Source organism: Mesorhizobium sp. CA10 (assembly GCF_020165285.1).
Lineage (GTDB): Bacteria > Pseudomonadota > Alphaproteobacteria > Rhizobiales > Rhizobiaceae > Mesorhizobium.
In genome coordinates, this window is sequence record NZ_JAIUHV010000009.1 from 220,509 (window position 1) to 262,043 (window position 41,535).

The 41,535-nt window shown below is 64.9% G+C and carries 34 protein-coding genes, 2 pseudogenes and 1 riboswitch (1 of these 37 cut by a window edge); of the genes and pseudogenes, 17 read left to right on the top strand and 19 right to left on the bottom strand.

The features are described 5' to 3' along the window. Nucleotides 1-515 carry the 3' end of an alpha/beta fold hydrolase gene (locus LB535_RS20090; protein ID WP_224633415.1) on the top strand. The gene continues 547 nt to the left of window position 1, outside the view, so only the last 515 of its 1,062 coding nucleotides appear in the window; its start codon lies off the left edge, out of view; it ends in the stop codon at nucleotides 513-515. A 73-nt stretch (nucleotides 516-588) separates the two neighbouring features. On the opposite strand, the gene pyk is transcribed toward LB535_RS20090, so the two are convergent. Together pyk and LB535_RS20100 are read right to left on the bottom strand one after the other, a co-directional pair. Further along, on the bottom strand, nucleotides 589-2,016 hold the full coding sequence (gene pyk / locus LB535_RS20095; protein ID WP_095767318.1) for a pyruvate kinase: 1,428 nt from the start codon (nucleotides 2,014-2,016) through the stop codon (nucleotides 589-591). Further along, a complete protein-coding gene (locus LB535_RS20100; protein ID WP_095767317.1) occupies nucleotides 2,013-2,501 on the bottom strand; it encodes a DUF1036 domain-containing protein in 489 nt (162 codons plus the stop codon). The genes pyk and LB535_RS20100 overlap by 4 nt, the downstream gene beginning before the upstream one ends. Nucleotides 2,502-2,736: 235 nt before the next feature. On the opposite strand from LB535_RS20100, the gene LB535_RS20105 reads away from it, so the two are divergent. From LB535_RS20105 to LB535_RS20115, 3 genes are all read left to right on the top strand, one after another. Further along, a complete protein-coding gene (locus LB535_RS20105; protein ID WP_224633416.1) occupies nucleotides 2,737-3,534 on the top strand; it encodes an N-formylglutamate amidohydrolase in 798 nt (265 codons plus the stop codon). Between the two features lie 23 nt (nucleotides 3,535-3,557). Further along, nucleotides 3,558-3,866: a DUF1244 domain-containing protein gene (locus LB535_RS20110; RefSeq protein ID WP_095767315.1), complete on the top strand. Its 309-nt coding sequence runs from the start codon at nucleotides 3,558-3,560 to the stop codon at nucleotides 3,864-3,866. Nucleotides 3,867-4,270: 404 nt separating this feature from the next. Continuing rightward, on the top strand, nucleotides 4,271-5,452 hold the full coding sequence (locus LB535_RS20115) for an MFS transporter (protein WP_224633417.1): 1,182 nt from the start codon (nucleotides 4,271-4,273) through the stop codon (nucleotides 5,450-5,452). On the opposite strand, the pseudogene LB535_RS20120 reads toward LB535_RS20115, so the two are convergent. From LB535_RS20120 to LB535_RS20160, 8 genes and pseudogenes are all read right to left on the bottom strand, one after another. Continuing rightward, a pseudogene (locus LB535_RS20120) lies at nucleotides 5,410-5,586 on the bottom strand (LysR family transcriptional regulator); the annotation flags it as partial. The gene LB535_RS20115 and the pseudogene LB535_RS20120 overlap by 43 nt on opposite strands. Before the next feature lie 595 nt (nucleotides 5,587-6,181). After that, the gene (locus LB535_RS20130) at nucleotides 6,182-6,340 is read right to left on the bottom strand and encodes a DUF3309 family protein (protein WP_040991775.1); all 159 of its coding nucleotides are present in this window, start codon (nucleotides 6,338-6,340) and stop codon (nucleotides 6,182-6,184) included. 97 nt (nucleotides 6,341-6,437) lie between these two features. Next, nucleotides 6,438-9,614, bottom strand: a complete 3,177-nt coding sequence (locus LB535_RS20135) for an efflux RND transporter permease subunit (RefSeq protein WP_224633418.1) — start codon at nucleotides 9,612-9,614, stop codon at nucleotides 6,438-6,440. A 74-nt stretch (nucleotides 9,615-9,688) separates the two neighbouring features. After that, entirely contained in the window at nucleotides 9,689-10,873 is a 1,185-nt protein-coding gene (locus tag LB535_RS20140; RefSeq protein WP_224633419.1) for an efflux RND transporter periplasmic adaptor subunit, read from the bottom strand. Nucleotides 10,874-10,959: 86 nt separating this feature from the next. Next, on the bottom strand, nucleotides 10,960-11,178 hold the full coding sequence (locus LB535_RS20145; protein WP_224532704.1) for a hypothetical protein: 219 nt from the start codon (nucleotides 11,176-11,178) through the stop codon (nucleotides 10,960-10,962). 62 nt (nucleotides 11,179-11,240) lie between these two features. Beyond that, the gene (locus LB535_RS20150) at nucleotides 11,241-12,662 is read right to left on the bottom strand and encodes a coniferyl aldehyde dehydrogenase (protein ID WP_224633420.1); all 1,422 of its coding nucleotides are present in this window, start codon (nucleotides 12,660-12,662) and stop codon (nucleotides 11,241-11,243) included. Between the two features lie 123 nt (nucleotides 12,663-12,785). Next, a complete protein-coding gene (locus LB535_RS20155) occupies nucleotides 12,786-13,916 on the bottom strand; it encodes a patatin-like phospholipase family protein (RefSeq protein WP_224633421.1) in 1,131 nt (376 codons plus the stop codon). Nucleotides 13,917-14,409: 493 nt separating this feature from the next. Next, complete coding sequence (locus LB535_RS20160) at nucleotides 14,410-15,510, bottom strand: citrate synthase/methylcitrate synthase (protein ID WP_224633422.1); 1,101 nt, start codon at nucleotides 15,508-15,510, stop codon at nucleotides 14,410-14,412. A gap of 89 nt (nucleotides 15,511-15,599) precedes the next feature. On the opposite strand from LB535_RS20160, the gene LB535_RS20165 reads away from it, so the two are divergent. After that, nucleotides 15,600-16,754 (top strand): citrate synthase family protein, encoded by a 1,155-nt coding sequence (locus tag LB535_RS20165; RefSeq protein WP_224633423.1) that lies wholly within the window; start codon nucleotides 15,600-15,602, stop codon nucleotides 16,752-16,754. A gap of 238 nt (nucleotides 16,755-16,992) precedes the next feature. Here LB535_RS20165 and phaR read toward each other — a convergent pair whose 3' ends face one another. Next, nucleotides 16,993-17,586, bottom strand: coding sequence for a polyhydroxyalkanoate synthesis repressor PhaR (gene phaR / locus LB535_RS20170; RefSeq protein WP_095767308.1), 594 nt, complete (start codon nucleotides 17,584-17,586; stop codon nucleotides 16,993-16,995). Nucleotides 17,587-17,890: 304 nt separating this feature from the next. On the opposite strand from phaR, the gene LB535_RS20175 reads away from it, so the two are divergent. The 6 genes from LB535_RS20175 to LB535_RS20200 all read left to right on the top strand — a co-directional run bounded on the left by LB535_RS20175 (nucleotide 17,891) and on the right by LB535_RS20200 (nucleotide 25,989). Beyond that, nucleotides 17,891-19,078 (top strand): acetyl-CoA C-acetyltransferase, encoded by a 1,188-nt coding sequence (locus LB535_RS20175; RefSeq protein ID WP_224633424.1) that lies wholly within the window; start codon nucleotides 17,891-17,893, stop codon nucleotides 19,076-19,078. A gap of 119 nt (nucleotides 19,079-19,197) precedes the next feature. Beyond that, nucleotides 19,198-19,920: a beta-ketoacyl-ACP reductase gene (locus LB535_RS20180; protein ID WP_095767306.1), complete on the top strand. Its 723-nt coding sequence runs from the start codon at nucleotides 19,198-19,200 to the stop codon at nucleotides 19,918-19,920. A gap of 697 nt (nucleotides 19,921-20,617) precedes the next feature. Then, nucleotides 20,618-24,037 carry a helicase-related protein gene (locus tag LB535_RS20185; protein ID WP_224633440.1) on the top strand — a complete coding sequence of 1,140 codons (3,420 nt, stop codon included), beginning with the start codon at nucleotides 20,618-20,620 and terminating at the stop codon, nucleotides 24,035-24,037. A gap of 70 nt (nucleotides 24,038-24,107) precedes the next feature. Continuing rightward, a complete protein-coding gene (locus tag LB535_RS20190) occupies nucleotides 24,108-24,494 on the top strand; it encodes an RNA-binding S4 domain-containing protein (RefSeq protein ID WP_224633425.1) in 387 nt (128 codons plus the stop codon). 202 nt (nucleotides 24,495-24,696) lie between these two features. Continuing rightward, nucleotides 24,697-25,035, top strand: a complete 339-nt coding sequence (gene fdxA, locus LB535_RS20195) for a ferredoxin FdxA (RefSeq protein WP_095767304.1) — start codon at nucleotides 24,697-24,699, stop codon at nucleotides 25,033-25,035. 372 nt (nucleotides 25,036-25,407) lie between these two features. After that, nucleotides 25,408-25,989 (top strand): CarD family transcriptional regulator, encoded by a 582-nt coding sequence (locus tag LB535_RS20200; RefSeq protein ID WP_040991750.1) that lies wholly within the window; start codon nucleotides 25,408-25,410, stop codon nucleotides 25,987-25,989. Nucleotides 25,990-26,239: 250 nt separating this feature from the next. Here LB535_RS20200 and LB535_RS20205 read toward each other — a convergent pair whose 3' ends face one another. From LB535_RS20205 to LB535_RS20215, 3 genes are all read right to left on the bottom strand, one after another. Beyond that, nucleotides 26,240-27,010 (bottom strand): amino acid ABC transporter ATP-binding protein, encoded by a 771-nt coding sequence (locus LB535_RS20205; protein WP_224633426.1) that lies wholly within the window; start codon nucleotides 27,008-27,010, stop codon nucleotides 26,240-26,242. Next, nucleotides 27,007-27,687, bottom strand: a complete 681-nt coding sequence (locus LB535_RS20210; protein WP_027166691.1) for an ABC transporter permease subunit — start codon at nucleotides 27,685-27,687, stop codon at nucleotides 27,007-27,009. The genes LB535_RS20205 and LB535_RS20210 overlap by 4 nt, the downstream gene beginning before the upstream one ends. Before the next feature lie 159 nt (nucleotides 27,688-27,846). Then, complete coding sequence (locus LB535_RS20215; RefSeq protein ID WP_224633427.1) at nucleotides 27,847-28,620, bottom strand: amino acid ABC transporter substrate-binding protein; 774 nt, start codon at nucleotides 28,618-28,620, stop codon at nucleotides 27,847-27,849. Between the two features lie 303 nt (nucleotides 28,621-28,923). On the opposite strand from LB535_RS20215, the gene LB535_RS20220 reads away from it, so the two are divergent. Then, nucleotides 28,924-29,787, top strand: coding sequence for an RNA polymerase factor sigma-32 (locus LB535_RS20220; RefSeq protein WP_095767541.1), 864 nt, complete (start codon nucleotides 28,924-28,926; stop codon nucleotides 29,785-29,787). A 167-nt stretch (nucleotides 29,788-29,954) separates the two neighbouring features. After that, the gene (locus tag LB535_RS20225) at nucleotides 29,955-32,057 is read left to right on the top strand and encodes a caspase family protein (RefSeq protein WP_224633428.1); all 2,103 of its coding nucleotides are present in this window, start codon (nucleotides 29,955-29,957) and stop codon (nucleotides 32,055-32,057) included. Between the two features lie 153 nt (nucleotides 32,058-32,210). On the opposite strand, the gene LB535_RS20230 is transcribed toward LB535_RS20225, so the two are convergent. The 4 genes from LB535_RS20230 to thiB form a co-directional block, all read right to left on the bottom strand. Next, complete coding sequence (locus LB535_RS20230; protein WP_224633429.1) at nucleotides 32,211-33,677, bottom strand: M48 family metalloprotease; 1,467 nt, start codon at nucleotides 33,675-33,677, stop codon at nucleotides 32,211-32,213. A 153-nt stretch (nucleotides 33,678-33,830) separates the two neighbouring features. Further along, the gene (gene thiQ / locus LB535_RS20235; protein ID WP_224633430.1) at nucleotides 33,831-34,619 is read right to left on the bottom strand and encodes a thiamine ABC transporter ATP-binding protein; all 789 of its coding nucleotides are present in this window, start codon (nucleotides 34,617-34,619) and stop codon (nucleotides 33,831-33,833) included. Further along, nucleotides 34,616-36,241: a thiamine/thiamine pyrophosphate ABC transporter permease gene (gene thiP, locus LB535_RS20240; RefSeq protein WP_411969589.1), complete on the bottom strand. Its 1,626-nt coding sequence runs from the start codon at nucleotides 36,239-36,241 to the stop codon at nucleotides 34,616-34,618. Before thiP ends, thiQ begins: the two co-directional genes overlap by 4 nt. 93 nt (nucleotides 36,242-36,334) lie before the next feature. Beyond that, nucleotides 36,335-37,345, bottom strand: coding sequence for a thiamine ABC transporter substrate binding subunit (gene thiB / locus LB535_RS20245; RefSeq protein WP_224633432.1), 1,011 nt, complete (start codon nucleotides 37,343-37,345; stop codon nucleotides 36,335-36,337). A 45-nt stretch (nucleotides 37,346-37,390) separates the two neighbouring features. After that, nucleotides 37,391-37,496: riboswitch (TPP riboswitch) on the bottom strand. A gap of 135 nt (nucleotides 37,497-37,631) precedes the next feature. Between thiB and LB535_RS20250 the strand changes: the two genes are divergently transcribed. From LB535_RS20250 to LB535_RS20265, 4 genes are all read left to right on the top strand, one after another. Then, nucleotides 37,632-38,276, top strand: a complete 645-nt coding sequence (locus tag LB535_RS20250) for a thiamine diphosphokinase (protein ID WP_224633433.1) — start codon at nucleotides 37,632-37,634, stop codon at nucleotides 38,274-38,276. Between the two features lies 1 nt (nucleotide 38,277). After that, nucleotides 38,278-40,092, top strand: a complete 1,815-nt coding sequence (locus LB535_RS20255; RefSeq protein ID WP_224633434.1) for an ABC-F family ATP-binding cassette domain-containing protein — start codon at nucleotides 38,278-38,280, stop codon at nucleotides 40,090-40,092. Nucleotides 40,093-40,159: 67 nt separating this feature from the next. Beyond that, a complete protein-coding gene (locus LB535_RS20260; RefSeq protein WP_140547068.1) occupies nucleotides 40,160-40,402 on the top strand; it encodes a type II toxin-antitoxin system CcdA family antitoxin in 243 nt (80 codons plus the stop codon). Beyond that, on the top strand, nucleotides 40,402-40,704 hold the full coding sequence (locus LB535_RS20265; protein WP_224633435.1) for a CcdB family protein: 303 nt from the start codon (nucleotides 40,402-40,404) through the stop codon (nucleotides 40,702-40,704). The genes LB535_RS20260 and LB535_RS20265 overlap by 1 nt, the downstream gene beginning before the upstream one ends. 26 nt (nucleotides 40,705-40,730) lie before the next feature. Here the strand turns inward: LB535_RS20265 and LB535_RS20270 are convergent. Further along, a pseudogene (locus LB535_RS20270) lies at nucleotides 40,731-41,535 on the bottom strand (hypothetical protein); the annotation flags it as partial.

Below are 41,535 nucleotides of genomic sequence, written 5' to 3' on the forward strand. Positions count from 1 at the left end.
GGCTGTTTTCCGAAACGCTCGCCTACCCGGCCGGCATGCTGCAGATCGGCGGCGCGACGTCTTGCGTCTTCTCGCCGAACGCTGTGCCGGACTCCTATGTCGACAATGCCTCGATCCCGCTGGTGCTGCGCCCGTCCGCCTTCCGCGCCAACGCCCGCGATGTCGCCCAGCTCTACGACTATGTCCGCGCCGCCTCGCCTAGCTATCGCGCAATCAAGGCGCCGACGGTCGTCATCTCGGGCGATCGCGACAAGGTGGTCTACGCGACAATCCATTCCATCGGCGTGGAACGCGACATTCCCGGCGCCGAGCTGGTCTGGATCCACAATCTCGGCCACAAGCCGGACTGGATCGCGCCCGACCTCGTGGTCGGCGCCATTGCGAAAGTGGCCGGCGCGCAGATCGATTTGCAGGCGATCGCCAAGACCGCGGAAGGCCGGATCGCCGGCGACGCGCAGGGCGCCGGCAAATGTCCTGAGCTCCGGGTGCCAGACGCAGAACTCGCGCCGGGCTGAACTCGGAGGTTCAAGCGCCAAGGGCGTGTTGAGATTCGGGTCAGGCTGGCCTCACCCGAATATCGACTACGCTCTAGTGAGTCTCCGACCCCACATAGGCAATCCGCAGCATGTTGGTCGAGCCCGGCGTCCGCAGCGGCACGCCGGCCGTGATGATGACGCGGTCGCCCGGCTTGCCGAAGCCTTCCTCCAGCGCGATGCGGCAGGCCCGGTCGACCATGTCGTCGAGGTCGGTCGCGTCCGGCGAGACGACGCAATGCGTGCCCCACAAGAGCGACAGCCGGCGCGCCGTGTTGACGATCGGCGACAACGCCACGATCGGCACCTGCGGGCGCTCGCGCGCGGCGCGCAGACCGGTGGTGCCCGACGCGGTGTAGGAGATGATCGCCGACAGTTTCAGCGTCTCGGCGATCTCGCGCGCGGCCAGCGAGATGGCGTCTGCGCCGGTGGCTTCCGGCTCCGAGCGCTGCGCATTGATGATGCCGGCATAGGTCGGGTCGGTTTCGACCTTGGTGGCAATGCGGTTCATCATGGCGACCGCCTCGACCGGATAGGCGCCGGCCGCGGATTCGGCCGAAAGCATGATCGCGTCCGCGCCTTCGAAGACGGCGATCGACACGTCGGAGACCTCGGCGCGGGTCGGCACGGGCGCGGTGATCATCGATTCCAGCATCTGCGTGGCGATCACCACCGGCTTGCCGGCGCGGCGCGCCGCGCGCGTGATCTGCTTCTGGATGCCGGGCACGGCTTCCAGCGGCATCTCGACGCCGAGATCGCCGCGGGCGACCATCAGCGCGTCGGAGAGCTCGATGATCTCAGGAAGTCGGGCCACCGCCTGCGGCTTCTCGATCTTGGCCATGATCAGCGCGCGGCCGCGCGCGATCTTGCGGGCCTCCGCCAGGTCCTCCGGCCGCTGCACGAAGGACAGCGCCACCCAGTCGACGCCGGTGGCAAGAACCGCGTCGAGATCGGCACGGTCCTTCTCGGTCAGCGCGCCGACCGGCAGGTCGGTGTCGGGCAGGCTGACGCCCTTCTTGTCGGAAATGCCCGAGCCGGCGACGACCGTGCAGGTGATCGATTTGCCGTCGCTCTTCAGCGCCTTCAGCTCCAGCTTGCCGTCGTCGATCAAAAGACGGTGACCGGCCTCGACCGAACTCAGGATTTCAGGATGCGGCAGATATACCCGCTTCGACGTGCCGGCTTCGGGATTGTCGTCGAGCGTGAAAGTCTGGCCGACAGCTAGCGCTTCCTTGACGTTGGCGAACTTGCCGACCCTGAGCTTCGGGCCCTGCAGGTCGGCCAGGATGCCGATCGGTCGGCCGACGGCCGCCTCGACGGCGCGGATGCGGCCGACCAGCGTGCGCATCAGCTCGTGGTCGGTATGGCTCATATTGATGCGGAAGACATCTGCGCCCGCTTCGAAGAGCTTTCTCAGCATCTCCTCGGAGGAGGAAGCCGGACCGATGGTGGCGAGGATCTTGACCTTGCGGCTACGTCTCATTGACTGTTTGTTCCCGGAGCGGGGGTCGCTGGCGCGCCTCCCGTTGCGGGCTCGTCGGTCAGCTGGACCATCCAGCTGGCCTGCTCGCCCGTGTCATATTCCTGAAATCCGGCGCGTTGGAAGCCCCGGGCGACGCAATCATTCACGCCGGCTATCTTGAACTCTTTTTCGGCGACGCACATGTTGATCGGGCCGTCCCAGCGCCCGCCACGTTCGGCGTCTTCTGCATAAAGATAGTAAAACCTTGATGACAGCGGACCCTCGATCAGCGTCTTGCAGGTCGATCCTTCGATGTGCCACCAGCCCTCGGTGATCCAGCCGGCCTTGGCGCGATAGCCGATGCCGACGCCCACCAGATTTTGCGTCGCGTTGCAAACGCGGAAGTCGGCCCGGGCCGGCGAGGTCGCGGCTATCGCGAAAAAACCCGCGCCGACGATCAGCAACGGCACGGCCAGGCGCTTGCGCAACCGACCGGCAAAACCCATCGCAGATCCCCTTGCGAACCACATTTGCATCTCTCGAAGCCCTTTTCAGCAAACTCCGGGCGCATGTCAACGCGCCGTTTTGTTCAATTCCAATCGATTTAGAAGGGCCCGTCGCGCAAATTCTCCCTCGGTCGGGGATTTTTTGCGGAAACCTTGGCCAAACAACGGCATTGCGCCGGCGTCCTCTTCGTGGAATGACGATAGCACATCGCAGCCGCCATCCCCTTTTCAGCCGATGACCCGATCCACAGTTTTCACGCCGTTCGACATAGTCGAGGGCGACCGCAAGAAAGGCGTCGTGCTTCTCGCCGACCACGCCCGCCGCGATCTCCCCGACGAATACGGCAGTCTCGGCTTGCCTGCGTCCGAATTCGACCGTCACATCGCCTATGACATCGGCGTCGAGACGGTGACGCGCGAGCTCGCCGCTGCGCTTGACGTGCCGGCGGTGCTTGCCGGTTTCTCGCGGCTGCTGATCGATCCCAACCGAGGCGAGGATGATCCAACCATGATCCGCCAGCTCTATGACGGGACCGTGGTGCCGGGAAACTATCCGATTGCCCGGGAGGAGCGCGAGCGCCGGCTCGACCGTTTCTACCGGCCCTATCACGACGCCGTCGGGGCGATGATCGCCTCCGTCGCCCATGCTTCGGGCAAGGCGCCGCTCATCCTCTCCGTGCATTCCTTCACGCCGGCGATGCAGGGTTTTGTCCGCCCCTGGCATGTCGGCGTCCTGTGGGACCGAGACGACCGCGTGGCGCGGCCGCTGATCGACATGCTGGCCGAGGACAAGTCCCTCGTCGTCGGCGACAACGAACCCTATGACGGCGCGCTGCGCGGCGACACCATGTTCCGCCACGCCATCGTCAACGGCTACGCACATGCTCTGATCGAAATCCGTCAGGACCTGATCGCCGACCGCGCCGGCGCCTTGGCCTGGGCCGAACGCTTGGCGCCGATCGTTGACGCCATCGACCGGCGCCCCGATATTCATCAGGTGAAAATGTTCGGCTCGCGCACCGGACCTGTGTGACGAGACCGACGGCGGAGTTCCCCATGACCGAGCTCAACGACGACCAGAAACGCGATTTCGAGGCAGCCGCGTTTCGCCGGCTGGTGGCGCATCTGCGCGAGCGCGGCGATGTCCAGAACATCGACCTGATGAACCTCGCCGGCTTCTGCCGCAACTGCCTGTCCAACTGGTATCGCGAAGCCGCCGAAGCCGAAGGTGTGGCATTGTCGAAAGACGCTGCGCGCGAGATCATCTACGGCATGCCCTATGCCGAATGGCAGGCGCTCAACCAGACCGAGGCGTCGGAAGCCAAGAAGGCCGAGTTCGAGGCGCGACGGCCGAAGGATCACTAAGCGGCCTTGTATGGCTCGTCCCTGCGGCTTCGTCATTCTAGGGCGGAGCAAGGAGCGAAGCGACGCGCGCAGACCCTGGAATCCATTCCGTGACGCCTGCCGAAGAATGCCGCGGTCCAGAATATCATCGCAACGGCGCCGCCCGGGAACATTCTGCATGGTAGCGGCGCTCCTAAGTCACGGAATGGATCCTCGGGTCTACGCGCGTCGCTTCGCTCCTTGCTCCGCCCGTGGATGACGAACGGAGAGGCGTCGCAGCAATCGTCAAAGCAGCAGCCTGCCGCGAACGACGCCGACCCCCGATCGCGCCCTTGGTCCAAGCACTTCCCCGCTGCAGTCCTTGACTACAAATTGAATCGATCTAATTTGCCGCGCGAATCCTTTGCATGGCGGAATTTCAGACGATGAGCGTGCAAACCACGATGCAGGCCGCGGCGCGCGGCCGCTGGGCCGTCGCCGGTATTTTCCTCGCCAATGGTTTCTTGACCGGCAGCTGGGCGCCGCAGATCCCGGTGTTCCTCACCCGGCTCGACATCACCCGATTCACCCTCGGCCTGCTGATCCTGCTGTTCGGCGTCGGCGCGGTCATCGCCATGACCTGGTGCGGCCATCTGATCTCCCGGCACGGCTCGCGCAGCGTGACGCGCTGGTTCGGTGTTTGCGGCAGCTTCGGCCTGCTGATCGTGGCGCTCGCCCCTAACGTTCCGCTGGCGGCGATTGCCATGCTCGTCTTCGGCGGCTCAATCGGCGGCATGGATGTCGCGATGAACTCGAATGCCGTCGTGGTGGAAAGGCGGCTTTCGCGCGCGATCATGTCGTCGTCGCACGGCTTCTGGAGCCTCGGCGGCTTCGCCGGTGGCGCGCTCGGCGGCTACTCGATCCAGAATTACGGCTATCTTGCCCATGCCGTCGCGGTGACGGTGATCGCCTTTGCCGTCATCGCGTTTGCCGTTCGTTATCTCATCGCCGAGGGCCGGCCGCAGGCGGTCGAGCACCAGAAGTTCACGCTGCCGCGGCACATGGCCGTCTATCTGGTCGGGCTGATGGCGCTGCTCACCATGATCTCGGAGGGCGCGGTGCTCGACTGGGCGGCGCTCTTCCTGCACCAGGAGCTGGGTGCCGATCTCGCGGTCGCCGGGCTGGCCTATGCCGCCTTCTCCGGGGTCATGGCGCTGATGCGTTTCCTGGGCGACGGCGTGCGCAACCGCTTCGGCGCGGTGTCGACCTTGCGCGGCTCCGCGCTGGTCGCCGCCGCCGGCATGCTGGTCGCCGGCCTCTCGCCCTCGCCTTACCTTGCCATAACCGCCTTTGCTTTCTGCGGCTTCGGCATCGCCAACATGGTGCCGATCATCTTTTCGGCCGGCGGCAATCAGGAAGGCATGTCGTCCGGCACCGGCATGAGCGTCGTCACCACCATGGGCTATTCCGGCATATTGGTGGCGCCGTCGGCAATCGGCTTCGTCGCCGAGCATTCGAGCTTCGGCCCGATCTTCGTCGCGCTGTCCGCGCTGCTGGTCGTCGTGCTCTTGATGGCCGGCCTCGCTCACCGGGCCGAATTCGCACCTGAACCCGTCCCAGCCGAATAGCGCTTCAGTTCCTCGTGCAGGAAATCCGCCACGCGGCGGATGCGCATGCTGGTGCGCACGTCGCGATGCATGGCGAGTCAGACCGGCAGAACCGGCGAGGGCAAATCGGGCAACAGTTTTTCCAGGTTCGGATCGGCATGTCCTGGTGGGTGCTGCGCGCCGGCAGCCCGTTCGTGGCCATGTGGCGCGAGATCGTCTCGATGTCCTATCTGCGCTTCGAAGCGCGCCGGCTGGTCTCGACGCGGATGGAGGAGGTCATCGGCGAAATCCCGCACACCCCGCTCGACCAAGCGGTGAAGGAAGCATTGCAGGATATCGGCGTCGCCGCGGAGCCGTCGCGCCTCGCCGCCTGATCGCAGCATGCCAAAAAGCGGCCGATCCGGCAGCCCGGCTGCAAACTACAAGGATCGGTCGGGCATGTCTGCGTTGGCAGGCCGTATGCCTTGGAGACTGGCTGAGGCCTCCCAACCTCGTCATCCACGGGCGGAGCAAGGAGCGAAGCGACGCGCGCAGACCCGAGGATCCATTCCGTGACCTCGAAGCGTAGCAAGGGTGCAGAATTCTGCTTCGCCGCATCCCACGGCCCAGTTCACGCAATGGATTCCAGGGTCTCCGCGACGCCGCTTCGCGGCTGCTCCGCCCTGGAATGACGAGATTGGGCAAAGCTTCAGCTAATTCCCAGCGTTTGCGCTGGCTGCAGCCTTTCAAATCCCTGGACCGAGGAACCGGTCAGATCCTGCCCATCAACAAGAGTATCAACAGCACGACCAGGATGACGCCGACGATGCCCGAGGGGCCGTAGCCCCAGGATCGCGAATGCGGCCATGCCGGCACGGCGCCGATCAGGATCAGGATAAGGATAATTACGAGAATTGTGCCGATCGTCATGAAAAACCCTCGCCGTCTGGTTGAACTTCGAGGGAACAATGCAAAAAGCCGCCCGGTTGTTCCCGGGCGGCTTTTTTCCTTGGGGTTGTGAAACGCTCTATTCCGCGGCTTTCGGGAAGGCCTCCGCCGACCCCGCGCCCGTCTCGCTGGCCGGCTCGTCGGTCATGACCTTGCCTTTGCCGCGCCGCAACAGGCGGCTGAACCAGCCGCGGCGCTGGCCGGGCTTCACCTTGGCGCGGGTGAACACCATCAGCATCGACGGCGTCACCACCAGCGTCAGCAGGGTGGCGAAAGACAGGCCGAAGACGATCGCCGAGGACAGCGAGATCCACCATTGCGTCGACGGCGCGTTGATCGTCGTTTCGTGATGGAAGATTTCGAGCCCGAGGCCGAAGGCGATCGGCAGCACGCCGAGGATGGCCGACACCGCCGTCAGCACCACCGGACGGGCGCGCTCGCGGCAGGTCTGCAGCACCGCATCCATCTTGTCCCAGCCTTCCTCGCGCAACCGGTCGTAAGTGTCGATGAGCACGATGTTGTTGTTCACCACCACACCGGCCAGCGCGATGACGCCGATGCCCGACATGACGATGCCAAAGGCCTCGCCTGTCAGAAGCAATCCGAGGAACACGCCGATCGTCGCCATGACCACGCAGGACAGGACGAGCCACACGCTGGTGAATTTGTTGAACTGCGCAAGCAGCACCAGGAAGATCAGGAAGATCGCCGCGCCAAAGGCCTTGCCGAGGAAGGCGCTGGCTTCCGCGCTGTCTTCGTTGGAGCCGGCGAGCTTCCAGCGAATGCCGCTGCCGAGATCCATATCGCTGACGGCCTTGGTCACCTGCTCCTGCACCGCCGCGACCTGCGCGCCGGCGCTGACATTGGCCTGCACGACCACGGTGCGCGCGCCGTCGATGCGGTTCAGGATACCGACGGTCGGCTCCGGCTTGCGCACGACGAAGTTCGAGATCGGCACCGACCCTTGCGAGGTCTGCACCCTGAGCTCGTCGAGCGTCGACAGCGTGCGCCGATCCTCGGGCAGGCGGAGCCGGATGTCGACCGCATCGTCGGCACCGGCCGGCCGGTATTCCGACAGCTTGAGGCCGTTGGTCACCAGTTGCACCACCGTGCCGACCGAAGTCGGGCTGATGCCGTATTGCGCCGCCTTGGCGCGGTCGACCTCGATCGCCCAATCGACACCGGGCGGCGGCAGGCCGTCCGAAATGTCGATGACATTGGGGATCTTGGCGATGCGTGCCGCGACCGCGCGCGCCTTGTCGTCGAGCCCGGCCGGGTCGACGGCCGAAAGCCTGATCTGGATCGGCTTGCCGGTCGGCGGGCCGGCTTCCGGCACGCGCACTTCGACATCGACGCCGGGAATGCCGGCCATCACGCCGCGCAGGTCGTCGAGGATCTGGTTGGCCGACTTGCGCTCGCGCCAATCGACGAACTCGTACTGGATGACGCCGACCACGTCTTCCGGAATGTCCTGGCCGCCGCCTTGCGTCTTGCCGACGCGGGTATAGACCGACTTCACGCCGGGCCAGCCGAGCAGGCGGTTTTCCGCCGTTTTCGTCGCGGCGTCCATTTCGGCCAGCGAAAGATTGCCGCGGGCATGCACATAGAGCAGGCCGTAATCCGGCTCGACGCTGGGGAAGAACTCGACGCCGGCGCCATATTTCGAATAGGCGAAGCCGACGCCGACCAGAAGTCCGACGGTGAGCAGGATCACCGTGATCGGGAAGCGCACCGCCTGCTTGACCACCGCCATGTACCAGCCGTCGCGGTTGCCTTCCTCGTGATGCTCCGGCGCCTTGGCGAAGATCGCGCCCAAAGTCGGCGCGAAGACCAGCGCGTAGAGCATCGAGGCCGACAGCGTCACGATCAGCGTGATCGGCATATATTTCATGAAGTCGCCGATGATGCCCGGCCAGAACAGCAGCGGCGAGAAGGCGGCGATGCGCGTCATCGTCGCCGCGATGACCGGGCCGGCCATGCGCTTGGCGGCCAGCGCGAAGGCGTCCGCCTTCGGCATGCCCTCGCTCATGCGCCGTTCCGCGAATTCGGTGACGATGATGGCGTCGTCCACCAGCATGCCGACGGCCAGGATCAGGCTGAACAGCACGATCATGTTGATCGTGTAGCCCATCATGGCAAGCAGCAGGATGCCCATCAGGAACGATGACGGGATGGCAAGCCCGATGAGCAGCGAGGCCCGCCCCGACAGCGCGTAGAGGATGACGATGAACACCAGGATGACGGCGATCATCACATGGTTCTGCAGGTCGCCCAGCAGCTGGTTGACGAAGACCGACTTGTCCTGCGTGTAGGTGACATGCATGCCCTCGGGCATGGTCTTAATAAAGGTATCGGACACTTCCCTGACGTGGTTCAACGTGTCGATCAGGTTGGCGCCTATGCGCTTCTTGACTTCGATGGCGATCGCAGGCTTGCCGTTGAGGCGAGTGACCGTCTCGGCGTCCTTGAAGGTCGAGCGTATGGTCGCGATGTCCTTGGTCTGGACCACGGCGTTCGGCGTGGCGACCACCGGCAGGTTCGCGACATCCTCGGGCGTCTCGATCAGCGACGGCACCTTGACCGCGTATTTGCCTTCCGAGCCTTCGAGATTGCCGGCCGCGACCAGGCTGTTGGAGGAGGCGACGCCCTGGATCACCTGGTCGAGCTGCAGTCCGTAGGAGGAAAGCTTCACCGGATCGACGACCACCTCGACAAGGTCGTCGCGAGCGCCCTGCAGCGAGCCTTCGAGCACGCCGGGCACCTCCTCGATGCGGTCGCGCAGCTCGCGCGCGGCCGACGTCAGCACGCGCTCCGGCACATCGCCGGAAAGTGTGACGACCAGAACCGGGAATTCCGAGACGTTGACCTCGTTGACGGTCGGCTCTTCCGCCGCCTGCGGCAGGTCGGCCTTGGCGTCCTGCACCTTGCTGCGCGTATCCTGCAGCGCCGTCGCGAGATCCGTCTGCGGCTGGAATTCGACCAGCACATAGCCGCCGCCCTGGAAGGCGGCTGAGCGCATCTCCTTGAGCCCCTTGAGACTCTTAAGCTTGCTTTCCATCGGCCTGAGCAGCAGGCGCTCGGAATCCTCCGGTGAGATGCCCTGATAGATCAGGCTGACATACATCATCGGAATCGGAACGTCGGGCTCTGCTTCCTTCGGCGTGGACTGGTAGGCGACCCAGCCCGCAACGACCAGAAACAGCAGCGCCGATATGGTGAGGCGAGCGTTGTTGATGGCGAGTCTGACGATATCCATGACTTCGGCCTGTTATGCTTCGGGGGCTGCGGACTGCCATCGCCGGATTGGGCCGGCGACGGACGCGTCCTGCTTTACTGCGTGCCGGCGGTGGCTTCGCCGATCAGCTTGTTGATGGTCGCCTGGTCGGCCTCGACGGGCTTCACCGGATCGCCCTCCTTCACCAGCTCCTGGCCGGCGACGATGATGCGCGCATCTTGCGGAATGCCGCCCAGCACCAGGCCGTGCGGCGTGTCGTCGACCAGGTCGATCGGAAAGAACGCCACCTTGTCGTCCTTGCCGACGGCGCGAATGCCGAGGTCGCCCTTGTCGCCGAGCGTCACCACCGAACGCGGCAGCATGACCGCGTTGGTCGGCTCGGCGCTGAGCGCGATCTCGGCCGTCATGCCGGCGGGGATGGAGCCGTCGGGATTGGGTATCGCCACCTCGACGCGGAAGGTGCGGGTCTGCGCCGAGGCATCGCGGCTGATGTAGCGCACGGTGCCGGTGACCTTCTGGTCGTTGACGAGGCGGACATCGGCCTCGTCGCCGATCTTGACGTAGCGCAGGTCGCGCTCGCTGATCTCGCCGCGGGCGATGACCGGATCGAGCTTCAGGACTGTCGCCACCTCGCCGCCCTGCATCACCGAGCTGCCGAGCTCCACCGGGATGCGATCGATGACGCCGTCGAATGGCGCCTTGACCTCGTTGCGGTCGAGCTCCGCCTGCGCGGTGTCCAGCTGCGATTGCGCCAGCGTCAGGTTGGAGCGGGCGGTGTCGAGCTGCAGCTTCGGCAGATTGCCGGTCTTGGCCAGCCGCTCGGCGGCATCGAGCTCGGCCTTGCGCTGCGCCAGCAATTGCTTGGCATTGTCGACGTTGGAGATCTTCTCCTCGGCCGCGAGCATCAGCACGAGGTCGCCGGTCTTGACGCGGTCGCCCTGCTTGACCGGCAACTTCTCGATGACGCCGGCGACGCGCGTCGCCAGGACGGCCCGCTTGTCGGCCTCGGTCAGGCCGGAGATGCGGATGGCGCGCGCATAGGTTTTGCGCGGCGGCGTCACCACCGCGACCGTGCGCAACGCGGCCTTGGGCTCGGCTTGCGCGGTGTCCGGTTTGGTGGCCTCCGGCTGAGCGGGCTTGCCGGCGTCGGCGTGCTTGTCGGTGGTAACCGACTTGTCGGCGGCGCTACCGACGGACGAAAACTCACCCGTGCCCATCCAGGCCGCGAATCCGATGAGCACGACAATGGCAGCAAGCTTGTGAAACCTGATTTTCGGCATCGTCATTTTTTCCGTTGCAGGACCTGGCGAGGTCGGCGCTTCCGACTTCGGGCGCGCGGCCGATATGGGTGTGCGCGGGGCCTAGTTCAATTTGCCGTGATCGGCGAAGCGCAGCTTCTACCTGAAAGTTGCGGCGCAATATAGTCGGAAAAGTTGTGGTAGCATTGCGAAGTGGAACGTGGTTCCTCGACAAATCCAAGCTTTTCTGCCAGACGGCTGCGCTTTTTTCCGGCGCGCCAATAGTTTTCCATGGCTTCCCTAACGTTACTGGCAGCAGCCGTCAGGATGATGCGGAAAGCTCCCATATGAAGCGCCGATCATCCGCGTTGACCGCGGTTCCGTCCCCGCCATTCCCGGGCTGAAGCTGTCAAGTGATGAGCTTCAGCAGCCGGAAAAGACGCTCGAATGTCTTGCCATAGGGCGGGCGCAGCAGGCCGCTGGCGCTGAGCTTCGACTGGATGAAGATCGGCTTTTCCTTGCTGAAGGTGCGAAAACCCCACTCGCCGTGATAGGCGCCCATGCCGCTGTCGCCGACGCCGCCGAAGGGCTGCCGCTCCTGCGCCAGATGCATCATGCAGTCATTGACCGTGACGCCGCCGGCCACGGTTTCGCGCATGACCCTGCGGCGATTGGCGCTGTCGCTGCCGAACCAGTAAAGCGCCAGTGGACGCTCGCCCCGGTTCACATGATCGATAGCCTCGTCCACGCTGCCATATTCGACGATCGGCAGCACCGGTCCGAAAATCTCCTCGCGCATCAGCCGCAGAGTCTCGCCGGCATTGCGCACCAGCACCGGCGCCATCTTGCGGTCGCTGATGCCGAGCTTCTCGTTCGCAGGATTGATCTCGGTAATGTCGGCACCGCTGTCGCGCGCCTCTGCGATCATGTCGCTCAGCCGCCGGTGATGCCGCTCGCTGACGATCGCCGTATAGTCGGGATTGTCGCCGAAGCGCGGATAGAGCTTCGCGATTGCCGCCGCGAACTTAGCCGCGACCGCCGCGCCCTGGCCTTGCGGGACCATCAGATAGTCGGGCGCGATGCAGGTCTGGCCGGCATTGAGCAATTTGCCGTAGGCAACGCTGGCGACCGCCGCATCAAGATCGCAGGAGGGATCGAAGATCGCCGGCGACTTGCCGCCGAGCTCGAGCGTCACCGGCGTCAGATTGGCAGCGGCAGCCAGTGCCACCTGGCGGCCGACGGCGGTCGAGCCCGTGAACAGGAGGTGGTCGAACGGCAAGGACACGAACGCCTTGCCGACCTCCGCGTCGCCGACCGCCACGCTGATCTCGTCGGCGGCGAAATATTTTTCGACCAGGCTGGCGAGCAGGTCCGAAAATTTCGGCGTCAGCTCCGAAGGCTTGATCAGAACGCGGTTGCCGGCGGCCAGAGCGGCGGTCGCCGGCGCGATGGCGAGCTGGAAAGGATAGTTCCAGGGCGAGACGATGCCGACGACGCCGAGCGGCTGCGGCAAGAGGCGGTTGCGGCCGGGCAGGAACGGCAGGCTGGTGGCGACGCGGCGCTCGCGCATCCAGGCGCCGAGGTGCGACAGCGCATGCCGGATGCCCGCGCGCACGACGAACAGTTCGGCAAGCCGCGTCTCCTGAGCCGAGCGGGCGGAAAAATCGCTGTCGATCGCCGCGCAGATCTCGGCTTCGTGCTTTTCAGTGAGCGCCAGCAGGCGCTTCAGCCGATCCTTGCGCACGTCCAGCGTCGGGAACGGCTCCTTCTCGAAGGCCCTGCACTGCGCTTCAAACCTGACCCCGAGAGCGTTTTGTCTGGTTTGCAGCATCGCGACCTCCCCTTTACGTTCAGGTAAGCTATATCGCCCCGACAACCGAATCCAGCATTGCCCCGGTTCCGCTGGGGAAGATGCTGACAGCCGGAGCGGACTTGCTGACAGGTATGGAAGACATCAGGCGCGGCGGCGCGCGGATTCCGGCTTAATGTGCGCTGCCAGGAACTCCTTGACGCGACGCCCGGGTGCCGGGCCGCGCAGCGGCTTGAAGCCGTCGTCGAGCTCGCCCGACAGGTCGAGCGTCGCTTGGCTGCCGACAGCGTCGTAGTTCTCTTCCAGCCAGTCGCTGGCGGCGCTGCGGCCGAGGTCGCGCAGATAGGCGATGAAAGCCCATTCGGCGTTGACCTTGGACGACGCGGAGAGGTCCTTGAAAGCCTCGTCGGCGTCAATGCGGTGCATGCGGATGTCGCGATATTCGCCATGCGGCAGGCGTCCGGCCGCGATCAACTCCTTGACGAAGGCGATCGAGCGGAATTCGCGCAGCAGCCCGGCATTGAAGGTGATCTCGTCGATGCGGTTCTGGATCTCATTGGCGCTCTTCGGCGTGCCTTCGCGCACCACCGGATTGATCTGCACCAGAAGCACGTCCTCGGTCGCCGCCGTCTTGAAGAACGGATAGAGCGCCGGATTGCCGCCATAGCCGCCGTCCCAATAGGGCACGCCCTTGATCTCGACGGCGCGGAACAATTGCGGCAGGCAGGCCGAAGCCATCACCGTGTCGAGGTCGATCTCGCCGTCGGAGAAGACGCGCAGCTGTCCGGTCTCGACATTGGTCGCCGAGATGAACAGTTCCATCGACTTGCAGGCGCGCACATTGTCGAAGTCGATCTCCTTCGCCACCACATCGCGCAGCGGGTTGAGGCCGAGTGGATTGGCGACATAGGGCGAGAACACCCGCGACATCGTGTCGAAGAAGACATAGCCGGGCGTGTTCTCGATCGACCAATTGCCCCAGACCACGTCCCACGGCATGCGCTGCACCGGGCTGAAACGGCCCTTCGAGGCCACCGCCCGCCAGAAATCCTCGAGCTTCTTGCGCGCGCCTTCCACGCCGCCCCGGACAAAACCGTCGGCCAGCGCCACCGCGTTCATGGCGCCGGCGCTGGTGCCGGACACCGCCGCGATCTCCAGCCGCCCGTCCTCCAGCAGCCGGTCGAGCACGCCCCAGGAAAAGGCGCCATGCGAACCGCCGCCCTGGAGCGCGATGTTGATCTTCTTCTTTTCCTCCGCCTTGCCGTTCTTCGCCATGGCGTTCCTTGTCTCGATGCGCCGGCCTACCGCAGCGTTGTTTGCACGGAGACGACGCAGTCAGCCTATGTTGCAGCGCAGCATATAAGGGCGAACCAAGGCAAGAACACGAACACACAAGCGTGATCATGGGATTTTCCTCGCCCCACGAAGTGGGCTACAGCATGCTGTGACTGGCGCCACTGATCAGGCCGAGGCTTGATTGCCAGGTGGTTCCCCCAATCCGTCGCTGCTTCGCAACGCCACCTTTCCCCCCTCCGGAGGGAAAGCAAGGAGCGTTGCTGGACGAGCATTGACGGCAAAAAGCTTGGCGCCTTTCCTCTACCCCTTCGATCGGGGGAGAGGTGGCTCGGCGAAGCCGAGACGGAGTGGGGGTCGACCAGCGCTGCATAAGACAAGGCATGCGCCAAGCTGCATGCACGCTATCGCCAAAGGCCAGCCGCTTGGAAAGGTGTGCATGCCGTAGCCGAGGTGGGGCGAGGAACCGAACCTCTCAAGCCACGAGATCGGGCACCGGCCCGACATAATGCGACTGTGGCCGGATGAGCCGCCCGGTCGCCTGCTGCTCGCGCGCGTGCGCAATCCAGCCGGCAACGCGGCCGGCGGCGAACACGTTGGAGAAGGCCTCCTTCGGGAAGCCGACCGCGTCCAGGAGGAGCGCTGTGTAGAATTCGACATTGGTCTGGATCGAGCGCTGCGGCTTGGCGATGCTGAGCACCTCGAGCGCCGCCTGCTCCACGGTTTCGGCGAAGGCCAACCTGCTACCCATCTCCTTGCTGCTCGTCTTGTTGCGCGAACCGAGCTGCCGCACGACCGTCTTCAGCGCATCGGCTCGCGGGTCGCGCACGCGGTAGATGCGATGGCCGAAACCCATGATGCGCTGGCCATGGGCGATCTCGTTGCGCAGCCATGCCGTGGCGTCGCCGCTGGCCTTGATGGCGTCCAGCATCTCTATCACCGGCCCCGGCGCGCCGCCATGCAGCGGACCTTTCAGCGCGCCGAGCCCAGCCAGGATCGCCGAGGTCAGTCCGGCCTGGGTCGAGGCCACCACGCGGGTCGCGAAGGTCGAGGCGTTGAGCCCGTGGTCGCAGACCGTCACCAGATAGCTGTCGAGCGCCTTGGTAAGCGCGGGCGAGGCGGAGCCGGAAAGCATGCGCAGCATGTCGCCGGCATGATCGGCTTTTTCGTCGGGAGCAATAGGCGTCTTACCCCGGCCAAGGCGCAGCAAGGCCGGCGTCAGCACCGCAGGCGCCGCGACCAGCCGCAGCGCATCGGCAAGCCCCTCGCCGTCGGGCAGGATGGCCATGCCGGCCCGCATGCCGCTGTAGATGTCGAGCGGCGCCAGATGGGCAAGCATCGGCTGGACGCGGTCAAATACTTCAACCCGCGCCTTGCCGATCGCCTTCTCCAGTTCGGCATCGCTCGGAAGGTCGTCGAAGAAGCCGTCGAACAGCAGACGCACCACCTGCGCGTAGCGCCGGCGGCCGGCGAGTTCCATCAGCGAATGGCCCCGGATGGTGAGGTGCCCGCCCGCACCATCGACATCGGAAAGCACTGTGTCTGCCGCCACAACATCATCGAGCCCATTTGCCATGATCGTCTCCTTGACCTTTGGTGCATGACAATTAATGCTGCACAATCAATGCATCAATCTTGATCAAGACAATCAATGTAAGGTGTCGAATGACGGAATGGCTGACCCGGGATGAGGCGCTGGAGCGGCTCAATGTCCGGCCGCAGACGCTTTATGCCTATGTCAGCCGCGGCCGCATCGGCATGAAGCCGGACGAAGCAGACCCGCGCCGCAGTCGGTACCGCGCCGACGACATCGCCGCGCTCGCCACGCGCCGCGACCGCGGAAGGAGCCCGCAGGCAATCGCCGAAAGCGCCATCGCCTGGGGCGAGCCGGCGATTCCCACGTCAATCTCCACGGTGCTGCATGGTCGTCTCATCTATCGCGGCAGGGACGCGGTGGAGCTTTCGGCGACGGCGACGCTCGAGGAGACCGCCGAACTTCTATGGGCTTCTGCCCGTCCGGTATCGTTCGCCTCGCTGACCCCTTCGGCCGCCCGGCAAAGCGGCACGCCCACCGCCTTCGCCAGGCTTTCGGCGCTCGCCGCCGGAGGCTGGTCCTCGCTCGGACGCAGGCCGGCCATGCTGCAGCAGGACGGCGCCGCCGCGACCAGCGCGCTGGCAACCGCGCTCGGCGCGTCGTCGGGCTCCGAACCCGTGCATATCAGGCTGGCGCAGGGCTGGTCGGTGGAAGCCGCCGGCGCCGATCTCATCCGCAAGGCGCTGGTGCTTTTGGCCGATCACGAGCTCAACGCCTCGACCTTCGCCGCCCGCGTCGCGGCCTCCACCGGCGCGCCGGTCGCCGCCTGCCTGCTCGCAGGCCTTGCGACGCTGACCGGCCCGCGTCATGGCGGCGCCGGCGCGGCGGCGATCACCCTTGTCGAGGATGCCGGGCGGCTGGGTCCGGACGAGGCGATTGCACGCTGGCTCGCTCATGACCGGCCGCTGCCAAGCTTCGGCCACCCGCTTTACCCGGAAGGCGATCCGCGCGCGCAAGCACTGCTGCCTGACCTGGAGATCGATGACGGGATCGTACATCTTCGCGACGCCGTGCTCGCCGCGACCGGACTGCATCCGAACATCGATTTTGCGCTGGCCGCGATGACGCGCAGCCTCAGCCTGCCGGCCGATGCGCCGTTCCGCCTGTTCGCGCTCGGCCGCAGCGTCGGCTGGACGGCCCATGCCGTCGAACAGGTGACCAGCAACCGGCCGATCAGGCCCCGCGCCCGTTACGACGGGCCATTAGCGTGGGACGATGACCATTAGCCGGAACGCGTCTGAGGTCGTCATTCTAGGGCGGAGCAAGGAGCGAAGCGACGCGCGCAGACCCTAGAATCCATTCCGTGACGCTAAGGCGTTGCAACGTATACAGAATTCTGCACCGTTGCGCCGTACGGCGTCGGTCACGGAATGGATCCTCGGGTCAAGCCCGAGGATGACGAAGGGGTGGGCCTTTGCGCCAATCTCCAGCGTTCGCGACCGCCGCGAAACGGCGGCACACCCGTCAGGACATCGTGTCCAGCTTGCGCTGCATCGCCGCAATCTGCGCCTTCAATTCCTGCAGATCGTCGCCCTTCTCTTCCTTCTTCGCTGGCTCGGCGGCCGGCGCTGAATTGCCGCCGGCGGGCGGGAACGGCGTGAACATGCGCATGGCGTTCTGGAACATCTCGACATTGCGTCGCGTCTGTTCCTCGAGCGCCTTGATCGGCGTCTTCATCATGTCGATCGGCGTTTTCCCGAAGGTACCCTTGAGCTGCTCGCGAAACCGCTCCTGCTCCTTGGAGAAGGCGATCATCGATTGTTCGAGGAAGCTCGGCACGATCATCTGCATCTGATCGCCGTAGAAGGAGATGAGTTGGCGCAGGAACGGGATCGGCAGCATGTTCTGCCCGTCCTTGTTCTCCAGCTCGAAGATGATCTGCGTCAGCACCGGATGCGTGATGTCGTCACCGGTCTTTGCGTCCTGGACCGTGAATTCCTCGCCCTTCTTGACCATCTCGGCCAAGTCCTCGAGCGTCACATAGGTGCTCGTGCCGGTATTGTAGAGCCGGCGATTGGCATACTTCTTGATGACGATCGGGTCGTCTTTTGCGGCCATCCGTATCCTCCCCAGGACACCGGCACCTCTAGGAGTAAGCGGCCGGTAACGATTGCGCCCTTTATCGAGGATACGCGCAAAAGCCTCACAATTCCAAGCGGTTTGTGCACTGCGGCATCAATTAATGCTGCAGGGCATGACAAAATTCGCCGCGCGGTCAACGTCATGTTGCCACAACCGGCGCGCGCCCTGCTTGCCGCGCATGGCGGCCATGCCCATTTCCGGTTTGACTCGGCTGCCTGAACCGGCAAGAAAGTCTTCAAGGATAGCCTAGAACACGACACCTCGAAGTCTGGAGAAGAAAATGTCCGCTTCCAATTCCATCGTCGTCGCCAGCGCCGCTCGCACCGCGGTCGGATCCTTCAACGGCAGTTTCGCCGCCACGCCGGCGCATGAGCTCGGCGCCGTCGTCATCAGGGAATTGCTGGCGCGCGCGAACGTCGAGGCGGCGGAAGTCGACGAGGTCATCCTCGGCCAGGTGCTGACCGCCGCGCAGGGACAGAACCCAGCCCGCCAGGCCTCGATCAATGCCGGCCTGCCGAAGGAGACCACGGCCTGGGGCCTCAATCAGGTTTGCGGCTCGGGCCTGCGCGCCATTGCGCTCGGCATGCAGCAGATCGCCACCGGCGACGCCAAGGTGATCGTTGCCGGCGGCCAGGAATCGATGTCGATGTCGCCGCATGCCGAGTACCTGCGCGCCGGCGTCAAGATGGGGGACTACAAGATGATCGACACCATGATCAAGGACGGCCTGTGGGATGCCTTCAATGGCTACCATATGGGCAACACCGCCGAGAACGTCGCCCGCCAGTTCCAGATCACCCGCGAAACCCAGGACGAGTTCGCGCTCGCCTCGCAGAACAAGGCGGAGGCTGCGCAGAAGGCCGGCAAGTTCAAGGACGAGATCGTCGCCTTCACCATCAAGGGCAAGAAGGGCGACACAACAGTCGACCAGGACGAGTACATCCGGCACGGCGCGACGCTCGACGCCATGACCAAGCTGAAGCCCGCTTTCGACAAGGACGGCACGGTCACCGCCGCCAACGCGTCGGGCATCAATGACGGCGCCGCCGGCGCGCTGCTGATGACCGAGGCCGAGGCCGTGCGGCGCGGCATCACCCCGCTGGTGCGCATCGCCTCCTGGGCGACCGCCGGCGTCGATCCGGCGATCATGGGCACAGGGCCTATTCCCGCTTCGAAGCGGGCGCTGGAGAAGGCCGGCTGGTCGGTCAAGGACCTCGACCTCGTCGAGGCCAACGAGGCGTTCGCCGCGCAGGCCTGCGCCGTCAACAAGGGCATGGGCTGGGATCCCTCGATCGTCAACGTCAACGGCGGCGCCATCGCCATCGGCCATCCGATCGGCGCTTCGGGCGCCCGCGTCTTCAACACGCTGGTCTACGAGATGCGTCGCCGCGGCGCCAGGAAGGGCCTTGCCACGCTGTGCATCGGCGGCGGCATGGGCGTTGCGATGTGCGTGGAAGCGCTGAACTGAGCGAATAGCGAATAGGGAGTAGCGAATAGGGAAAACGGCGTCGGCGCAGCAGGCTTCAATCCCCTACTCGCTATTCGCTACTCCCTACTCGCTCCTCCGATCAACAGGGAGGAGCACACATGACCAAAGTAGCAATCGTCACGGGCGGAACACGCGGCATCGGCGCGGCGATATCGGTCGCCTTGAAGACCGCCGGCTATTCGGTCGCGGCGAACTATGCCGGCAATGACGAGGCGGCCCAGAAATTCAAGGCCGAGACAGGTATCCCCGTCTACAAATGGTCCGTCGCCGACTACGAGGCCTGCGCCGCAGGCATCAAGCAGGTGGAGGCCGATCTCGGTCCGGTCTCCGTGCTGGTCAACAATGCCGGCATTACTCGCGACACCATGTTCCACAAGATGACGCCCGCACAGTGGAAGGAAGTGATCGACACCAATCTGTCCGGCGTCTTCAACATGACGCATCCTTTGTGGAGCGGCATGCGCGACCGCAAGTTCGGCCGCGTCATCACCATTTCCTCGATCAACGGCCAGAAGGGTCAGATGGGCCAGGTCAATTATTCGGCCTCGAAAGCCGGCGATATCGGCTTCACCAAGGCGCTGGCTCAAGAGGGGGCTCGCGCCGGCATTACCGTCAATGTCGTCTGCCCCGGCTACATCGCCACCGACATGGTCATGGCCGTGCCGGAAAAAGTACGGGAGTCGATCATCGCTCAGATCCCGGTCGGTCGCCTCGGCGAGCCGGAAGAGATCGCGCGCTGCGTCGTCTTCCTGGCTTCTGACGAAGCCGGCTTCATCACCGGCTCGACCATCACCGCCAATGGCGGCCAGTATTTCGCCTGATACCATTTGTTGCCAGGCGGCTCCGGCACCGGAGCCGCCTTTTTGTCCCGCCGGCAGCCCGGCGCGACACCTTGCCTCAATTCGGCACGCAAAAGTTAACGGCCGCAGCCACGTTCTGTGCATAACCGCTGCGACAAGCTGTGAATTCTCGGTGGGCAAGCTGTGGATAACACCATATCTAGGGGTGAACAAACCGGGAAAACCGCCAGATCGCTGATTCGTCGCCGATTCGTTCCGGCTTTGGCCGGAAAGTTAACAGTGGACGGTGCAAACGTCACCGAACTCGTTAAAAGCGATTAAGAAAAGTCAACAATTTCAGACCGTTGAAGTCTGCCCTCAGGTCGGGCCTGACCGTTGTTCGGCAAAGGTTAACGACGACCGGGGTCCGGCCGAGGCCAAGCAGGAATTGGGCCAATTCGGCGATTCAGCATGTGGTGAGACTCACCGTCAAAAAATCCACATATAGCCGTGAACAAAACCTGAATCAGAACGAGTCACCGATTCGTCGCTGATTCGTTCCAGACTCGTTCCAGCTGTTAACAAGCAGCCGATTTTGGCTACCCCCTCCGGCATAGCCACTTCGCGAGGGAACATTCCGCTTTCGCTTCACGCCCGAAGTCCCTATGTGTCGCCTGTCACACGCGGCGGCAGCGCCGTGCTTCAGACTACGAGCGGCAGAAACCTTATTTCCGAGCCGATGAACATCCAGCCGAAACACTCCCAGCCGCTGATCCTTTCGGGCCGCGACGTGACGGCCGTGCTGGGCCCGACCAACACCGGCAAGACGCATCTCGCCATCGAGCGAATGGTCGCGCATGAGACCGGTGTCATCGGCTTGCCGCTGAGGCTGCTTGCCCGCGAGGTCTATGCGCGCGTCTGCGAGAAGGTCGGCGCCCATAAGGTGGCGCTGATCACCGGCGAGGAGAAGATCGTGCCCGCCGGCGCAAGGTATTCGGTTTGCACCGTCGAGGCGATGCCGCGCGAGACCGACGCCGCCTTCGTCGCCATCGACGAGGTGCAGCTCGCCGGCGATCTCGAGCGCGGCCATATCTTCACCGATCGCATCCTGCATCTGCGCGGCCGCCAGGAGACGCTGCTCCTGGGCGCGGCCACCATGCATGGCATCCTGCAGCGCCTGTTGAAGGGCGTGTCGGTGGTGACGCGGCCGCGCCTGTCGCACCTTGCCTATGCCGGCTCGAAGAAGCTCACTCGGCTGCCGCGGCGCACGGCGATCGTCGCCTTCTCGGCCGACGAGGTCTATGCCATCGCCGAGCTGATCCGCCGCCAGCAGGGGGGTGCTGCCGTCGTGCTCGGCGCTCTTTCCCCGCGCACCCGAAATGCCCAGGTGGAGATCTTCCAGTCCGGCGATGTCGACTATCTCGTCGCCACCGACGCCATCGGCATGGGCCTGAACCTCGATCTCGATCACGTCGCCTTCGCTCAGAACCGCAAGTTCGACGGCTATCAATACCGCAACCTGACCGCCGCCGAGCTTGGCCAGATAGCCGGCCGCGCCGGCCGGCACCTGCGCGACGGGACGTTCGGCGTCACCGGCCAGGTCGACCCGTTCGACGAGGATCTGGTCGCCAAGATCGAGGGACACGATTTCGATCCGGTGAAGGTGCTGCAGTGGCGCACCGCCGATTTCGACTTTTCCAGCCTCGATGCGCTGAAGCGCTCGATCGAGGCCAATGCGCCTGTCGAAGGGCTGACCCGCGCGTTGCCGGCGGTGGATGCGCAGGCACTGGAGCAGCTATCGCGCGACGGCGACATCCGCGGCTTGGCCACCGGCAAGGAGCGCGTGGCGCTGCTTTGGGAAGCCTGCGCGCTCCCCGACTATCGCAAGATCGCGCCGGCACAGCATGCCGATCTTATCGCCTCGATCTATATGGACCTTGCGCGTCACGGCCATGTCGATGAGAATTACATGGCCGAGCAGGTGCGGCGCGCCGACACGACGGAAGGCGATATCGACACGCTGTCGCACCGGATCGCGCAGATCCGCACCTGGACTTTCGTCTCCAACCGCCCCGGCTGGCTGGCCGATCAGCTACACTGGCAGGAAAAGACGCGCGAAATCGAAGACAGATTGTCGGATGCGCTGCATGAGCGGTTGACGAAACGCTTCGTAGACCGCAGGACTTCCGTCCTCATGCGGCGCCTTAGAGAAAATACCATGCCTGAAGCCGAAATCAGCCCGTCCGGAACCGTCCTCGTCGAAGGCCATCACGTCGGCGAGTTGCAGGGGTTCCGCTTCACCGCCGACCAGAGCGCCGGCGGCGAGGACGCCAAGGCGGTGCGCACCGCCGCCCAAAAGGCGCTCGCGGCCGAGTTCGAGGCGCGCGCCGAGCGCTTTGCCGCCTGCGCCAATGGCGACCTGGCTTTGGGCTCGGACGGTGTCCTGCGCTGGATCGGCGCGCCGATCGGCACGCTGGTCGCCGCCGACGAGGCGCTGAAGCCGCGCCTGGTTCTGCTTGCCGACGAGCAGCTGACCGGCCCCGCCCGCGACAAGGTCGCGGCGCGCGCCGAGCGTTTCGTCAATTTCCAGATCGAAACGCTTTTGAAGCCGCTGGTCGACCTGAAGAATGCCGACCAGCTCGCCGGCATCGCGCGCGGCATCGCCTTCCAGCTGGTCGAGCATTTCGGCCTGATCAATCGCCGCGACATCGCGGAGGAGATGAAGTCGCTCGACCAGGAAGGCCGCGCAGCGCTTCGCCGCCTCGGCGTCCGCTTCGGCGCCTACCATGTCTTCGTGCCGGCGCTGATCAAGCCGGCGCCGGCTAGCCTGGTGACGTTGCTCTGGGCGCTGAAGAACGACGGCAAGGACAAGCCCGGCTTCGGCGATGTGGTGCATGCGCTGGCTTCCGGCCGCACCTCGGTCGTCATCGACCCGGCCTTCGACAAGACCTTCTATAAGCTCGCCGGCTACCGCAATCTCGGCCGCCGCGCCGTGCGCGTCGATATCCTCGAGCGGCTTGCCGACCTCATCCGCCCGGCAACCAACTGGAAGCCCGGCCTCGGCCAGCGTCCGGACGGCGCCTATGACGGTCACGCCTTCATGGTGACGCCGCCGATGATGTCGATCCTCGGCGCCACGGCCGACGACATGGAGGAGATCCTGAAAGGTCTCGGCTATCGCTCGGAGGCCAAGCCGGCCGCCGAGGTTAAGGCGAAGCTCGACGCGCTGGACGACGCCGCCCGCGAAGCGGCCGCGGCCAAGCTCGCCGCGGATAATGCCGCGCGCGCCGCGCGGGAGGCAGAGGCACAAGCTGCGGCAACTGATACCGTCGCGGAGGCAACGGTCGAGGGCTCGGAGCCAGCTGCCGCCGAAGCTCCGGCCGAAGCCGTCGCGGAAGCGGCAGCGGAGCCTGCCACGGGAGCGCCGGCAGAAGCTCCGGCCGACGTTCCGGAAGAGGCCGCCGCTGTGGAAGACGCCGCAGCGGTGGACATTGCGGCAGCGCCCGAGTCGGCCGAAAGCGCCCTTATCTCCCCCTCGATGGGGGAGGTCGCGGCGCGAAGCGACGCGGGTGGGGGTGACCGCGCCGACGATGCAGACGGCACCAACACCACCGGCGCCGGCGCTCCCACCGCCCCGGCGCTACGCGCCGATCCTCTCCACGAGGGGGAGGGTAGTGCCGGCGAGGCGCCAGCCGAAGCCGAGGAACCAAAACCTGTGCTCCTGTGGCGCCAGGCGCGTTTCGACCATCAGCGTCCGCGCCATCGCCACGACAACCGTCGCGACAATCGCCCGCGCGGCGCCCAGCCCGCACGCGAGGCAGGCGCAGCAAGCGGTCAGCCCAGCGATCGGCCCGCCCAGGAAGGCCGCCGCGAGCAGCGCGAAGGCGCCGGCAAGCCGCGCTTCGACCGCTCGAAGTTCAAGCCGAGGCCCGAGACGGGCGACCGGCGTGAGGGCGCTGAACGGCGCGAAGGCAAGCCGCAAGGCGAACGCCGCGAAGGCAGGCCGGACTGGAAGGGCGGCAGGCAGGACGGCAAGGGCAACGCTCCGGGCGGCAAGCCAGCCTTCCAGGGCAAGCCGCGCGAGGAACGCCCACAGCGCTTCGATCCGGATTCGCCCTTCGCCAAGCTCGCCGCCTTGCGCGACCAGCTGAAGAAATAGGCTAGAGCATGATCCCGAAAAGTGGGACCCGGTTTTCGGGCGAGATCATGCTCCAACAAAGCTAGCCGCGATGGTTGGAGAAGGCCGCCAGCGCATCGATAAATGGCTGTTCTTCTCGCGCGCGGTGAAGTCGCGGTCCTTGGCGGCAAAGGTCGTCGTCGCCGGACGCGTCCGCATCAATCGCGACAAAGCAGCGCAGGCCTCGGATCTGGTCAAGCCCGGCGACGTGCTCACCATCACGCTCGAGCGCCGTATCCTGGTCTGGAAGGTGCTGAACTGTGGCGCCAGGCGCGGCCCGGCCGACGAGGCGCGGCTGCTTTACGAGGACATGTCGCCAGCGCCGACACCCAAAGGCGAGGCGGTTCCGGACGCCATTCCGGCGCTTCGCGAGGCCGGCAGCGGCCGCCCGACCAAACGCGAGCGGCGGCAGACCGACCGGCTGCTCGGCGACGACTGAGATATAGCCGGGCCGCGGCACGGCTGCAGCAATTCCATGAAAACTGCGCAACGGTTAGGCCGGACGACTTCGCCGAAGCTTTCCGGCTGGAATTCCATTCCGCGACACCGGCTCCGCCTGCAATCCCTGCCCTTGCATGCGGCGGGCAAAGGCGTTACCTCAGCCGAAAAGCCCAGCAAAATGGGACGTTCCGGAGCCTGCAATGACCTATGTCGTGACCGACAATTGCATCAAATGCAAATATATGGACTGCATCGAGGTCTGTCCGGTCGACTGTTTCTACGAGGGCGAGAACATGCTCGTCATCCATCCTGACGAGTGCATCGACTGCGGCGTCTGCGAGCCCGAATGCCCGGCCGACGCGATCAAGCCGGACACCGAGGGCGGCCTCGACAAATGGTTGCAGATCAATTCCGAATACGCCGAGAAGTGGCCCAATATCACGGCCAAGAAAGAGCCGCCGGCGGACGCCAAGACCTTCGACGGCGAGACCGGCAAGTTCGAGAAATATTTCTCGGCGGAGCCCGGCGAAGGCGATTGATATAGCGGCCGGGAACACCGGCATGACGCGGCGTAACCGGACCGATACAATTGCTGTCTTGACGGGCAGCGCTGCCGCTTGGCGTTAGCGAATGCAGCAAAACCTTGATTCTTCCGACTTTTTGTGTTACATCAACGAAACATGCCGGTGACACAACGTCGATTTATGGCGCTAACGCCCCAAATCACTGAAAGGTGAGCTTTTAGATCCGGACCAGAGCGATCTGGGGCAGGCGGTCGCATTCGTGCGATATGCCGGCCCTTGGCTTTTCCGGTGGGTTCATCCTGTTGCGCGGCTAACGGTCGGCTTTGCCGACCTCGTGGGTTCGAGCCGGCATGATGCCGGCTGCACAACTAAGGAGTTCAGGGCGTAATGGCAACGATCACCCCGCAGAAGAAGTCCAACGCGGCTCGCCACGGGTTCAAGACCGGCGAATTCATCGTCTATCCGGCGCATGGCGTCGGCCAGATCGTGGCGATCGACGAGCAGGAAGTTGCGGGTCACAAGCTGGAACTGTTCGTCATCGATTTCCAGAAGGACAAGATGCGGCTGAAGGTGCCGGTCGCCAAGGCGACCTCGATCGGCATGCGCAAGCTGTCGGAAGAGGATTATGTCGACCGCGCGCTGAAGGTCGTGCAGGGCCGCGCCCGCATCAAGCGCACCATGTGGTCGCGCCGCGCTCAGGAATATGACGCCAAGATCAACTCGGGCGACCTGATCTCGATCTCGGAAGTTGTGCGCGACCTCTACCGCGCCGACAACCAGCCGGAGCAGTCCTACTCCGAGCGTCAGCTCTACGAAGCCGCGCTCGACCGCATGGCCCGCGAGATCGCCGCTGTGAACCGCATGTCGGAGACCGAGGCGGTGCGCCTCATTGAGGTCAACCTCAACAAGGGTCCGAAGCGCGGCGCCAAGGCAGACAATGAGGAAGCCGAGCAGGAAGAAGCTGCCTGAGCTTTTTCGCTTTTGAGTTTACGAAGAACCCGGCCTCGCGCCGGGTTTTTTGCTTGTGGCCTCTCGCATATAGCGCCCCCCGCACCCAGCCTCCGCTTCGCTCGGCTGACCTCTCCCCGAGGGAGAGGAGGTTGTCAGCGCCGGCGCCAAGCTCTTCTCCCCACCGGGGAGAAGGTGGGCGCGTAGCGGCCGGATGAGGGGGCCAGCGCCGCCCTATGCGATTGGCCCCACAAGTAGAAAGTTGGGAGGCTTAGCCGCCGCCTTCCTTCTGCGCCTCCTCTTGCCTGAGCGAGGCGATGAAGCGCTTGGTTCGCGCGCGCTCCGGATTGTCGAACACGACCGAAGCCGGGCCTTTCTCGACGATGACGCCAGCATCCAGGAACACCACCTCCTGCGCGATCTTCGAGGCGAGCCTGAGATCATGCGTGGCCATCACCATTGTCGTGCCTTCGCGGGCAAGCTGTCCGAGCACGTCGACCACTTCCTGCGCCAGTTCCGGATCGAGCGCAGAGGTAGGCTCGTCGCAGAGCAGCACGCGCGGCGACGGCGCCAGCGCCCGGGCGATCGCCACGCGCTGCTGCTGGCCGCCGGACAGCGTCGCCGGCCAGGCGTCGGCCTTTTCCGCCATGCCGACCTTTTCGAGCAGCGCCATCGCCCGCTCGCGCGCCCTCGGCTCAGGCCATTTCAGCACCGTCACCAGCCCTTCCATGACATTCTCGATCGCCGTGCGGTGCGGGAAGAGCTGGAAATTCTGGAACACCATGCCGGTCTGCAGGCGGATGCGCTGGATATCCTTGGCCGGCACCTTGCCACCCGGATGAAACGCAAGCGTCTCGTCGCCGATGCGCAAGGAACCGGAGGTCGGGATTTCCAGCAGGTTGATGCAGCGCAAGAGCGTGCTTTTGCCGCCGCCCGAAGGGCCGACCAGCGCGGTCACGCTGCCCTCGTCGAGGGTGACGGTCACGCCCTTCAGCACCAGATTGTCGCCGAAGCGCTTCTCGATGTTGCTGAGGCCGATCATGCGTTGGCCTCCAGGAACCCGCCATAGCGGTTGAGCCGCACTTCCAGCCGCGCCTGCAGCGCCGACAGCACCGAGCTCAACGCGAGATAGAGCGCGGCCGCCTCGACATAGAGGATAAGCGGCTCATAGGTGGTGGCGACGATGCGCTGCGCGGCCTGGAACATCTCGGGCACCGTGATCGCGGCGGCCAGCGAGGTATCCTTGACCAGCGAGATGAAGGTGTTGGAAAGCGGCGGCACGGCAACGCGGCCCGCCTGTGGCAGAATGGTGCGCCGCATCGCCTGGCTCCAGGTCATGCCGATCGAATAGGAAGCTTCCCACTGCCCCTTCGGCACCGAGCCGATGACGGCCCGGATGATCTCGGAGGTGTACGCGCCGATATTGAGCGTGAAGCCGATCAGCGCGGCGGGAAAGGCATCGAGCAGAATGCCGACCGACGGCAGGCCATAGAAGATCAGGAACAACTGAACAAGCAGCGGCGTGCCGCGAAAGATCCAGACATAGAAGCGCACCAGCGCGACCAGCGGCTTCGGACCGAACAGCCGGATCAGCGCCGTCACCAGTCCGGCGATGAGCCCGAGCGCGAAGGACAGGAGCGTCAGCGGCACGGTGAAGATCAGCGCCGCCCACAACAGCGTCGGCAACGATTCCAGCATCAATTGCAGCCAGTGCGGCACGAAGCGCTTCTCCCTTCCAGATACGGCGGCGCGTCCCCCGTATGGACTGACTATCATGCAAAAACCGGCGGGCCGTCAAAGACGACCCCGATGAATGTCGTGCAAAAACAGCGGGTCGTCGAAGACGGCCCGCCGGTATCCGAGCAAAGGACGATTGCCTTACTTCGAAACGTCCTGGCCGAAATACTTGTCGGCGATCTTCTGGTAGGTGCCGTCGGCCTTGATGTCGGCCAGCGCCTTGTTGATGGCCGCGACCAGCTCCGGATCGCCCTTGCGCAGGATGACGCCGGAATAATCGGCATTCTCTTCCTGCGCCGCGATCTTCACATTGGCGTCCGGCTTGTGCTTCTTGAAATCGAGGAAGGACAGGCTGTCATTGATCGTGGCGTCGGCGCGGCCAGTGAGCAGAAGCTGGATCGACTGGTCGAACCCGTCGGTGCCGACGAGCTCGGCGCCGTTCTTCTCGGCGAGCTTGCCGAAATTGGAGGTCAGCGACTGCGCCGACTTCTTGCCCTTGAGATCGGCGAAGGTCTTGATATCGGTGTTGTCGCCACGCACGATCAGCACCGCCTTCGAGGCGATGTAGGGATCGGAGAAATCATACTTGGCCTTGCGCGCATCGGTGATGCCGACCTCGTTGATGACGGCGTCGTAGCGGTTGGCGTCGAGGCCGGCGATCAGGCCGTCCCACTTGCCTTCAAGGAACTGAATCTTGACGCCGAGCTTGTCGCCGATGGCCTTGGCGATCTCGACGTCGAAGCCGACCAGCGCGTTGGACTCATCGTGATAGGTGAAGGGCGCATAGGTGCCTTCAGTGCCTACCTTGAGCACCCCGGCTTGCTTGATCTGGTCGAGATTGGCGCCGGCATAGCCGGCGGTGATCGCCAGAACCTGCAGCGTTCCGGCGATAAGAAGCGGTTTGAGCCATTTCATTTTTCTGTGATCCCGTTTTGACCGGTGCCCCGGCGCGACTGTGCGAGCCGGAAACTGGCAGATAGAAGGCTGCAAAATAAGGAACCAGATTTCAAAAATCGGCTCTGCCAGAAATCTGATTCTCTAAACCGCCGAGAATTCGCCAAAAGGCTTTCCCGGCAGATAACAGAATATTTCCGTCGGCACCATCTACCCCCTCGGGCGGCGGAACCATCCATGCGCCTGACACGTTGCATGGCTGTTGTAGGGCGCGGCGGCATCTTTTCAACCGCCATACGCGCAATCGTCGCAAAAGGAGCCGGCATGATCGAAGACGCGGCAGGACGGACATTGGTCCGGGCGGCAATGAAGGCTCCATACCTCGAGCGCGACGAGGAGCATGTCCTTGCGCTCCGTTGGAAGGAAGAGAACGACCAGCACGCGCTGCACAGGATCACTGTCGCCCATATGCGCCTTGTGATCTCCATGGCCTCGAAATTCCGCCATTACGGCCTGCCGCTCGGCGATCTCATTCAGGAGGGGCATGTCGGCCTGCTCGAGGCGGCCGCCCGTTTCGAACCCGCGCGCGAAGTACGCTTCTCGACCTATGCCACCTGGTGGATTCGCGCCTCGATGCAGGATTACATCCTGCGCAACTGGTCGATCGTGCGCGGCGGCACCAGTTCCGCGCAGAAGGCGCTGTTCTTCAATCTCAGGCGTCTGCGCGCGCGACTCGCCAACGGCGCCGAGCCGCTCTCCAATGCCTCGCTCTACCGCGAGGTCTCGGCGGCGCTGGGCGTGCCGGAGGCCGACGTGGCGATGATGGATTCGCGCCTGTCTTCCCCCGACAGCTCGCTCAACGCGCCTTTGGCCGACGAGAACGGCGCCGCCGAGCGGATGGATTTCCTGGTTTCCGAAGACCCGCTTCCCGACGAGATCGTCGGCGAGAGGATCGACGTCCAGCGCCGCGCTATCTGGCTGCGGAGCGCGCTCGGCGCGCTCAATGCCCGGGAGCTTCGCATCATCGAGGAGCGCAGGCTGAGCGATGACGGCGCCACGCTGGAATCGCTTGGCGAACAGCTCGGCATCTCCAAGGAGCGCGTCCGCCAGATCGAGGCGCGTGCCATGGAAAAGCTGAAGCTGGCGCTGGTGAAGCAGAACCCTGAATTCCTGGCGGAAGCCGCCTGAAGTCAGTCCGGGCCAAGCTCAAAGATTAAGAAATTTATTAATAAGAGCACGCCGTCATCGGGGCAATTTTTCCTCGGTGATAACTAGGATTGTGAGCTCTTTAACAGACTGTTGCGCCGCAATCGGCTTTTTGACTCCTCCAGATCACACCACATGGGGGATTTGCCATGCTGCGATGCTGCGCGTTGATTGCACTCTTGATCCTCGTGGGTCTCACGACGTTTCAAGCGCATGCCGAGCGAAGGGTTGCTCTTGTGATCGGCAATTCGCAATACCGCGAAATCCCGACGCTCAAGAACCCGGACAAGGACGCGGAGAACGTGTCGAGGACATTCCGGCTGGCCGGCTTCGAGGTGTTCGCCGCCAAGGACCTGACCAAGCTTCAGTTCGAAGAGCGGTTCCGCAACTATCTGGCGGCGGCGGACGGCGCCGATCTGGCGGTCGTCTATTATTCGGGGCACGGCTTCCAGATCGGCGGAGAGAATTTCCTGATCCCGGTCGATGCGTCGCTGAAAGATGCGGCCGACATGGAGGTCCAGGCCATCAAGGTCGACGACATATTGCGGCAGCTGCGCTCGAGATCGAAAGTCCAGATGATCATCCTCGACGCTTGCCGCAACGATCCTTTCCCGCGCAAGGACTATTGGCTGGGCGACCAGTTGATCGTCGCCGGCGGCAGCGGCCTTGCGCAGGTAACGGGCTCGCAGAACACGCTGATTGCCTTTGCCACCGAGCCCGGCGCTGTCGCCTATGACGGGTCCGGCGACCTCAGCCCGTTTTCGTCGTCCTTCTCCCGCCGTGCGCTGGCGCCAGACCAGGAGATACGGTCGGTGATGGCGGCCGTCCGCCGCGACGTGGTCAAGGCCACCAACGGCAAGCAGGTTCCGTGGGAGAACTCCTCGCTGATCGACGACGTCGTGCTGATGCGCGGGGCGGAGCAACCGGCGCCGCCGCCGGAAGCTGAGCAGGACCAGCAGACGGCGGAACGCGGAATCCAGGTGGCCGACGCCGCCGAAGCGATTGGACGTCGCGATATCCAGGTCCCGCTCGGCGTCGGTCCGGTTCCGCTGAAACTGGAGCTTCCGGCCAAGGATGCCTCTATCAGCCTCAAGCTTGCGAGCTACCCGGCGGCCGGCACGCTGTCCCTGCCCGACCGCGTCCTTTCGCCGCAATCGAGCCTGACGGCCCCCGAGGTCGACAAACTGCGCTACGAGCCGCAGATCGGTTCGGTCGCGCCCGTCGAAGTCGGCGTCGATATCCGCGCGGGCAGCGCCGCGAAGCGGTCGACGATGCAACTCTCGCCGAGCGTCGACCCTTGCGACCAAGCCGCCGGCGAGCCGCTCGACCTGCAGGGTGTTGTCTCGGGCCGCTTGCCGAACGAGATCGGCGGCGGAGCTGTCGAAGCTTGCGAGGCGGCGGTGAAGTCCTATCCCGACATTGCGCGCTTCCGCTACGAGTTGGGGCGGGCACTGCTGGCGTCGGGCCGGATCGACGAAGCGAGGAATGTGATCCAGGAGGCGGCCGATAAGGGGCACGTCCGTGCCGTGTACGAACTCGGCTACATCGCCGCATCCGGAATGAGCGCGGCTCCGGATTTGACCAAGGCCAACAGCCTCTATGCGCAGGCGTCGGACAAGGGAGATCCCTACGGCATGACTGCCTTGGGGCGCGCTTTGTTCGACGGTGTTGGCGTCCAGCGCGACACCGGCAAGGGACTGGACCTGCTGCTCCAGGCAGCGGCGATGGGGCATGTCGATGCCACCAAGGACCTTGCGGTGATCTTCAAGGAAGGCCGCAACGGCGTGCCCGCCGACCCGGCGCGCGCCTTGGCTTTCCTCCGAGCCGGCATCGACCGGCAGGAGGCTTATTCGATGGCCATTCTCGGTCTCTCGCCCAAGCGAAGCGAAAAGACGGTCCCTGTGTGCAAGCCCAAGGTGGTGACCAAAGTGGTCACGAAGATAAAGGTGGTCCGTACCCCCGCGCCAAAAGCGCCGCCACCGGTCACCAAGATACCGGCCAAGCGCATACCGAACGGCACCGGATCCGCATCTTGGCGTGGCAATGGCGGCGATCACCCCGAGCCCCGCGGCGGCGGATCTGACAGCGGCAGCACCGACGGTGACAGCACCGGCAGCACCGAAACTGGCAGCACCGGCACTGGCAGTACCGGCAGCACTGACTCCGGCAGCACCGACACTGGCAGCACCGGCAGCACTGATTCCGGCGGCACTGATACTGGCAGCACCGGCGGCTCTGACGGGATCAGATAGCAGCAGCGATGGCGTGGCAGCGTCGAGAGAGCATGATCCCGATAAGTGGGAACCGGTTTCGGACGACATCATGCTCCAACAAGGATCGTGATGGCGATTCAACGAAACGCCATCACCATCAAGCGGAAGCCGCCGGAAAGCGGGGCGTCGGTCTTATTTGTCGGTGACGATCTTGACCTTGTCGCCGGACGACACAGTCGCGCCCGGCGACATGGCGTTGAGCACGCGGAACAGATCGAGCTTGCGATCGACGCCGACCATCTGCGCGGCGAGCGAGCCCATGGTCTGGCCGGCCTGAACGGTGACGACCCGGATATGCAGCGGCTTCAGCGCCGCCTTCTCGGCTGGGCTCAGCACGCGGAAGGAACCGCTGACCGAGCGCGCGACCGGGTCCAGCGAAGTGCTGGCCGAGGGCGCGGCCGTCAGCAGCCTGTAGACCTGGCCGCCGGCGCGGATCACCGCGATGTCGAACTGCCAGCCTTGCGCGCTGGCATGCGCCGTCGCCGCATCGTTGCCGTTGATCGTGTCCCGGCGCACGCTGGCGTCTTCCAGCCCCGCTACCCAGCCGCTGCGGATGTAATCGGTGAGCGAGACGGACTTGTCGATCGCCACGCCGTCGAAGCGGATGGCGATGTCGCCAGGCCCGGTCGCCGTGACGGCAGCCGCCGAATTGTCGATGACGAAACCGTTCGGCACGGTGAAGGAGACGCCGAGATTGGGGTGCATGAAGGTCTGGCCGCGCACATAGCCTTCTTCCGGCGTGTCGCCGTAAAGCAGGCCGTCTATGCCGGCCAGAAATGCGTCGCGGTCGCGCGTGCCGACGCCGGGCGGGCCGAAATTGCGCGCGAGGCGCTGCGCCAGCTCGATACGCTGCGGCGTGTTCGGGTGCGTCGCCAGGAAGTCGAGGCTGGCGTCGGTGGCGCCGCTCACCGAGCGGAAATCCGTATAGGCCGACATCGACTGCAGGAAGCGGCCGGCGGCATAGGGATCATAGCCCGCCTCGCCGATCGACTTGATGCCGATGGCGTCGGCCTGCAGTTCCTGGTTGCGCGAGAATTGCGCGAGCCTGAGCTTGCCGCGGATCAGCGCCGCCTTGGCGGTCGGGCTGTCGCCGAGCACATCGGAAACCACCTTGGTCGCCAGGCCCTCCTCGGCTTCGAGCTGCTGCCGCTGCAGGCCGTGATTCGCGGTGACGTGGCCCATCTCATGCGCGATGACGGCGGCAAGCTCGGAGGAATCATTGGCCAGCGCCAGCAGGCCGCGCGTCACATAGAGATAGCCGCCCGGCAGCGCGAAGGCGTTGACGTTGGGCGAGTTGAGGATGGTGATGCGATAGGTCTGGGTCGGGTTGGCCGATACCACCGTCAGGTTGCCGACGACCTTGGCCACCATGCGTTCGAGCTTTGGGTCGGAATATTCGCCGCCATAGGTGGCGAGAATCCGCGGGTGCTGCGCCTTCGCCATCTCTGCGAGCTTGGCGTTGGCCACGACATTGTCGACGGTGATCGGCTTGTCGGAAGGTTGGAAGCCGCTCTCCTGCACGTCCGGCGGCGTGAACATCTGGCAGCTCGCCAGCACGGCGACGCTCGCCAGCGCGAGAAATCGTGCCAGCGGCTTCATCCACACCTTCTCAGCGCCGCTCGACAGGTCGGCTTCCTTTCCAAATCTTTCGGCAAATCACGGCCCATCCGGACCAGCATGGCCGGACCTAGCCATACTCCCCCGGACAAGGCAAGGAAACGCCGGATCGCCCATTGCCGGTTTGGCCATAAATTATGTCCGCTTCCGGGCAACATGTTGTGATCCGGCAACGGTGCCGCCTCGATCGCCGATATAGCGCCGGAACGCATCCGGTCCAGACCGATCGAAGAAATCCTCGGCGGGCCCGGCTGCCGCGATCGTGCCTTCGTCGAGAAATGCCACGTCCTGCCCGATGCGGCGCGCATCTTCCGGCTGATGCGTGACGAACAACACCGTCATTTCGCGCTCGGCATGGATGCCGGCCACAAGGTCCAGCATGTCGTCGCGCAGCGCCGGGCCGAGCGACGCGAAAGGTTCGTCGAGCAGCAAAACGGGCCGGTCGCGCAGCAGCACCCGCGCCAGCGCCACGCGCTGCCGCTCGCCGCCGGAAAGCTCGCGCGGCAGCCGCTTTTCCTTGCCGGCAAGACCAACCCGCGCCAGCGCCTCGGCGACGTCCGCGCGATCGGCGTCGCCGAGTTTCAGCGACGGCGAGCGGCCGAGCCCGACATTGGCTTCGACGGAAAGATGCGCAAACAAATTGTTTTCCTGGAACACCATCGACACCGGCCGCATCGAAGGCGGCGTGTTTCCGAGACCGACGCCGCCGATCAGGACCTTGCCCGCATCGGGCACTTCGAAGCCGGCTATCAGATTGAGCAGCGTCGACTTGCCGGAGCCGCTCGGCCCCATGATGGCGGTGATCCTGCCGGCTGCGAATTCGGCGTCGAAGCGAAAGGAAGATTCGCCATAGCTGAACGAGACGCCATCCAGCGCGACGGGGAGACCCTTTTGCGCGGCGATGCCGTCGATGGTCGTCGTCATGACTTTCCTTCCCGCCCCAGCCAGTCGGCCGCGACCACCAGCATCAGGCAGACGAGGCCGAGCAGCAAGGCAAGTCCCGCGGCGTCGGCTGTCCTGTAGCTGCTCATGCGCGCCAAAAGCAGATAGGGCAAGGTCTGCACGGAATCGCTGCCGAACAGCGCGATCACGCCGAGATCGCCGAGCGACAGCGCCATGGCGAAGGCAAAGCCGGTCGCCAAAGGCCGCCTGAGCGACGGCCAGTCTATCAGGCTGAGCCGGTTCCAGCCGGATATGCCGAGCGCAAGGCAAAGCCGCTCGTGGCGCTCGCTCGCCGCGTCATAGGCCGGGCGAACGGCGCGGACGGCGAAGGGCATCGCCATCACTGCGTTGACGGCGACGACCATGGCCGGCGCGATGGCAAAGACGTCGGTGACGTGGCGAAGCGCCAGGAACCAGCCGGCGCCGAGCACGATCGGTGGCACCACGAGCACGAAGCCGGCGCCGGTGTCGGCGGCATGTTCGAGCAGGCCCATGGCCCCGCCTGCCCGGCCCCGCAGAGCCAGCGCGCGCCGTGCCGCGATCAGCGCCAGCGAGAGCGTCACGCTGAGAAGCGCCGCAAGCAGGGCAAGGCCGGCGCTTGTGAGGGTGACGCGGCGCACCGCTTCCTCGCCTGCCAGCCGGCCGAGATCGGCCTCCAGGCCTGAAAGCACGGTCGCCAGCATCGGTCCGGCGACGAACAGCAGGGCAAGCATGATGAGGCCGGCATTCAGCACGGTTTCGAGCCGGCCCGCAGAAAGGTAGCGGCGCGGCGCCACCGGCAGATTGGCATCACCGACCGTGTTGGCGCCGAGCCGCGTGAGTGCTGCGACCACGACGAAGGTGAGCGCGATCTGAAGAAACGTCAGTGTTACGGCCCGCGCAGGATCGAAATCGAAGCGCAGCGCCTGGTAGATGGCCACTTCCAGTGTCGTCGCGGCCGGACCGCCGCCGAGCGTCAGCACGATGGTGAAGGAAGTGATGCAGAGCATGAAGACCAGCCCGGCAATCCCCGGCAGGGCCGCGCGCAGCACCGGCCATTCGATCAGCCGGAAGGCCGGCCAGGCACCCATGCCGAGCTGGCTCGCCAGCCGCCACTGGTCGGCCGGAACGGTGCCCAGCGCCTCGAGGAACAGTCGCGTCGCCAAGGGCAGGTTGAAGAAGACATGAGCGACAAGGATGCCGGAGAGGCCGTAGATCCCCGGCCAATCCGCACCGCCACGTCGGGCGAAGACGCCGGCAAAATATCCGACCCGACCGTAGAGCGCCAGAATGCCGAGTGCGGCGACGATCGCCGGCAAGGCCAGCGGCACGGTGAACAATTGCAGGATCAGGCGGCGTCCCGGGAAACTTGGGTGTCTCGACAAAGCGCGCGCCACGAGCAGCGCCGGCGCGACCGACAGCAGCGTCGAGAGAGCCGCCTGCCACAGCGTGAAGCGGGCGACGCGCAGGAGATAATTGTCGAAGGCGGCGGCAGCGCCGGAGAGATCGTGCGCGCCTTCGACGGCGAGGCCGGCGAAGGCACCGCCGATGAGGAGGGCGATGGCCGCCAGCGCGATGATACCGGCAGTGATGCGGGAGTCAGGCACGGGGTGCACGCTGCACATACAGGGTTCGAGTTAACGTATGCCGCGTTCCTTCGCGCCCCCCTCTGTCCTGCCGTAGAGCGATCATCTTGGAAGGATAATAACCGAGACGCCCTACTTGCTCATCACCGCCAGCCACTCATCCACCCACGCCTTGCGGTTGGCGGCGACCTCCTGCGGGCTGAACAGCAAGGTCTTGGTCGGCTTCACCAATTTGTCGAAGGCCGGGTTGAGCGGCTTGTCGGTCTTGCCGGCTGGGAACATCCAGTTGGTTTCCGGAATGACATCCTGGAATTTCGGTCCGGTCATGAAGGCGATGAACTTTTGCGCCAGCGGGTTCTTCGCGCCCGTCGTGGTGATGCCGGCAACCTCGATCTGCAGGTATTCGCCTTCCTCGAACGAGGCCGCCTGGTAGCGCTCGGTGTTCTCGGCCACCATGTGGTAGGCCGGCGAGGTGGTGTAGGACAGCACCATCGGCGCCTCGCCCTTGGTGAACAGGCCATAGGCCTCGCTCCAGCCCGGCGTCACCGTCAGGACCTTGGTCTTGAGCTTTGCCCAGGCCTCCGGCGCCTTGTCGCCATAGACTGACTTCACCCACAAAAGCAGCCCGAGACCGGGCGTCGAGGTGCGCGGATCCTGAATGACGATCTTGTCCGTGCCGGCGCCTTCGATCAGCTCCTTCAGGCTCTTCGGCGGGACTTTAAGCTTCTGCGTATCATAGACGACGGCGAAATAGCCGTAGTCGAAAGGCACGAAAGTGTCGTCGCTCCAACCTCCAGGCACGTCGATGGCGGAGACTTCGCCATGCGGCGCGAACAGTCCGCTCGCCTTGGCGTCGGCGGTGAGATTGGTGTCGAGGCCGAGCACGATGTCGGCCTTGGTGCCGGCGCCTTCGAGCTTGACGCGGTTGAGGAGCGCCACGCCGTCGGCCACCGAGACGAATTCGAGATCGCAGCCGCATTCGGCCTCGAATTCCTTCTTCACCGCCGGGCCGGGACCCCAATCGGCGGTAAAGCTTTCATAGGTATAGACGGTGAGCTTGTCCTTCGCAGCGGCAGGCGCGACGCCCGCCAGAAGCGAAACAAAGCCGGTTGCGAGAATGAGATGGGACAGTATTGCGCGCATATCGGCGCCTCCTTCGTTCGAGTGACAAGGAATTGAGGCGCCGGATGGTCCGAAACGTCTAATCCCTCCGCCGGTACAAACCGGATCAGGTTCAGCGGGTTGGCTTGATCGCCTCTCAGCCGGATCACGTCCGGCACCCCGTTAGAGCGTTTCGACAGATAGGCCCGGCCGAAGCGGCGCGCAAGCGGAAGTTTGCCGGGCAGCTAATGTTCGCCGGCAGGCTCGCAGCCGAAGCGCGCGGCATCCCGCTTCCGTTTCGCCCGACGGGCTGGTAAGGGCGACGGCCATGGGCACATTCACCATCCTGCTTGGCGGCGAGCTTATCCGCACGCCCCGGCTCGAACGCCAGATCGCTGGCTCGCGCGTCATCGCCGCCGATGCCGGCATCGGCCATGCCCGCATGCTTGGACTTGTCCCCGAACTTTGGGTCGGCGATTTCGACTCGGTGCCGGCGAACCTGCCGGATGATCTCGCCGCCGTGCCGCGAAAAGTCTTTCCGGCCGAGAAGGACATGACCGATGGCGAGCTCGCCATAGCGGAAGCGCTTCAGCGTGGCGCCACCAGCCTCGTGTTGGCCGGCGCCTTTGGCGGCAAGCGCGCCGACCATGCCTTCCTGCATCTGGCGCTGGCCGTGCGGCTGGCCGAGGCTGGCACGACCGTGCTGCTGACCAGTGGCGCGCAGGAAGGCGCCCCCATCCTGCGCGGCAAGGCCAGCTTCGACTATGACGACGGCACCTTGTTTTCGGTGCTCGGCTTTTCCGACCTGTCCGGCCTGACGGTCACCGGCGCCAAATGGCCGCTCGACCGCGTCGAGGTGGCGTTCGGTTCCTCGCTCACTATATCAAACGAGGTCAAAGGGCAGCTTGGCATCGCGCTGGAGCGCGGCCGGGCGCTGCTTCTGGCCCATCCCTATCCTCTTCCAGAAAGTTGACATGGCGCCGCCACTCCTCAACCTCGACGGCATTAAACTGACCTTCGGCGGCACCCCGCTGCTCGACGGCGCGGCGCTCAGCGCATCCGCCGGCGAGAAGATCGCGCTGGTCGGACGCAACGGCTCGGGCAAATCGACGCTGCTCAAGATCGCCGCCGGGATGATCGAGCCGCAGGACGGCGAGGTGTTCCGCCAGCCTTCGGCGACCGTCCGCTATCTGCCGCAGATGCCGGACATGGACGGCTTCGCCGATGTGCGCGCCTATGTCGAGGCGGGCCTTGGCCCGGCCGACGATCCGCATCGCGCCACCTATCTGATGGAACATCTTGGCCTGACCGGCGAGGAGCGGCCGAACGACCTGTCCGGCGGCGAGGCGCGCCGCGCCGCCCTTGCCCGCGTCATGGCGCCGGAACCCGACATCCTGCTCCTCGACGAGCCGACCAACCATCTCGACCTTTCGGTGATTGAATGGCTGGAAGAAGAGCTCGCCCGCACCTCCTCCGCGGTGATCCTGATCTCGCATGACCGCCGCTTTCTCGAGCGCGTCACGCGCGCCACCGTCTGGCTGGATCGCGGCCAGACGCGGCGGCTGGAAAAGGGCTTTGCGCATTTCGAGGAATGGCGCGACCAGGTGCTGGAAGAGGAAGAGCGCGACCAGCACAAGCTCGGCCGCCAGATCGTGCGCGAGGAACATTGGCTGCGCTATGGCGTGACCGCCAGGCGCAAGCGCAACATGCGCCGCCTCGGCGAGTTGCAAACCATGCGCCAGCGCTTCCGCAGCCATCGCGGCGCAGAGGGCACCGCGACGATGGTGGCCAGCGACGCCGCCGAATCCGGCAAGCTGGTGATAGAGGCCAGGAACATCGACAAGAGCTTTGGCGATCTCACCGTGGTCAAGGGGTTCTCGACCCGCATCCAGCGCGGCGACCGCGTCGGCCTGGTCGGCCCGAACGGCGCCGGCAAGACGACATTGTTGAAGATGCTGACCGGCGAGCTGGCGCCGGACGCCGGCACCGTGCGCCTTGGCGTCAATCTCGAGATTGCGACGCTCGATCAGAAGCGCGAGGCCGTCGATCCGCAGGAGACGCTGGCGCATTACCTCACCGACGGACGCGGCGAGAACCTTGTCGTCAATGGCGAGCAGCGTCATGTCGTCTCCTACATGAAGGATTTCCTGTTCAAGCCGGAGCAGGCCCGCACGCCGGTGCGCGAGCTTTCCGGCGGCGAACGCGCGCGGCTGCTTTTGGCCCGCGTGCTGGCCCGGCCGGCGAACCTTCTGGTGCTGGACGAACCGACCAACGATCTCGACATGGAGACGCTGGAGCTGCTGCAGGAGCTTGTCGCGGGCTTTGCCGGAACCGTGATACTGGTCAGCCACGACCGCGACTTCCTTGACCGCACCGTCACCAGCATGATCGCGCCGGACGGCGGTGGCCGCTGGATCGAATATGCCGGCGGCTATTCCGACATGCTGGCGCAGCGCGGCGGCTCCAGGCTGGAAGACCGCAAGGCAAGGTCCAAGACCGAGGCGAGCGAGGCTGGACCGAAAGCCGAACCCGCGGCGCCCAAAAGCGCCGCGAAAAAGCTCTCGTTCAAGCAGAAATTCGCACTGGATTCGCTGCCTAAGAAGATCGAAGCGGTGACGGCCTCGATCTCGCGACTGGAGAACAACATCGCCGACCCCTCCCTTTACGAGCGCGATCCCGCCTCGTTCCAGAAGACTATCGCCGCGCTCGACAAGGAGCGCACGACGCTGGCGGCACTCGAGGAAGAGTGGCTGGAATTGGAGATGCTACGCGAAGAGATGGAGGGGTGAAGGGGCGGGCGCACCTTGCCACAATACGGGGATGCGCATACTATCTACGCATGTTGCGGAGGTCATCATGCGCAAGATAGCCGCAAATGCGGTCCGTCAGCCTGCAAATCTATCGATCGATTCCCGGCTCATGAAGGAAGCAAAAGGTCTCAATGTGAATGTGTCCCGAGCCGCTGAGGCCGGGATTGCCGAAGCGGTCGCTGCCGAAAAAACACGACTTTGGAAGCTTGAGAACCGCGCCACCATGGATGCGTGGAACGACTATGTCGAAAAGCACGGCATTCCACTCAAGGAGCATCGGCAGTTCTGATGGCGCGCTATGACGTCTTCGCTGCTGACGGCACCGAAGGCGTCTACCTTCTCGACGTCCAATCCGAGCTGCTGGACAATTTCAAGACACGGGTCGTTGTCCCGCTTCTGCCGATCGCGACAGCTCCGTCCCCGATGCGCAAGCTTCATCCGATCTTCGAGATCAACGGGCGCAAGCTGGTGATGGCTACCCAATTGATCGCCACGGTTTCAACGACCGAGCTCGGCGAAAGCAGGCTGAACCTGACGCGGCATCATGACGAGATCGTCGCCGCTCTCGACATGCTGTTTCAGGGCTTCTGAGCGGCGGCTTAAAACCGCCGCTGCCATCACCCCGATGTCTTCGCCGCCCAGGCCTTCAGCGCCTCGTCAAAAACCTTCTCGCCGGGAATGCCCTTTTCCATGGTGAGCAGGGCGCGGCGTCCGGTCTTGTAGACTACTGGCACATCGATCCAGGCCTGGCCTCTCAGCAGCGTCAGGTTGGCGTTCTCGTCGGCCTTGGTGTCGTTGAGCGCGACGAGGAAGAAGCCGTCGGCGATCTTGGCCGGGATGCCGATCAGCGGGCTGCCGGCATCCTGTTCGGAACTCTTCATGGCGATGCGCAGGATGTTGTCGACGCCGCCGCCGTCGAACCCTTCCGGCGTCAGGAAGATCATCTCGATGATGTGGCTGGCGGGCAGTGTCTGGTCGGTGTTGCGCCGGATCGTCATGCGCAGCTGGATATTCTTGCCCGGAATCGTCGCCTCGGCGCGGATCGCCGGTTCCGGCGGCAGGTCGCCGCCGGGCGATTCCTGCACAAGCGACCACACGATGCTGCCTGGCTCGGCCGTGCCCTGCTGCGTGCTGGTGCGCTCCTCATAGAAGATCGCCTTCTGCCCGACCGGCACGGTTGCCTCGGCGGTCGCCGGCGCCGGCGCAGCCGGTGTCGTGCCCGCGGGCGGCGGCGTTGTCGCTGCCGCAGGCGGCGTGGCGCCGGCCGCGGGCGGCGTTGCCGCGTTAGCCGCCGGCGGCGTGGTTCCGGTTGCGGGCGGCGGTGGATTGGCAGCGTCGGTCGCCGGCGCTCCGGCGGCAGGCGTCTCAGGCGTCGGCGTGGCCGGAGCAGGCGTGGCCGGAGCAGGCGGAGTCGTCGCCCGC

Bases quoted from the DNA above. Each gene is read 5' to 3' on its own strand.
- pyk (WP_095767318.1), bottom strand. From the start codon at position 2,016: ATGAGACGTAGCCGCAAGGTCAAGATCCTCGCCACCATCGGTCCGGCT.
- LB535_RS20100 (WP_095767317.1), bottom strand. From the start codon at position 2,501: ATGGGTTTTGCCGGTCGGTTGCGCAAGCGCCTGGCCGTGCCGTTGCTG.
- LB535_RS20105 (WP_224633416.1), top strand. From the start codon at position 2,737: ATGACCCGATCCACAGTTTTCACGCCGTTCGACATAGTCGAGGGCGAC.
- LB535_RS20110 (WP_095767315.1), top strand. From the start codon at position 3,558: ATGACCGAGCTCAACGACGACCAGAAACGCGATTTCGAGGCAGCCGCG.
- LB535_RS20115 (WP_224633417.1), top strand. From the start codon at position 4,271: ATGAGCGTGCAAACCACGATGCAGGCCGCGGCGCGCGGCCGCTGGGCC.
- LB535_RS20130 (WP_040991775.1), bottom strand. From the start codon at position 6,340: ATGACGATCGGCACAATTCTCGTAATTATCCTTATCCTGATCCTGATC.
- LB535_RS20135 (WP_224633418.1), bottom strand. From the start codon at position 9,614: ATGGATATCGTCAGACTCGCCATCAACAACGCTCGCCTCACCATATCG.
- LB535_RS20140 (WP_224633419.1), bottom strand. From the start codon at position 10,873: ATGCCGAAAATCAGGTTTCACAAGCTTGCTGCCATTGTCGTGCTCATC.
- LB535_RS20145 (WP_224532704.1), bottom strand. From the start codon at position 11,178: ATGGGAGCTTTCCGCATCATCCTGACGGCTGCTGCCAGTAACGTTAGG.
- LB535_RS20150 (WP_224633420.1), bottom strand. From the start codon at position 12,662: ATGCTGCAAACCAGACAAAACGCTCTCGGGGTCAGGTTTGAAGCGCAG.
- LB535_RS20155 (WP_224633421.1), bottom strand. From the start codon at position 13,916: ATGGCGAAGAACGGCAAGGCGGAGGAAAAGAAGAAGATCAACATCGCG.
- LB535_RS20160 (WP_224633422.1), bottom strand. From the start codon at position 15,510: ATGGCAAATGGGCTCGATGATGTTGTGGCGGCAGACACAGTGCTTTCC.
- LB535_RS20165 (WP_224633423.1), top strand. From the start codon at position 15,600: ATGACGGAATGGCTGACCCGGGATGAGGCGCTGGAGCGGCTCAATGTC.
- phaR (WP_095767308.1), bottom strand. From the start codon at position 17,586: ATGGCCGCAAAAGACGACCCGATCGTCATCAAGAAGTATGCCAATCGC.
- LB535_RS20175 (WP_224633424.1), top strand. From the start codon at position 17,891: ATGTCCGCTTCCAATTCCATCGTCGTCGCCAGCGCCGCTCGCACCGCG.
- LB535_RS20180 (WP_095767306.1), top strand. From the start codon at position 19,198: ATGACCAAAGTAGCAATCGTCACGGGCGGAACACGCGGCATCGGCGCG.
- LB535_RS20185 (WP_224633440.1), top strand. From the start codon at position 20,618: ATGAACATCCAGCCGAAACACTCCCAGCCGCTGATCCTTTCGGGCCGC.
- LB535_RS20190 (WP_224633425.1), top strand. From the start codon at position 24,108: ATGGTTGGAGAAGGCCGCCAGCGCATCGATAAATGGCTGTTCTTCTCG.
- fdxA (WP_095767304.1), top strand. From the start codon at position 24,697: ATGACCTATGTCGTGACCGACAATTGCATCAAATGCAAATATATGGAC.
- LB535_RS20200 (WP_040991750.1), top strand. From the start codon at position 25,408: ATGGCAACGATCACCCCGCAGAAGAAGTCCAACGCGGCTCGCCACGGG.
- LB535_RS20205 (WP_224633426.1), bottom strand. From the start codon at position 27,010: ATGATCGGCCTCAGCAACATCGAGAAGCGCTTCGGCGACAATCTGGTG.
- LB535_RS20215 (WP_224633427.1), bottom strand. From the start codon at position 28,620: ATGAAATGGCTCAAACCGCTTCTTATCGCCGGAACGCTGCAGGTTCTG.
- LB535_RS20220 (WP_095767541.1), top strand. From the start codon at position 28,924: ATGATCGAAGACGCGGCAGGACGGACATTGGTCCGGGCGGCAATGAAG.
- LB535_RS20225 (WP_224633428.1), top strand. From the start codon at position 29,955: ATGCTGCGATGCTGCGCGTTGATTGCACTCTTGATCCTCGTGGGTCTC.
- LB535_RS20230 (WP_224633429.1), bottom strand. From the start codon at position 33,677: ATGAAGCCGCTGGCACGATTTCTCGCGCTGGCGAGCGTCGCCGTGCTG.
- thiQ (WP_224633430.1), bottom strand. From the start codon at position 34,619: ATGACGACGACCATCGACGGCATCGCCGCGCAAAAGGGTCTCCCCGTC.
- thiP (WP_411969589.1), bottom strand. From the start codon at position 36,241: ATGTGCAGCGTGCACCCCGTGCCTGACTCCCGCATCACTGCCGGTATC.
- thiB (WP_224633432.1), bottom strand. From the start codon at position 37,345: ATGCGCGCAATACTGTCCCATCTCATTCTCGCAACCGGCTTTGTTTCG.
- LB535_RS20250 (WP_224633433.1), top strand. From the start codon at position 37,632: ATGGGCACATTCACCATCCTGCTTGGCGGCGAGCTTATCCGCACGCCC.
- LB535_RS20255 (WP_224633434.1), top strand. From the start codon at position 38,278: ATGGCGCCGCCACTCCTCAACCTCGACGGCATTAAACTGACCTTCGGC.
- LB535_RS20260 (WP_140547068.1), top strand. From the start codon at position 40,160: ATGCGCAAGATAGCCGCAAATGCGGTCCGTCAGCCTGCAAATCTATCG.
- LB535_RS20265 (WP_224633435.1), top strand. From the start codon at position 40,402: ATGGCGCGCTATGACGTCTTCGCTGCTGACGGCACCGAAGGCGTCTAC.